Below are 57,671 nucleotides of genomic sequence, written 5' to 3'. Positions count from 1 at the left end.
AATATTAATAGAACAGGATGTGATAAGTTGAAAAATAAAATCCAAGAACTTCGAAAAGAAAAACGTGTTACGCAAAGTGAACTTGCTGATGCCGTAAATGTTACTAGACAAACAATTATCTCTTTAGAAAACGGGAAGTATAAAGCTTCATTGGTGCTGGCCCATAAAATTGCTCAATATTTTGAAATGAATATTGAAGATATCTTTATTTTTGATTTAGAGGAGGAAAATTTATGTTATTAAAAGCCATTCTATCTAATGCAACAACGGATAAGGACTACAAAAAAGTACTAAAGAAAAGAATTTCTTTACTTTACATTGTGATTATTCTAGGAGTAGCCACTCTAGCTATTAGCTTTATATTCTCTATTGGAAAATATAATTATCTACCTGATTTTTTAAGTGGATTTTATACAGGAATCGGCGCTTCACTAATTACAATAGGTTTAATATTTATCATTAAGATAAAAAAACTTTTAAAAGATGAAAAGAAATTAAAAGAAAAAAGATTAGAAGAACAAGATGAAAGAAATCAATTAATCACACAAAAATCTTTGTACTCTGCTGCTATTATATTAAATATTCTTGCATATATCGGTTTGATGATATCTGGAATTTTTAACCTTGCTGTATTCTGGACTCTATGGACTGTCCTTATTATATTTATGGTTATATTTGTTATCCTACAAGTATACTATAGTAAAAAACTCTAATTGAATTTTATAAGTAAAAAACAGGCTTTTACAAAATATATCATTAATCTGATATAGAGTGTTGAGCTTGCACTTTATATTATTGTTAGCGAATGCCATTTGGAGGGATATTAGATTTACTTAGTATTTATGAATGGTAAAATCGTTAAGTAACACAACTTGCTTGAGTGTATACGAGTTGTTGTGTTATAGATTTTTCCTTGAATAAATGCTTTAGTAAATCAATATTCCGAAACGGCTGAGCGTTAATAATATATGGGCATGCTCAACATTTCTTTTAGATTAATTTATTTTGTAAAAGCCTACTATTTTTATCTATTTGCTTTTTCCTCTATTTTTTTAGCTAGGTCATGAGCCATTTTGTCTATCTCTTCTTGATTTTCACCTTCTAGCATTACTCTTACTAGCGGTTCTGTACCTGAAGGTCTTATTAATACTCTACCGCAACCTGCCATTTTGTCTTCCATTGCTTTTATATCTGCCATGATTTCTTCATCTTTTTCATGGATGTCCTTCATGTTGTTTGGTACCTTAGCATTTACTAATACTTGTGGTAATTCCTTCATTGTTGCTGCAAGTTCACTTAAAGGCTTTCCAGTACTCTTTACTGTCTCTGCAAGTTGAAGACCTGAAACTAAACCATCTCCTGTTGTATTGAAATCTAAGAATATAACGTGACCTGATTGCTCTCCTCCAATAGAATAGCCCTCTTTAGCCATCTCTTCTAATACATATCTATCCCCAACTTTAGTACTAACAGTTTTAATTCCAGCTTCTTTTAAAGCTATGTGAAGTCCAAGGTTACTCATAACAGTTACAACAACTGTATCATGGTTTAATTTACCTATAGATTTAAGGTGTTTAGCTGCTATTACCATCATGAAATCTCCATTTACAAGATTTCCTTTTTCATCTATTGCAAGGCATCTATCTGCATCTCCATCAAAAGCTAATCCTAAGTTACATCTATTTTCAACAACAAATTTCATTAGGTCCTCAGGATGAGTTGATCCACAATCCTTATTTATATTGATTCCATCTGGATCACTATTAATTATAAAAACTTCTGCTCCTAGTTCTTTTAACGCTTTTACTGACGTTTTATAAGCTGCACCATTGGCACAGTCAACGGCAATTTTCATACCACTTAAATCACCATCAATAGTAGATTTAGCAAATTCTACATAGTCATTTATAGCATCTTCTCCTATGTATTTTCTACCTAACATTCCTCCTGTAGGAATATTGATTCCTTCAAAATCACTTTCTATTAACTTTTGAATTTTATCTTCTAATTCATCACTTAATTTAAATCCATCTTTATTAAAAAACTTAATACCATTATATTCAACAGGATTATGTGATGCAGATATTACAACCCCTGCTTCTGCCTTATACTTCTTTGTTAAATATGCAACGGCTGGAGTTGGAACTACTCCTAAACAAAGAGCTTCTGCTCCTACTGATAAAATCCCTGCAACTAAAGCTGATTCAAGCATATCTCCAGATATTCTTGTATCCATTCCAACGATTATTCTAGGTTTGCTAGTACACTGAGTTAAAACTAATGCTCCCGCTTTTCCAAGTTTATATGCAAGGTCTACAGTTAATTCCTTATTAGCAATTCCTCTTACTCCATCAGTTCCAAACATTCTACTCATATATAAATCTTCTCCTCTTAGTATGATTTTTTATCTTCAATAATCTTATTTTTTCTATTAAGTTTACATTACTATGTGAAATTTTCATTACAACATACAGGTTAATTATAATACAAATTATGTATCATAACAATAACAGTTTACCATTATACATTCTATATGAACAAAAGCAACACAAAAACTGTGTTGCTTTTATTATATATTATTCTTATCTCATATTAACTTTCTAATACAATACCATTTGTTTTCTCTATAAGCTCTTCTACAGTACCATCACTGCTTTCATACTCCATTAATTCTTTACTTCCTTTAACAAAAACCAAGGCTATAGTGAATATAAATGACACTCCTAGAAGAGATAATACTGCTACTCTTATAGGTAAAAATTCACCTAAGACTCCACCAACTAAAGCTCCTATTGGCTGTAACCCTCCACTTATTGTACTCATTAATGCTCCAATCTTGCCTCTCTTGTCTGATGGTACTACAAGCATTATTGCAGAATTAAATATAGTATTAAAGACTACATTACATAAAAAGGATATAAATGCTATAGGTATCATTACATAAAAATTTTCCACTATAAATACAAAAGGTAATGTTCCAAGACATATCAATGCACCAAATTTATAAATTTTAAACTTCTGATTCTTTTTTATATTAATTATTGATAAAAGTCCACTACCTATTAACATTCCCATAGGAATCACTGCCATAAAAAATCCGTACCTTTCTTCACCTAGGAAGGACATAGTTTTAAAATATGGGAGTATTAATATAAATGCAGCATTAGCAAACAAATTTAGTAATGATGCAAGTAAGAATAAGTTTCTTAATACCTTAAAGTTCCAAAGGAATCTAAATCCTTCTTTAAAATCATCTACAAAAGTAATTTTATCATCTTTTTTCTCTCTTTTAGGTTCAGTTATAAACATTTCTGTAAAAGCTGAAATTAAATAAGATATACCATTAGCTAAAAACATGTATGGAGCACCTATAGCAATATATATAAGTCCAGCAATAGCACTCCCTATCATATCCATACCAGATGTTGCAAGACTTGTAACTGAATTAGCTTTTACAAATTTAGACTCATGAACTAATTCTGGTTTTATAGAACTTACTGCTGGACCAAAGAAAGCAGAACATAATCCACTAATTATCCCAACTCCAAACACCATCCATATCTGTATAAATCCAAATATACCTGCAATACCTACGAAAGTAACAACTACACCTCTTATGAAATCTGTTATAACTATAATATTTCTTCTATTCCACTTATCTACAAAAACTCCTGCAAAAGGTCCTAAAACTATTCTTGGTAGCATTGTAAGCGCACTTAGTAGCCCCATGAGTCCAGTAGATCCAGTAATATCTAGTATCCAAAAGTTTAATGCCATAATATATAATATGTCCCCCAGCATAGATACTAGTTGTCCTTGCCAAAGCAAGAAAAAATTCTTATTCCATAACCTTATATTTTCTCCATGATTTTTTAATTTATCCTCCATGATTTCCCCCTCATTGTAAAGTATATTTACTGTTAATACTTATATCCTTATAGATTCTTTAACTATTCCATTATCTTCTATGATAAGTTCCCCTGAATATTCAACTTTGTTAATTATTGAACCTTTTCCTATGGTAACATTTTTCCCTCTTACTATATCTACTTTAGAATTTTTAAGTAGTATGTCATCTCCTTCTATACATTCACATTGAAGGCTTCCTTTATTTTTAAATGAATTTGAAAATAGTGAACCTATTATTCCATTCCTTGATATATTTTCTGTTACTGCTACAAATCTTCCACCTATTTCTTTAATATGATGGTTTCCTGACATGGTAATGTATATCTCATCACCATTTATTAGTCCATTACTGTTTATATCCCCACTTATAGTTATCTTTTCTCCTTCTATGCCATCCTTTACAGTTATATCTCCAGATATGACTATATCTCCCCCAGTAATTTTACCTCCACATTCTATATCTCCTGAAGCTTCTATTTTATCAGCTTTCAAGTTTCCTCCCATATTCGCATCTCCACTTAAATGAAATAGACCACTGCAATATAGATTACTTTTTACCTCTATATCCCCACTTATTTTAAGAGTTCCACAATCCACTCTTCCATCAACATTTACATCTCCACTTACCTTTAATTCGTCTTTTACAGATAAGTTTTCATGGATATCTGCATCGCCACTAACCCTTAAAGTTCCACATTGCAGGCTACTTTTTATGTCCACATCTCCACTTACCTTAAACAAGTCTTCACAGTATACATTTCCTTTTAATTCTGCATCTCCACTAACATTGATAGTTCTACAATTAACATCCCCTTTTATAGTTCCATCTCCGCTTATTTTTATATCTCTATAGTTTCCACCTTCTGATATCCAGTCATCATTTATTTTTAAATCATTACAATTGTCGTAATTCATTTTTACACCCCATTTTTATACTATTAATTATTAACTATAGCATTAATCTCATTTTAAGATTTTCTATAATATTTTTAATGTTTATTTCTCCTATGATTTTGCTACCATCATCCACAATTATTCTTTCTCTGTATGCTACTACACAAATCCCGATTCCTAATCTTCTTATGATATATAGTGTTCCATCCTTTTCTTCTATACTTTTATATTCCTTATTAATAAGCTTTAGTATAACTTCTATTTCACTAATGGTTAACTTTCCTAAGTCAAATTCTCTTTGAAGAATATCCATGAGTAAGACATCTTTAAAATTGTATTCTTCCTTTTCTCTAAATATATCCTTATATATAGGAAGTGTTTCTTCTCTTATAATTTCCTTTTCTATAAGATACTCTTCTCTTACATCATCTACCTTAGGTTTGTTAGTAAACATAACTGCTAAATCATCTAAAGGCATATCATCCTTAAGATCTATAATTTTATTTATTCTATTTATTATCTTTTCCCTAGGGAAAAATGTTTCTTGACCTGTATAACTTGATTTTTTTATAAACCACTCCTCTGGAATAAGTTCTTTTCTCTTCCATCTATACAGTTGTCCGTAAGATATTCCCGTCATATCTAATATTTCTTTTTTAGAAATTAACTCTTCTTCCACTTTATTTCCTCCTCTTTTTTAGTTTAGTTTTTAGCTTTAATTAAACTTTTTATCTTTAGTAATTAAAATATTTTAAAATCTATAGTTTCATTTCCTCTTCAATAACAGATTCTGAATTTAGTTTTTCAAGACTCTCACTGTATTCTATTCTTTTAATCTTACACCCCTCTCCTATGGTAATCTTTCCTCCACGAACCACATCTGCTATGGTGTTTTCCAAATAAATTTCATCAGCTTCAATAGTTCTAATAGTTAAATATCCAAAGTTCTTACTAAATAATTTACAAATAAATCTTCCTATAGCATTCATAGTAGAGTATTCCTTTAAAACTCTTACCTTAGTTGCTCCAATTTCTTCAACCTCACAACCACCATTTAACTCTATATTTACTTCATCCCCATTTACCATTCCTAGGGTTTTTAGTACACCTTTAATATTTATAATCTCTCCCTCAATACCATGACCTACTCTAATTGAACCTAAAAGCTTAACATTAGTTGCATTTATTCTTCCTTCAATTCTTCCTGCTCCTGCCACAGTGAGCTCTTCACCTTTAAAATTACCACCTATTTTACCACTTCCACTGATGTTAAATTTCTTTGCATGAATAGAACCAAGAACAGAACCACTTCCGCTGATACTACCAGTAACGCAGTTTAAGTCTCCAGTTACCTTTCCACATCCACTAATACTAAAACCATTGCTTATAACAGCACCTTCAACTTTTCCACTACCACTAATACTAAATTTTTCACAATTTAAATCTCCAACAATTTTTCCACTTCCACTGATAGATGCAATCCTATATCTTCCTCCTGCAGCACTCCCTGAACCTGATATTTTTAAATCTCCAAACTGTTCATTACTCACCATAATTTATACCTCCATTTTATTTTCACGTAATAATGTTACATCAACTAATTACACGCAGCTCTTTAATATTGTAAATAGCCATATATTCAACAATCTTTTATCATATTACTATAGTAACATAACATTGTTACACTTGTAAATAGTTTTTTTCAATTTTTATACAATTTTTATCATAAATAAAAAGTATAAAACTTATACACTAAGTTTTATACCTTTATCTCTATTCTATTACTTAGTCCTATACATAAAAAGTGGCTTTCGCAAAATATATTTTGCGAAAGCCACTTTTAGCTAATAAGCTTATTTTACTACGTATGATGCTCCAATTTCTAGAGCTTTTCTATTGATTTCAAAGAATTTTTCTTTTCCGTGATCTCTTAGAGATTGAAGTAAAGTTTCCATAGAAACTATTTGTGTTTTTGCAACTAATGCTCCTAGAAGCACCATATTTGCAATTTGTTTACTTCCAAGGCTATCAGCTTCTGTTTGAGCTGGTATTTTTATAACTTCAATATCTTCTCTTTCAACTGGTCTCTCGATTAAGTCACTATCTAATATTAATAGTCCACCTGGTAAAATTTCTTTTTCAAACTTATCAAGGGAAGGTCTATTCATAACAACTAGTGATGTAGGGTTAGTTACTATTGGAGAACCAACAGCTTCATCTGAAACAATAACAGAACAGTTTGCAGTACCTCCACGCATTTCTGGTCCATAAGAAGGTAACCATGAAACATTCATATTAACATCCATTCCAGCATAAGCTAAGAATTTACCCATTGATAATATTCCTTGTCCACCAAATCCAGCAAATATTATTTCTTGTGATGCCATATTATTTCCCCTCCTCAGTTGTTGTATCTTTTTTAACACCTAGAGTGTAGAATGGCATCATGTTATCTCTTAACCATCCAAGTGACTCTTGTGTTGATAATCCCCAGTTAGTTGGGCATATTGATAAAACCTCAACCATTGAGAAACCTTTTCCAGCAATGGCATTTTGGAAAGCTTTCTTAATAGCAGCTTTAGCTTTATTTACATGTGGTACATTATCTACTGATACTCTTTCTACATAGCAAGCTCCATCTAATGTAGATATCATTTCAGAAACTCTTATTGGATGACCTTGAAGCTTAACATCTCTTCCATATGGAGAAGTTTCTGTAACTTGTCCTGGTAATGTTGTTGGAGCCATTTGTCCTCCTGTCATACCATAAATACAGTTATTTACGAAGATTGTAACTATGTTCTCTCCTCTTGTAGCTGCATGTACAATTTCTGCTGTTCCTATAGCTGCTAAGTCTCCATCTCCTTGATATGTGAATACAACTTTATCAGGATTAGATCTTTTTATTCCTGTAGCTACTGCTGGTGCTCTTCCGTGTGCAGCTTCAAACATATCACATGCAAAGTAGTCATATGCCAAAACTGAACATCCAACTGGAGCTACACCTATTGTTTTATCTATAACATTTAATTCTTCAAGTACTTCCCCTACTAATCTGTGGATTATTCCATGAGTACATCCTGGGCAGTAATGGGTAGGCACGTCTAATAATGCTTTTGTTGGTTGAAATACTATTGCCATTATTTAGCACCTCCTATGAATTTTTTAACATTTTCAAGGACTTCATTAGGGCTTGGAACCATTCCACCTGATCTTCCAAAGAAGAATACTGGTTTTCTTCCTTCAACAGAAAGTCTAACATCTTCTACCATTTGACCACAGCTAAGCTCTATTGATGCATAACCATGTTTAGTTTTGTCCACAGTTTTTTCAAAAGCTTCTACTGGGAAAGGCCATAATGTTATTGGTCTTATTAAACCTAATTTTATTCCTTCTTTTTCAGCCAATTTTATAACAGTCTTGCATATTCTTGAAGTTGTTCCGTATGCAACCATTATTAAATCTACTTCATTTTCACAATTATATAATTCATACTTAGTTTCATTTTCTTTTATAGCTTTATATTTTGCTTGTAATTTCAAGTTATGAGCTTCAAGACCTTCAGGTTTTAAGTATAAGGAGTTTATCACATTATGGTTAGCTCTTCCGTTTAATCCATTAGCAGCCCAAGTTTTTTCTGGAAGGTTTTTTTCACTTCTTTCTTTAAACTCTACTGGCTCCATCATTTGTCCAAGCATTCCATCTCCCATAACCATAACTGGAGTTCTGTACATATCAGCTACATCGAAAGCATCTTGTACTAAATCTACCATTTCTTGAATTGAACATGGTGCATATACTGGCATATTGAAATCTCCATGGGAACCACCCTTAGTTGCTTGGAAGTAGTCTGATTGAGCTGGTTGAATTCCACCAAGGCCTGGACCACCTCTAACTATATTAATGATAACACAAGGAAGTTCTGCACCTGCTATATAAGATATTCCTTCTGCTTTTAAGCTTATTCCAGGTGAACTTGAAGATGTCATACATCTTACTCCAGTTCCTGCTGCTCCATATACCATATTTATTGCAGCAATTTCACTTTCAGCTTGTAGAAAAACTCTACCTATTTTAGGCATTTTTCTTGAAAGATATGCTGATATTTCTGTTTGTGGTGTTATAGGGTATCCGAAGAAACATTGACAACCAGCTTGGATAGCTGCTTCACCTATGGCTTCATTACCCTTCATTAAAACTTTTTCTGACATGAATCTTTCCCCCCTATTATTTCTCCACTGTAATTACAAGATCTGGACACATTTTTCCACATGATGCACAACCAATGCACTTAGGCATATTTTCTTCTGTAACTGTAGCTGGATGATATCCTTTTACATTTAGTTCCTCAGAATAAGTTATGATTTGTTTTGGACATGCAATTATACATTGTCCACATCCCTTACATCTTTCTTCCCTAAAAGTTACCTTTGCCATAATACTTACCTCCTTATATAGAAAGTTTAGAATGTTTTATTTACTATATATTGTTTATCCGATGACTACCAGCTCTAATACTCCCATCTTCTTCAAAGCGGCAGTAAAGAGCTGCTACATCCCTGGATAACGATTTCTAACCTTCAGAGGGAGTAAAAAACTTCTTCTGAAGCAAAGAACTCTGTTTATGACCCACATTCAAGTTGTAATACGTTTACATTTTATTGTCCGATATACCTAAGGATAATAGAATAAATACGTTTACATATATATAATTTATCACTTTTTAGTACAAGATGTCAACTTAGCACTAATAATTAGTGCTAAATTAAATCTTTTCTCCATGGTGGCAACATATATATGTGAATCGGGAATATCTTTCCTGAAACCTTACCTTCCACTTCCTCTGCAAGTTCTTCTGAACATACAGTGTAGGCATGAGGAATATCTAGCTCTTTAGAGATCTCTGTTATTTCCATATCCCCTTTAATTATATGTTCCTTTGTAGTTTCATATGATAAGTTTGTATTAGATATTAGATGAGTCACTTTTAATCTTGAAGCTCTCTCTATATCTCTAAGAAACTCTATAGTATCTTTGTCATTAGATGTAAATGGTCTATTACCATTTATAACAAAGTACATATCATAAGGTTCTTCTTTAAAATGTTTGTTATATTGACCAAGAGCTGTTGCTCCTGAATCATCTCCTCCAATATCAAAAATTACCTCATAACTTTTATCATTAAATACACTTCTAACTTCTGCTGGTACTACCATAAGTTCAGCATTAACATACTCAGGATTTGAAGATATAACCTTTATATTATATTTTTCCTTAAGTTCCTGTGTAAGATCTCTAATACAAAAATATGGATTTACTATATCTAAATCTACAAGGGCTACTTTTTTCCCTTCTTTAGCTAACTTAATTGCATAATTTATTGCTATTTCTGTCTTTCCACTTCCAAAGTGACCTGTAAAAACCCTTATTCTACTCATAGCTTCACCCTATTTATATTCCTTAGCAGCTTCTTGACCTGTTAATACTCTAAGTCCACCTTCTGCTAAGGCAAGTAATTCATCTTCACCTGGATAAACAACTACTTGTGATATAAATTCTACTCTTTCTTTAATGTATTCTACTATATATTTTCCGTATGCAATTCCACCAGTTAGTAATATTGCATCAACTTTTCCTTGTAATACTGTAGCACATCTTCCTATCTCTTTAGCTACTTGATATGCCATAGCATCAAATATTAATTTAGCTTCTTTATCTCCTTCTGCTACTCTGTCTCCAACAAGTTTAGCATCATTAGTTTGTAGATAACCTACTATTCCGCCTTTACCGTTTATCTTTTTCTTTATTTCATCCATGGTGTATTTTCCACTAAAACAAAGTTTAACTAAATCTCCTACTGGAAGTCCTCCACTTCTTTCAGGTGAAAATGGACCTTCTCCATCTAGTGCATTGTTTACATCTACAACTCTTCCTTGTTTATGAGCTCCTACTGATATTCCTCCACCCATGTGAGCTACTATAAGATTTAACTCCTCGTAAGAAGTATTTGTTTCTTTAGCATATCTCTTTGCTACAGCCTTTTGATTTAAGGCATGGAATATACTCTTTCTATCAATTTCTGGCATACCAGATACTCTAGCCACATCTTCTAACTCATCAACTACAACTGGATCTACTATAAAGGATGGTACATTTATTTCTGTAGCTATTTCATGAGCTATTATTCCACCTAGATTAGAGGCATGTTGTCCTAAAACTCCTTGTTTTAAATCCTTAATCATAGCATCATTTACACTATAAGTTCCACCTTCGATAGGTTTTAAAAGTCCACCTCTACCTACTACTCCTGATAATTCTTTTATATCGAAGCCTTTTTCTTTTAGTACTTGTAATATTACTTCTTTTCTAAATTCTAATTGGTCATATATTTCTTTGTATTTACCTATTTCTTCTGCTGAATGTCTTAAAGTTTCAACTAATATAGGATTTTCATCATCATATACACCTATCTTTGTTGATGTTGAACCTGGATTTATTATCAATTGTTTATGTCCCATTTTCTTCCTCCTTATTATCTTCCTGCTACTAATGATGCAAGGGCAATAGAATTCATTTTTGTCTCTGGTGAATCTGCTCTTGATGTTACTATAACTGGTGCTGCTGCTCCCATTAATAATCCACCATTCTTAGATTCTGTAGTATATGTTAAGCATTTATAAACAGCATTTCCTGCTTCTATATTTGCCATTAATAATATATCAGCCTCTCCCGCTACTGGACCTGATATTTTTTTATGCGCTGCAGCTTCTTTTGAAAGTGCATTGTCAAGAGCTAATGGTCCATCAATTATACAACCTTTAATTTGACCTCTCTCATTCATTTTGGAAAGGTTTGCAGCATCCAGTGTAGCTGGCATACTAGGGTTTACAACCTCAACTGCACAAATTGGTGCTACCTTTGGCATGTTATTCTCAAGAGCATGAGCTACTTGAACTGCATTTTTTATAATATCTATCTTTTCTTTAAGTTCTGGATACATATTAAAAGCTGCATCTGTTACAAATAATAATCTATCATAGCCAGGAACTTCGAATATTGCAATGTGTGACATCTGTTTTCCTGTTCTAAGTCCTACTTCTTTATTAAGTACTGCTCTTAAGAAAGTAGCTGTATCAACTAAGCCCTTCATCATCATATCTGCTCTACCTGAAGATACAAGTTTAACAGTTTCTATAGATGCCTTGTTTACATCTTTCTCATCTATAATTTCATACTCATCTATGTTCATTCCAATTGTTTCTGCAATTTTTATTATTTCTTCCTTATCTCCAACTAAGATAGCATCAGCAATACCATTTTTTTTAGCATCTCTTATAGCTTCAAGTACTGGTTCATCTTGTGCTACTGCTACTGCTACTTTCTTCATTGATTGAGATTTAACCTTAGAAATTACCTCATCAAATGTTTTAATCATTATGATTCCCCCCAAATGTTAATCAAATTTAACTTCATCGTCATATATCTTTGGTGTTTCTTCACCATTTAATACCCTTAATGCTCCTTCTGCAAGGGCTAACATTTCATTTTCACCTGGTACAATTTCTACAGGTGCAATAAATTTTACATCTTCAGTAATCCAGTTAGTAACTCTTTTATTATAAGCTATTCCACCAGTTAAAATTATAGCATCAATGTTACCACATAGTGCAGTAGCCATTCCACCTATTTCTTTACTAAGTTGATATGCCATAGCTCTTAATATCAATTCTGCTTTTTTATCGCCTTCATCGATACGTCTATCAACTTCTCTTCCGTCATTAGTTCCAAGATAAGCTACTAATCCACCTTCTCTTGTAATTTTGTTTTTTAATTCTTGCATTGTATACTTATTACTAAAGGCAAGCTTCACTAAATCTCCTACCGGAAGACCTCCTGTTCTTTCTGGTGAGAAAGGTCCATCTTCATTTGCATTGTTGCAATCAATTATTCTGCCACCTCTTACTGGTGATACAGTTATTCCTCCACCTATATGTGCTACTACAAAATTACTTTTCTCAAAATCTAAGTTTTTATCAGCACATACTTTTCTTACTACAGCTTTAATGTTTAAAGCATGCACAAGAGAACGCCTAGATATATCTTCCATGCCTGATATTCTTGTTACTTCATCAACTTCATCAACAGCAACAGGATCTACTATATAAGATGGTATTCCTGCTTTCTCTGCAATTTCATAGGCAATAACTCCACCTAAATTTGAGGCATGCTGTCCTTGAAACCCAACAATAAGGTCGTCTAACATCTTGTAAGTTATTTTATAAGTTCCTCCTGGCATAGGTCTTAAAAGTCCACCTCTACCTACTACAGCATGAAACTTTTTAAGTGAATAATCGTTTTCATTAAGCCAATTATATATGACTTCCGTTCTCATATCCTTTTGTTGACATATATGAGAATACTTTTTCACTTCCTCTGCACTGTGAGATAAACTAGCTGAGGCTATACATTCCTCCCCCAAAAATACAGCTATTTTCGTAGATGTCGATCCTGGATTAATCACTAATACTTGCTTATCTTCCCTCATCACTATACCTCCACATAAATATTTATATTAGCTTTAATTTTTTTGCATTAGATTTAGAAGTATATAAAATTTATATATTTCTAAATCTTAGCAAAATTTATCCTAAAGGATAACAATCTCTAATGAGCAAAAGCTCTAAGAAATCTGTTTATCCTAAATCCTATCTTTACTTCTTGCTGCAAACTCATATCCCCATTAACAGAGTTTTTTGCTTCAGAGTTTTTTGCTTCAGAGTTTTTTTCTCTGAAGGTTAAAAATCGTTATCCAGGGACGTATCAGCTCTTTACTCCTGCTTTGAAAAAGATGGGAGTATTAGAGCTGGTAGTCATCGGATAAAAGAAAAGAAGAATGGATAAAATAATCTTCTTAAATATTATATTATCAATGGATAATATAAATATCAAGTTTCTATTTGTTTTATTTTGGTGAATATTCTCTAATAATTTGTTCTGCCACTCTAAGTCCATCTACTGCTGCTGATACAATTCCACCTGCATATCCTGCACCTTCACCCGTTGGATACAATCCTCTAACATTAACACTTTCATAATTTTCATTTCTATTTATTTTTACAGGGGCAGAAGTCCTTGTTTCCATACCTGTTAATATTGCATCTTCTCCTGCATATCCTGGTATTTTCCTATCAAATACAGGTAATGCTTCTTTTATAGCATCTACAACAAAATTTGGTGCACAGCTTTTTAAATCTACAAATTCAGTTCCTGGAGTATATGTTGGTTTCACCCTTCCAAAATTCTTTGATACTTTGTCATTTAAAAAATCTTTTACAAGCTGAACAGGGGCATTATAATTTCTTCCTCCAACTTCATAAGCTAAAGCTTCATAACGTCTTTGAAAAGCAATTCCACCTAATGGGGTATTTCCATCAAAATCACTAGGGTCTACTGATACTACTAAAGCAGAATTAGCATTTATCCCATCTCGCTTATAATTGCTCATACCATTTACTACTACAGTATTTTCTTCTGATGCTGAAGCCACTACCTGACCACCTGGACACATACAAAAACTGTATACAGATCTAGATAGTTTATTACTAGTATAGGTTAGTTTATAATCTGCAGCCCTTAGTTTTGGATGAGTTGCATATTTACCATATTGATTTTCATCTATCATATGCTGTAAATGTTCAACTCTAAAACCAACGGCAAAGGGTTTTGGTGATATAGAAACCCCTTTTGAAAATAGCATTTCATAAGTATCTCTAGCACTATGACCTGTAGCAAGTATAAGATTATCACAAGGTATATGTTCACCTTCTACTATTATCTCAGAAATTTTACCATTTCTTATTGATATATCTTCAAGCTTAGATGAAAATCTTACTTCTCCACCATATTCCTTAATTTTTTCTCTTATATTTTTCACTACATTTTTTAATATATCCGTTCCGATATGAGGCTTTCCCATATATGTAATTTCTTCTGGTGCACCTGCTAAAACAAGTTTTTCTAGAACATATCCACATCTATGATCTTTAATTCTAGTTGTTAGCTTTCCATCTGAAAAAGTACCAGCTCCACCTTCTCCAAATTGAACATTACTTTCTGTGTTAAGTATCCTATTATTCCAAAAACCATCTATAGTTCTAGTTCTACTGTCTACATCTTCACCTCTCTCAATTATAAGAGGGTGATATCCCTTTTCAGCTAAAAGAAGTCCTGCAAATAGCCCTGCTGGTCCCATTCCTACTACTATAGGTCTATTCTCTAGCTTCTTTGTTCCAATTTCAAAATCAGCTTTATAATTATCTCCACCTAATTTAACATCATTACTATTTACTCTAGCTATTACTTTAGCTTCATTATCACATTCAATTTCTACAGCATAATTTATTTTTATTTCTGATTTTTTTCTAGCATCTATAGATTCCTTAGTAATTTTAAATGATTTAAAATCACTTTCTTTTATTCTAAGTTTATTAGCCACCTTTGATTTTAAGGTGGCTAAACTATCTTCATTTATTCCTAAAACTAAATTATTTATCTTAACCGTCATTATTACCTGTCTCCTCTGTTTTGGCTTTTATGGTTATAGTTATATTTTCAGGTGTTTGGCTCTTAACTTGTACTGTATTTGGTACTCCTGCTAATTGTATCTTAACTTCATGGGAGCCTTCTGTTAAACTTTTCAAATCTACTGTAGCTTTAAGTTTATCTTCACTGATTTTACTTAGTTCACTCTCTTCTCCTGTAATAACTAACTTTAATGTTGGAGTTGAATTTTCTAGTATAAGTTTTTCTCCCAAATTAGTATAGTTTATCGGTATATTTAAAGCCTTTTCACTAATTTTTTTAACTGTAATTTTAACTTTTACAGTTTTCTCACTATTTACACTGTGTACACCTTCCGGCATTATTAGATTTGCATCTACCGTAGTGCTTTCAGTTATATTACTAATATTTATAGGTGCTGTATTAATGCTTTTTATGTTATCTATTATTTCACTTACACCAGCTACCTCTATACTCTTTGGTGCTGCTTCCATACTTACTATAGTTACTCCTGGTACTGCTGTTCCAGTAGTCTGTACATTTATCCCTAAATATTTTCCTTTTTTTACCTGAATTTTCACCTGTACATATTCTGGATATACAGATAGTCCAGTAACTTCCCTTTCATCTGAATCTACTAAAGTAACCTTGCAGCTTTTATCTATATCAGAACTTACATTAGTTATATCTACTTGGGCTACTGCTCCTACTACTTGATCTAAATATCTTTGTGGTCCTGAAATTTTTACAGAATTAGGTGATATTACAGAATCATCATTATAATATCCTTCAGCTACTTCACCTACAATTCCAGATGCTACATTTACATATTTATCTGCTAAAGTATCCACATCTACTTTCATTAGAAGACCATCAGAGTTTACAACAGAAACTCCAGGAATTGCTTCTTTTACTTTAACTTGAACTTTATTTTCTCCCGGGGTTAGTGCATACCCTTGAAGGTCTGCTACTAGAGTGAACTCTTTTTTATCTAAATCTTTAATTGTAGATGCCGGGGCCTTTACTGTTAAATTTATATAAAAATCTTGATTTGGTATTAGTACTAAATCTTTATCTGCAAGAGTATCTTCATTTAGTATCTTTACCGGTACATATTTTATTACACTAGTAGTGACAGGGTCTTCGCTACTACGAATATACATCCACAATACTAGTGCTGCTATTACACAACAAATTCTTATTATGATGTCTTGTCTTTTTTGCTTATCCATAGCTTTACCCTCTCTTTAAATGATTCTTTTCTATTTTGTCTACTCTTCATTATTTTAAGTAGTACATTTCTCAGCTTATCTTTATCGTAATTTCTAAGTAATCTTCCATTTATAGCTAAAGAAATTACCCCCGTTTCTTCTGAAACTATAATAGTTATACAGTCTGCTACCTCTGTAACTCCTATTCCAGCCCTGTGCCTTGTGCCTAACTGTTTATTTAACTTATCATCATTTGTAAGGGGTAAAAAGCAACCTGATGCTACAACCTTATCATTCCTTATGATAGTGGCACCATCGTGAAGTGGAGTATTTACAACAAAAATATTTTGAAGAAGTGCTGAAGATACATCACCATTTATTTTAGTTCCCGTGTTTATAATATCTCCAAGACCAGTCTTTTGTTCTATTATTATAAGTGCTCCAACTCTATCCTCAGCCAATACTTCCACAGCATCTACTATTTCATTAACCACATTCTTCATAACTTCTTCATCTTCATAAATTATTTTATCTACAAAAGAAGTTCTTCCAATATGTTCTAAAGCCTTTCTAATTTCAGGCTGAAATATAATTATAATAGAAATAACACTAATTGTTAAAGTATTCTCTAATATCCAATTTAGGGTTGTTAAGTTTAAAACATCACTTACTGGTATTAATAAAAATATAAGTACAATTCCTTTTAATAATTGTTCTGCTCTTGTCTCTTTTATTAATGTATAACCTTTATAAAATATAAAAGAAACTACAATAATGTCAATTAGAGAAAATATAGTCATTCCCTTAAAAATATTTATGAGTGCATTAAAGCTTTCCATATAGTCACCACCTAACGATAATACTATTTTAATTATACACCAATACTTCTATTTGTAATATAAATTTTAATTTTTAGGTCAAAAATATTTTAATTAAATAAATGTTAATAACTACGAATATTTTAGTTTTAACTTTAATATAAAGAATTATAATATATTTTTTACAAATACAAAGGGGGATGCTGTAAGTGAGTGGAAAAAAAATTAAAATAGACAACATAGTAATGAAATATTTATGCTTTTTTATTATAGGTATAATTTTGTTTTTTATGAGTTATGGTTTTTTCAGTAAGTTTTCTTTTAATAAAGAAGAAAGATATATTTCTAACACTATGAAATCTATATGGAAGGTTAATAATAGCTGTAAAATCCTAATATATAATAATATAGATGTTGAAAAAGCTCTTAATGTTTTACCCGAAATGAAAGCTGACTTGATAGATATATCTATAGATTTAAATTCAAACCCTTCTGCTAAAGAAGTAATCTCACCAGAAAATTATGAAAATTTATCTAAGGGCTTAAATGAAAATATTCTCATTATAGATCAACTTGAAGCAATGCTGAAAAATCCTAATGGAAGTGATATTCAGCTAGCAGCTAATAATTTAAAAGCCTTCAGAGATGCTACAGAAAACTATTATGACTTAATCAAGCTAAAAAAAGATTATAATTATGATTTAGGTGTTCCTATGTATTCAGTAATTGATTCAACTATAGACTATTGTATATCTTCTAATAATTTAAAGAAAATATCTGATTTAAAATCAGCAGATATTACTAAATTTATTCATACTTTAAGAGAGTTAGTTATATCCCTAGATAGCTTAAAATATAACTTCTATGAAGATGTCTTAAAATGTCGTAGTGGCAATATGACCTATGAACTTTTAATTTCTAATATAGATGATACTTCTAACAAATTAGCTTCAGTACAAAATGTTTTATCTCAAATGTCTATACCCGATGATTTTTCATCACTATATAAAGATTTTACGGAAGTTGTATCCTCATATAATGACTACTTATATGAAATCAAATATGCTATCTTAACTGAAAAAGTTCGTAGAGATAGTAAGGATGTAAAGGAAGATTTTATGGACTCACTTTATGTTTCAAGTAATGAAACCTATGATAAAATAGAAAAAATGTATAAAAATTTTACTAAGGAGTATAATAACCTAAATAGCAATTACTGAAAAAGGAGATGAATTATATGAAAAAATTCATTTTGATTCTTTTACTTTTCTGTAACATCATTATTATACCTCCATATCACATAGATACCCTTAATAGAGTTAATCCTACTAGAATTGAAGTCTAATAACTTTAAAATAAAATTAGAGAGAATGGAGCTATAAAGTAGCCCATTCTCTCTATTTATGGTAGAACTATAAATAGGTTCTATTTTAATATAGCCTTTATCCTACTATTGTTATATTCTGATTTGCTAAATCTATTAGTAAGAATTTCAGCGTATTTTTTTGACTTTTCTTTATCTATTCCATCATTATTTATTGCTAGAGAGTAAAGACATTGTTCTATATATGAACCATTTTTTTCATACTTGTCTACATATATCTCATAATACTTATTTGCATTTTCTATATCTTCTAAACCTTCATAGGAACTGGCCATCATAAATAGTATATGTTCATTTAGATACATACCCTCACTATATTTATAAACTAAGGTGAAATTCTTTATTGCATTATCATATTTCTTATCTGCAATATAACTAACTCCTTTTTCATATAAGGCCAATACTCCTTTTTCCTTTATTAAAGTTACTGCATTTTGAGCTATGTTCCTATCATTTATACTTAAACCTTCTATATCATATTTTTCTATGTATTTAATAATGTTTTCATAGTCTTTCGCCTTTACGTAGGATTTTAATGTACTTACATTAAAACTTTCATTTTCAATATTAGAACTCTCATTTTTTTCTATTTCTTTTTTAATTTCATCACTTTGTGATTCTTTATGATAATTCCCCTCTATTTTTTCACTATTTCCTTGGAAATTGTCTAAATTTGTTTTATCCTTATTAATTGCTTCATTCTTTTTTTCTTGTTTGATTTGTAACCATTGATGAGTTTTGTTGTATCCTTTAAATATTCCAATGCCTATTAATAATACAATATACACTGCAACTATACTTGTTCCTAATACCACCATAAACTTCTTAAATTTTACCCTAGTCTCTTTGGGTATAAAATTTAATTCTATTAACTGCTTTTTTAAGCTTAAAGCTTCTGGATTATGTTTATCAATAGTTAAAATATCTTCTATATATTTAACAGCTTTATTATGCTGTCCTAATTGCATATGGCACTTAGCTATGTATTTCCAAAGATTTATACTGTTAAAATGGGAACTTTCACACTTTAGAAAACACCTTAAAGCATCTTTTACCTTAAATTCATTAAATAGATGTACGCCTTGACTAAATATATATATATCCCCTTCATCATGTCTAGAATCATCTAAATACTTTTTAGATACCATATCTCCATTTAATTTATAGCTTAACTTCCAAAGAGTCTTTGCTTCTTCTAATTGTCCACGAATATAATATATTAGTCCCTTTAAATTCAATGTAGGAGAATGACTTCTATCTTTGTTTAATACCCTATCACAATAATTTAATGCCTTATCTAATCTTCCATCACAATAAAAATCCATTGCCTTTTTATAAGTCTTATTTATATTAACCATCACTTCACCACTTATATTTTATTTTATAACTTATTATATATTTTATAGTATCTATTCCTATATATCTTTTTACAACTAATTTTATCATGTTACTAGTTTTATTATCAATAACTATGAATAAGAAAAAAGGTATTGCAACCTTTAGTTGCAATACACTATTTTATTCTATTTCTATTACATCTCCAAGAATATAATTGTCAAAAGTTTTAGATTTGTCTTCTTTATCATTCATCATGTCATCTAAATAAAGAACATATTTTAATATTAAGCTATCATCTTTTCTTGTTATAGATACAAATCGCTCTTTATCCTTAGCCGTAGCTATAAGCATTTGTTCACCTGTGGTTACATCTACGATTATAATACGTTCACCATTAACTAATGTTCCATATCCTAAACCATGAACTATCATAAGATGAGTGTCATCATACCAACTTATTGATAGTGGTGATTGCTGACTTTCTTTCTCTGTTGCAGTATACTCATACATCTTATTTGTAGACGTATCTTTTACATAAAGTATACCTATTCCCTCTTCTATAGCCTTTTCTCCTTTACCTTCTATACTAGCTTCATATTTACCATCTTCTGTAGCTATAAATGGTGTATTAAAAGTTAACTCCTTAGCCATAGTCACTTCCGCTTTACTATATAAGTCAACAATATTCACATTTGCTGATTTCTTTATATCATCACTAGTCTTTTCTCCATTTGATGATGTCTCTGGAACGCTTTCTATAGGTTCGTTACTGTTGTTTTCTTCTGCAATTTCAGATTTAACTATATTTTCTTGCTTAGTAGAATTCTCTTCCTTTCCTGATGAGGCTGCTGAAAATATTTCTTTACCATCCATTAATTTCATAGCTACAGGAGTAACTATAACCCCTAATAAAAATGCAGCTGCAATAGTTAATGCTCCTTTGTATTTTCTTTTCATTCCTCTTCTCCCCCTTGTATATTTATTTTTATCTATACTCTCCATTATTTTTTCTGTAGAGTTTTTAAAGTTAATATTTTCATAAGAAAAGGCTTCTTTAAAAGTTTTATATTCTAAAACTTCTTTGTCATAATCATCTTTACAACTTTGGCAGGTTAAAAGGTGACTCCTCATTTCTTCATCTGCTTCGGCTGACAAATTTTCCTCAATATATTCTGTTAACTTATCTTTGAACTGACTACATTTCATTGTGACTCCTCCTAACCTTACTTGCAAAAGACTCTGAATCCATCTCTTACTTTATAGTATCTCCTTTTCACAGTAGTTTCTGTAATATCTAGAATTTCACCTATATCTCTAAAAGTTAAATTCTGAGAATACCTTAAATTTAATATTTGCTTATCAACTTCATCTAGAGTTTTTATATATTTATTTACATTTTCTTTTACTTCTAAATATTCTAAAGATTCTTCCGGTCCCATTTCAGAAGATGATATATTATATGCTTCATCAATATCACTTTCATAAACCTTTCTATATTTCCTCATATAATCTATGGTTTTATTTTTTGCAATCTGCAAAACCCAATTTATAAAACTATATTTATTATTATACATATCTAATTTATTATATACAGTTATAAATACCTCTTGAGTAATATCCTCACTTGCTTCCTTCTGTTTTATCATTCCATAAATAAATCTAAGTATATTAAGCTGATATTTCTCAACTATAACTTGAAAACTATTTACGTCTCCCTTTAATACATTGCTTACAAGAATAGCATCTTCTATAGGAGCTCTTCCTTGTGATTCCTTCATCTTCTTCCCTCTCTTTATATAAATAATACGATATTAATTTAATAAAGTTTACTTTATTAATAAGTTGACTAAAAATTTTATTATAATATTAGGACAGACAAATTAATATAATAAATAACATACTTATTATTATAATTCCTGCTATTAATGTGGTATTATAGGCATACTTGCCTCCATTATATTCTCTTTTTCATACATTTTTAAAAGGATCTTTTAACTTAGACATTGAAAAACCTCCTAAGTAAATGATTTGCTTTCTCTTTATATGTTATCATAGTAGCACTGTAAATAAAATCTTTATTTCCCATTTTGTATTGTAATATAAATTCTAATTGCAATATAAAAAAAGTCTTCATTAATAATTTATAATGAAAACTTTATTATATAACTTATATTGTAAATTTAGATATAATCACTTTTAGTCCCCTAGCACTTTCTTCATTTCGCAACATTTGATTTTCTATCTCTCCAATATTGATGTATAAACAACTGGTCTTTTCTACAACTTCAACTATACCTGTTGATCCTTTATTTACTGTTTCACTTATATTTACCATGGAACTTGTTATAGTAGATACAACAGCCTTTAATTCTTTTGCTATGTGACTAAATCTTTCTGTCAACTCATTTATAATTATAGAATCTCTATTATATTGTTCCCCCATGATGTGCATTTTTTTATAGTCTTTAATTATTATATCATCTATAAATTTTAAAATCTTATTGGAGCTTATAGATAGAGTATCTACAGATTCCTTAACATTTTTAATTACCTGTTGCATATTTTCTACGGTAACTCTTGAATGTTCTGCTAAATTTCTAACTTCATTTGCAACCACAGTAAAGCCTTTACCGTACTCACCCGCTCTAGCTGCTTCTATAGATGCATTTAAAGCTAGTAAATTTGTTTGATTTGCAATATCTAATATTGATCCTGATAAATTTTCTATCTCACTGACGGATTTAGATTTTTCTAAAGCTTCTATGAGATTTTTCTTTGTTTCTTCTAATATTTGAAGTGCCTTCTTGTTAGATACCTCCACATTGTCTTTTAATTCATTAGCCCTCCCTCTAATATCTATTGCAGTTTTCTCTCCTTCTTTAGCCTTATGGGTTATATCATTTATAAAACTCTCTACTCCCAAAGATAAACCACTAACCTCATTAGAGTTTACTGCCGCTTCCTCAATGGCCATGGAAATTTCATCTACAGTATTCGTTGTTCTTTCTGCATTCATATGAAGCTCTTTTATATACCTAGCTGTATCCCTAGAAGAGCTTAAAACATTATCTGATGAATTATTAACTTCCACTATTATCTTTCTTATATTATTCATAAACACATTGATAGCTTGTGATAATTCTCCTATTTCATCTCCTGACTCAACAATTATATCTTGAGTTAAATCACCACCTTTATTTACTAATTCATTTATTTTCCCCTTTAATCTATTTAATGGATATACAATTGAAATTGTTAAATATATACACACTACACTAGTAAATAAAATTATTCCAAAAGTTACGCCTATAAATGTAATTAATACTCTTTTATAACGTTCATTAGCTTCTTTATTTATACTGTCTAAATAAATTAAATTCTTTTGTTTAAGTTCATCAATAGAGCTTATCAATTCATCAAATTGATTTTTAGATTTTCCCTTAATTAAAGTTAAAACATTTCTCATTTCTTTATTTTTTTTATTTGTTTCTATAACTTCATTGTTAACCTCTAAGTAAACTTTAAGTTTTTCTTGTATATTTTCAATATCCTTTTTTTCACTATTGCTATCACAATAATTAAAATAATCCTCTAAAATTAATTGTATATTTCCTTTTGATTCTTTCATTTCTTGTTCTATTCTATTTTTTTCTTCTGAAAATGTCTCCATTATATATCCATATTCTTTAGTTCTAAAATTTAAAACATGATAACTAAGTTCATCTGACTTTTGAATTTTACCACCATATATACTTGATATACCTTCTATGCTATTATGTAATTTCATCATTTGAAATATAGAATATACTCCAAATATTATTGTACTAATGCTTAATACTGATAAAGCTAAAATTAATCTGGTCTTGATGTTAAACTTTTTCTTAAATATTCTATTGAATTTTAATTTTTCTTTAGGCCACATTATTTCATCACTCTTTCTTATTTTATTTAACAATATAAATTTAACTTATTGCCAAATAATTTTATACATATATTAAGAAAATTTAAACTTCATAACCAAGATTTAACACAAAAAAATAACGCCTATCTAAGAATAAAATATCTTAGACAGGTGTTATTTTATTTATAATGTTTTTCTAACTACATCTATAACAGTTCCATCCCTATATTCTACAACTGCAACTATATCCTTAGATAATTCTATTGCTTTAGGAGTACCTGTTATTTTTTCAGCTATTTCCTTTAATTCCTCTATAGTTACCACATTAAGGTTTGCTTCTTTTAATTTTTCAATTAAATCAACTCTCTTAGGGTTAACAGCTATTCCTCTTTCAGTTACTATTACATCAATAGTTTCACCTGGAGTAGTTATAGTAGTCAACTTATCCTTTATTATTGGTAACCTTGCCTTAGTTAGTTTGGTTACTATTATAGTAAGTTTAGAGCCTGCTGCTGTGTCTGCATGACCACCAGACCCCCCCATTATAGTTCCATCTGAAGCAGTAGTAACATTTACATTAAAGTTTGTATCTATTTCTGTTGCTCCAAGTATTACTATATCTAAGTTATTTACTACAGCTCCTTTGTTATGAGCATTTCCATACATAGAAGCTGACATAGTTATATGTTTTTCATTTTTAGCACAAGACTCTACTGCCTTTAAATCAAAACATTGTACATCTAGTAAACTTTGGAATAATCCTTCTTCAAACATATCTACAATATAACCAGTTATTCCACCAGATGCAAAGCTACCTTTGATTTCATTCTTATTCATATATTCTCTAAGCTCTGCAGCTACAGCTAGAGATATTCCTCCAGCTCCTGTTTGAAATGACATACCTTCTTTAACTAGTCCTGAAGCTATCATAGTATCTAAAGCATTCTTTGCAATTTTAAGGCCTATAGGATCCTTGGTAATTTGTGTAGTTCCTGATACTATTCCTGCCGGATTTCCTATGGAATCTACCTTAACTACATAATCTACATAAACTTGGTTTATTTCCATTGGGAAGTTTGGATATGGCACTAAGTTGTCTGTAATAGCTATTACAGTGTCTGCATATTCTGCATCAGAAACTGCATATCCTAAAGCGCCACAAGCAGATTTGCCAGTAAGTCCATTTATATTACCATACATATCACTAGAAGGTGCTGCTAAAAAGGCTATATCGATATGTAAATCTCCACTTTCAATAGCTCTTGATCTTCCACCATGGGTATGCATTATAGCTGGATATTTTAATTTTCCCTGTGATATAGCATCTGCTACAGGTCCTGATATATAATTTGCATATATTTTAGATACAGTACCATCTTCAATATAAGCAACTAGCGGCTTATGAGTTGGAAATATAGAACTTGCTGCCACAGTTAAATTCTTTATTCCTCTTTTAGCCATAGATTCTACAACCATGTTAAGAATATAATCCCCATTTCTTAAGTGATGGTGAAAAGATATACACATTCCATCCCTAATTTCCACTTTATCTAAAACTTCTTCTAAAGAATTTACTAACTTTGCATCTCCAGGAACTACAGGTTTAATCTTTGCTGACACCTTTTTTAAAGGATTCATATTTTTAAAAGCACCTTCAAAAATCTTTACATTTCCATATCCATCTATATACTCCGGAATTTCTCTTCCTAATACATTCTTCATATTATTATCACCTCAATCCCCTCATTAAATAAGGCCTAGTTTTTTACTTAATTCCACAGTGGTTTTTGCTCTATTTATAACTGGTGCATCTACCATTTTACCATCTAGAGAAAATACTCCCTTACCTTCTCTTTCAGCTTCTTCCATAGCATCTAATACCCTTTGAGCATGGATTATCTCCGCTTTAGTTGGAGCATATACTTGGTGTATTGTATCAATTTGTCTTGGATTAATTGATGCTTTGCCAGTCATTCCAAGGGATTTTGCAAGTAGAATATCCTTTTCTAATCCTCCAAAGTCATTAGTATCTGTAAATGGAGTATCAATAGCCCCTACTCTCATAGCCTTGCAAGCCACAGCTACCCTGTTTCTAGCATAAAATATTTCACTGCCTTCTTTAGTTCTCTTAATTCCCATATCAGAAGTTAAATCTTCTCCACCTAAAAGAACTGCTACTATTCTGTCTGATGATTTTATAATGGTATATACATTTTCAACACCATAAGCACTTTCCACTATTGGTATTAACTTTATAGATTTGTCTTCAAAGCCTTCTTCTTTTTCTATTTTTTCAAGTCTTCTACTAATCTCTATAAGTTCATCTTCCGTTGCCTTTGGAACCATTAGTGCATCTGGCTTAACTCTTCCAATAACTTCTATATCTTCACTTGAAAATTCTGTAGTAAGTGGATTTATTCTAACTACCACCTCTACTCCACTATAATCAACATTTTTAATCGCTTCTCTAACAAGAATTCTAGCACTATCTTTTTCTGTAAGACTTACTGCATCCTCTAAATCAAGAATTATAGAATCTGAACCTAAGATTGCAGCATCTTGTAACATTCCTGGATTATTTCCAGGCATAAAAAGCATAGTTCTTCTTAATTTCATATTTATACCCCCTACTGCGCTCTTTTTACTGCAGTTTCAATTCTAGCTCTTATTGTATAATCAAGAGCCCCTTTATCTTGAGCTTTAACAATGGCATTTTTTACTTGTAAAGTATCTAAAGTCTCTCTAATAGCTCTTTCTATTTCTGCTCCAAATTGTTTCATAACCATACTCTCAAGTTCTATAGCTATTCCGCCCTCTTCGTTAGGCATGATTATAACGTATATATCATTGGACTCTAGGGTTCCAGCCTTTGAAATTTTATTAATTTCCATCTAAATCACCTCTACCTATAAAACTTATTTTTTACTATTTAAGTAAGCTTCTCTACCTACTTCATATAAATTATTCCCTTCTGAATCTATTACTACAACTATAGGTAAATCCTCTACTTCAAGTCTTCTTATAGCTTCAGCTCCTAAATCTTCATAAGTCACTATTTCTGCTTTCTTTACGCATTTACCAATAAGAGCTGCAGCTCCACCTATAGCTCCAAAGTATACAGCTTTATTCTTTTTCATAGATTCTATTACTTCAGCATTTCTTAATCCTTTACCAATCATCCCTCTTAAACCATGGTCTAAAAGTGCTGGTGTATATGCATCCATTCTATAACTAGTAGTTGGTCCTGCTGAACCTATTGCCATTCCTTCCTTTGCTGGAGTTGGCCCTACATAATATATAACAGCATCCTTTACATCTATAGGAAGTTCTTCTCCTTTTTCTAAAAGTTCTGCAAGCCTCTTATGAGCAGCATCCCTGCCTGTATATATAACTCCACTTAATAAAACACTGTCTCCAGCTTTTAAATCTTTTACCTTTTCTTCTGTTAGTGGTGTAGTTATTCTCTTTTCCATAAACCTTACCCCCTAATTATAGCTCTATTTCTGCATGTCTTGTAGCATGACAATTAATATTTACAGCTACTGGAAGGCCTGCAATATGAGTTGGATATGTTTCTATATTTACAGCTAATGCTGTTGTTTTCCCCCCAAATCCTTGAGGCCCTATACCTAGTTCATTTATCATAGTTACTAGTTCCTCTTCTAACTCTGCGTAGAATGGATTTTCATTTCTTACATCTATGGATCTAATAAGTGCTTTTTTAGCAATTGTTGCTGCCTTATCAAAGGTTCCTCCAATTCCTACTCCAACAATTATTGGTGGACATGGATTTGGACCTGCTTCCTTAACTACTTTTATTATAAAATCTTTAACACCTTGAAGTCCATCAGAAGGTTTTAACATTTTTATTTGACTCATATTTTCAGAACCAAATCCTTTAGGTGCTACAGTGATTTTTAGCTTATCTCCTGGAACTATATTATAGTAGATCATAGCTGGAGTATTATCCTTTGTATTTACTCTATCTAAAGGATCCTTAACTACAGATTTCCTTAAGTAGCCATCCTTATATCCTTGTCTAACACCTTCATTTATTGCATCTTCTAGTGCTCCTCCAACTACCTGAACCTCTTGACCTATTTCTATAAATACACATGCCACACCAGTATCTTGACACATAGGCATATCTTCATTTTTAGCTATATCAGCATTGATTAATATTTTGTTTAATATTCCCTTTGCAATACCCCAATCTTCTTCCTCATGAGATTTTATAAGTCTGTTTTTAATATCACTACCTAGATAGTAATTTGCATCTATACATAATTTTCTTATAGCTTCTGTTATCTGTGAAACTTTAATTTCTCTCATATATAATCCTCCTAAACTCATTGATTAAATATATTATTTCAATATTAATTCACTAATACAGTTTAATTTAAATTCCATGAATAATATATCTCATTTTTATAATTATTATAAGTAAAAAGGCAGTTTTAATTAAACCGCCTTTTTACTATATACCTAATGTATTATTTATTTCTTCTATTTACTAAGGCAACAACCCTATTCATTTCATTGTTCACTATCATGTAACCTTCATCAACACCCATACCTGGCTTAGCTAAGCATTGGTCTGCTCCACAAGCCATAGCAATGTTAGTGCAAACTTCTGCTGATCTATTTGTTTCGTTACATGTTCCTCCACAGTAAGCTCCAACCTTTTTCTTCTTACAATACAATATAGCTTCTATTGTATTATTTACTCCTCCAAGATCTGGAGTTTTTATTTGAAGCATATGTCCTGAGTTGTTATCTGCAAAGAATGCTACGTCTTCATAAGTATTACACCATTCATCTGCAACTAATTCTACATTGATATTTCTATTATCAAGTTCATCTGTTAACTCTTTTAATGCTTCCATTTGTCTTTCTCTATGCTCTACATCCATTGGTCCTTCTATTCTTAATTTAAATGGTTTAGCAGCCTCTTCCAATGTTGCTATGTAGTCTGCCATTGCTTTTGTATCACAATCAAATGCAACTCCTATAGTTCCATAAACATCTATATGGAATATTGGGTTATAGTCTTCACTAGTTCTTAATTTTAAAACTCTATCACTTAACCATTTAACATATTCAAGAAGCTTTTCGCCCTTTAAGCCTAATTTCTCTTCTACATTGTTTATTAAAGCATGAGGTAAAACATCTGCTCCCTTGATAATCATCTTATCAGCGTTGTTGTATCTGTCATCTCCTGATTGAGTAAATATAGGAATTCTATTAATTTCTACTCCAGTATTATATTCATCTCTTACAACTTCAGCCATAGTAACTTTTTTAGCTTTTGCTACACCATCAAGGATAGCTTGAGTTACTCCATATCTTATAGCTGTATGAAGTCTTTTTCCATTTACCAACATTTTATCAAATTCTTCAGCTAAACATTTAAAGTTAGTTAATTCTCTACCTATAAGTTTTGGTGCTATTTCCTTTTCTATAACTGGTATGAAATCTTTAGCTAAGAATAATGGATCACGTCCACCTGCTCCTGAATATTGAACAGCTGCACAATCACCGTGTGCTACTTGACCATCTTCAAGTATTAACATTACAGATATAGATTCTCCTGCTTGTCTTATAGATGTAAATCCTTCAGTTACTGGCTCTCCAATATAAGTAAATCCATCATGACCAGCTCCAGCTTTTATTGCTCTTTGGTCATCAAAATAAAATCCAGTTCTTCCTGCAGAACATACTACATCAACAATTTTCATTTAAATACACCTTGCTTTCTATAATTTAAGAATTTTATATTAGTTTATTGTTAGCTTATAAATTATAAATGTTATTTTTCTGGTCTTCCAACAAGCTTTCCTTTTCCTACAGCAAATATATCATCTATTGTCATTTGGAATCCAACTGGACGATTTTCGTATTTTCCTCTTTCGTCTAGCTTCTTCATATTGAAAGCTTTAAGCTCTGCTGTAAATGGAACATTTCCAAATTTAAGATATCTTACTGCTCCATTATTATCTCTTGCAGGCATCATTTTACCAGCGTTATATTTACTTGGTGCAAATGGAATATCTATAACTCCCATATCAAAGCCTTTAACAGCACCTTTCGCTAAGTCACCATTTCCTACTTCGTATAACTTATCTACCATGCATCTTGTTTCAGCTTTAATTATAGCAATTTCAGTTCTAAGTTCATCAGATAAGTGCATTTGTTGACCTTTTAATAAGTTTAAAGTCATTTTAGTTGCTCTTATACCTTGAGCATTTGCTTCTTTAGTTGGTATGCCTATAGCTTCATGTGGGGTTTTAACTATAACTTTTGTAGCTCCTGCTAATGCTGCAGCTGCTGCTCCAGTAGATATAACACCAAAAGCCTTAGCTTCATCAGCTGGGAAGCCTCCCATCCATTGATGGAATACTGTTGTTAGGTAAACATCACCATAACCATAAGCTCTTAAGTAATCGCTACATTGCTCTTCAAGAGCTCTAATTGCTGCTACGTCTTGTATTAAGTTACCACACTGACCATATCCAACAGTAATATTCTTAACACCTTGTTCTGCTGCAAGTAGTGCTTCTACTATTGCAACTGCATTAGATGTACTTGGTGGTACTAAAGTTCCTGTTAATGGACCAAATGGCTCTCTATTAATAGATATACCTTGCTCTTCATAGAAACCTACTAATCTATCACAATATTGCCAATCAAGAATAGTTTTTTCTAGAGTAACACTTTTAGCATATGGTATATTATATGATATACCGCCACCTTCATTTGATGTCCAACCTGATGCATGAGTAATTTCTGCAAGTAATCTACCATCTGGAGTACCGTGTCTTGATTCTAATGGTAAGTTAACAGATTCAAATACTTGTCTACATCCTTTAACCCCGTGGTTAACCCCTGGAAATCCATTTAAAAGTGATCTTCTAGCTTTTATACTTTCTTGTATCCCAACTTCACATTCTTCATATCTATTTTGTCTTGTGTAACTATCTATTGTTGATGGTAAAAGATCCGCTCCACCTTCTTTGTCTAAGTAGTTTAGTAATTCTATGTGGCTATCTAATAAAGCTACACCGGCCCTAGGTTGAGCTAATGTTATGCCCGCTTCCTTTGCTTCCATTAATTTTTTAGCAAAGTTCTTGTGTGCTGGAATTTTTTTGTTGTAGTCTATAGCCTCCTGTAAATCTACTTCTTTACCTGTTGGCCATTGTGCTAAAACCTCTTCTCTTATCTTAAAAAACTCTTCCTCGGTCCACTTTTTGTTTTTTAGTTCCACTTTAATTTACCTCCTAGTAATTTACACTTCCACTAAATATTTTTTCATTATTCTTATTGCTTTGTCAGGATAATCCTGAGCTAACAGACCCATTGATGATAATATATAAGTTTTATCTACTAAAGTTTTTGGATTTCTAGGTCTTAAAGAAGTAGCATTTTCTTTATTAAAGGTTCCTGCTTTCAATATTTCACCTGGATGTTCGCTATGAACTAAAACGCCACCTGTACCAATCATATATTTTACATCCATAAGATCTTTTCCTAATTGATTATATACAGCTCCCATTGGAGTATATATGCATTCAACAGTGCCGCAGTGTCTTTCCATAGAAAGTTCCGTAGCTGCCTTTGCCATAGCTTCATCAAATTTTATATCTTCATCTGTTTCAGGTACCATTTTAATATTGCTATTCCTATATTTACATCTTTCTTCAATTTGTACTTTTCTATCTTTATCATTTAAATATGCTCTAAGCTTTCTACTACCTGCAGCTTCCCAAAGAGACACAGCTGAATATCTCATACCTAAGTCACCTTCTACAGTTCTTTTTGCAAAAGGTTCCTCTAACCCCTTCATATTTACTCCACCCTTTGTAGGCTCTCCATATCCTATAGAGTGTACATCAGTAGTAGCTCCACCTATATCAACAATGATTAAGTCTCCAATACCTTCTTCTTCATCAGTGCCTTCTCCCAACACTCTAGCTGCTTTAAGTACAGCTGCTGGTGTAGGCATTAGTATACCATTTATATAATTTTCTGCGTTGGATAGTCCTTTTGCATCAGTTATCCTATCCATAAATACTTTTCTTATTTCTTCTCTTGCTGGTTCCACATTTAAAGCATTTAATTGAGGCATAACATTTTCTGTTATGCTGAAATAGAATCCAGCTTTTTGAAATATTTCTTTTATCTCATCATTAGCACTTTTGTTTCCAGCAACAACTATAGGAAGATTAACATCTAAATCTACTAGCATCTTTGCGTTATGTAGAATACATTGTTTATTTCCTCCATTAGTACCACCTGCTAAAAGAACTATATCTACATCAGAATTTTTTATCTCTAATACTTCGTCCTTAGTTAATTCATAACTATATACCTTTATAACTCGAGCTCCTGCTCCTAAAGCAGCTCTCTTAGCAGCTTCTGCTGTAAGATCTGGCACAAGCCCAATTGCAACCATCTTTAAGCCTCCAGCTGCAGATGAACAAGCAAGTTTTTCAACAAAATTTACTTCTTTACCTTCTAGCTTATTCATTAGCTTATCATGAGCTTTATTAAATCCTATCATTATATCATCTTCGATAGTTGTTATGTCCTTGGCTGTAGCTAATATTTCTTCATTATCTATATCTACTGCAGTCAATTTGGTATAAGTACTACCAAAGTCTAAAAGTAAATATGCATTCATTTAAATCACTCCAGCTCTCTATTAAAACTCCAAGTAAAATCTACTTTAGTTAGTTAGTTAGTTTATGTGCTTCTGTCTATTCTATTCCTAAATCTTCTTTTAAGTCATGTATAGTAGTGTCTATACTTGTTCCTGGTGGATAAACTCTATTAAAGCCCATTGCTTTAAATCTTGAATAAACATCATCCCAATCTTGTTTACCTACAACTATGTTACCACCAACATAGATAAGGATATCTTTTAATCCTGATTCATCACACTTTTCTCTTAAGCCCCTACAGTCAATCTCTCCATGTCCATAAAGAGAAGAAACAATTATTGCATCAGCATTTGTTTCCACTGCAGCATTTATAAAGTCTTCTTGTGGTGATAGCACACCAATATTGATAACCTCAAACCCTGCTTCTGTTAATGCATAATCCATGATTTTGTTACCTACAGCATGACAATCTGCTCCAATAACACCAAGAACTAATGTCTTCTTTTCCATTTTTAATTCCTCCTGAATTAATTTTTTTGATACTTTAATTCTACAATTTTTGACTTAAGTGCCTTCACTGATGTAGAGTCTAATTTGTAAGAAAATTCTATAAGCTCTTTATTTTCATGATTAAGCTTACAAACATCCTTATATCTACCTGGAGTTACTATTAGTACCTCCGATTCATCAATTATGTGTTTTAACTTAGCTTCTTCAGCCATACTAAAATACTCAACTGATAAATCTGAAAGACCCGCATTATCAAGTGCTGACTTAATTTTAAATATAAACTCTTCAGATAAACAAATGAAAGTAAATTTTGTTCCTGAAGGATGTCTAGCGATTCTTACAATGGATTCTAGATTAGGGCTTACTGCTACTCCTAGTATTTCCTTGTTAAAGCCTTTTAAAAATCCATCTACATCATTCACATGATTGAAAGGTGATATAATTACTTCACAAGTCGAAAGCTTGTCCTTTGTGTCGTCACTCATTTTTTCTAAGTCCGTTAAAGTAAATGGTATCGTATTCATACTTGTTATTGATGTTATTTCTTTACTAAACATTCTCGCTTGCTCAATATTACATTCTACAAATGCTGAAGTAACTTTATTCATAACATCCTTTTTCTCACTAACCCTATTTGTTACTATATCTAAAAAATCATCTGGATCTATACCACATTCTAAAGCTTCTTCTAGAGCTAAATCCACAAACTTATTTATCTTCCTCCTGCTATCATAACTTTGCCATGATACTACTTCTTCTGCTACAAAAGTTCCTTTTCCTCGAATAGATTTTAATACTCCCTTAGCTTCTAGTTCATTATAGGCAGCGCTAATGGTATTTCTACTAACAACTAACTCTTGAGACAATTCTCTTTCTGTCGGCATTTTACTTCCAACTCTCAAAGTTCCATCTTTTATAAGATGCATTATTTGTTTTTTTACTTGGATATAGAGAGGTATCCCATTTTTTTTATCAATTGTAATGTTCAAAATCTCATCTCCTGACCCTTTGGACCAATGGCTTAATCCAATCCTTAATCATAATATCATATGGACTAATCATTTGCAATTTCACATTATTGTATATTCTATAAAGAGCCCACCTTTTATAGAAAAAGTAGGCTCTTATCTTTAATTTGCTCCTTCTTTCAAGTAAATGCTTATAGATTCGGCTAATGCATCTGCAATTTTCTTTTGATATTCTTCATCCTTTAACTTTTGATATTCTTCAGGATTACTTAGAAATCCGCACTCTACAATAACTCCTGCCATATTATCATTTCCTCTCAGTACTTTATATTGAGTGCCTGCAGCCTTTGCTTTCCTCTTATTGGACTGGTCCAATTTATCTTTTAATGTACCTTGTATGATATTTGCTAATCTTTCGCTTCCTTCATAATTTGAGTACCATACTTGAGCACCCTTACAATATGATTCTGGAAATGTATTTAAATGTATACTAACAAATATGTCGCACTTTGTTTCTTCCTTCAAACTTACTCTTTTATTCAAGTCCTCATATTTTTTCTCCTTTACTGATTTTCCTTCAGTATAAAGTCCTACATCCTCTGTTCTTGTAAATTCAACCTTATATCCTTGACTTTTTAAATTTGCACCTAAGAGCAGTCCAATATTTAGGTTTATATCCTTTTCTGTAGTTCCATCTTTAGATGAAGCACCTCCATCTATTCCTCCGTGTCCTGGATCAATTAGTATTACTTTATTTTTTTCTTGTTCTGATTCAGCATTTTTATAAGTTGTAACCACCTTGTTTACATTAATTACAGACATGCATATGAATCCTAAAATAATTACTATAAGTATTGATATTAATTTAGTGTTCTTAATGGTTTCCCCCACCTTTTTTTATTACTCTGTAATTATACTTATTCATAAATTCATACTATTATTCTTTTACCTATATAATAAAAACCTTTTGGATACATATTATCCAAAAGGTTTTACATAAGCTATAAAATACTATTAATTCTAATTTTCATATATTATTTCAGCTATATTTATTGAGTGATCACCTATTCTTTCTAAATTACTTATCAAGTCCAAGAAAATTGTTCCCACTACAGCATTACATACACCAGTGTTTAATCTCTTTATGTGTGATGCTCTTAGTTCTTTTTCTAGAGAGTCTATTCTTTCTTCTATTCCCCTTATCCCTGCTGCTTTTTCTCTATTATAACTTTTAAAACACTCTATACTCATTTCTACTGCACTTATAGTATAGTCAAACATACCTTTTATTTCATTCATAGCATCTGGAGAAAAATTTAATCTTTTTGTGATTCTCTCACTAGCAAGATCTGCAATATTCTCTGCATGATCTCCTATACGCTCAATATCATTTACCACATGGAAATATGCAGCTAGTTCTGCTCTCTGTTCATCACCTAAATCTGAGTTAGATAACTTAACTAAATATCTTGTTATATCATGTTCTAATAGATTAATTATCTTTTCATTATTATATGCTACCTTTATTAGCTCTTCATCGCCTTGTAAAAAAGAATTCATAGCTACTTTTAAATTTTCCTTTGCCTTCTCACCCATTCTCACTATTTCATTAGTTGTTTGCCCAAAAGCTATTGCTGGAGTCTCTAGCAATCTTTCGTCTATATATTTTACACCTGGTACATCTTTTTCATCTTCACCAGGAATTATCTTATTAACAAATGCAACAAGATATTTAATTAAAGGAAGTAATAGTAATGTATTTACCACATTAAATATAGTGTGAGCATTTGCTATTTGTCTTGGTATAGCTTCTACTCCTGAATTGGGACTTATTGCTAAAACTATATTTGCTAAGAATGAAACTGGTATAATTAAGAATATAACAGCTCCTATAAGGTTAAATAACAAATGAATTACCGCTGCTTTTTTTGCCGTTATTGAAGTTCCTATGCTAGATATTAATGCTGTTACACATGTACCAATGTTATTACCTAATAATATTGGTATTGCTACTGTTAATGGTAAGCTTCCTGTAGATGCTAATGCTACCAGTATACCAGTAGAAGCTGATGAACTTTGAAGAACAGCTGTCATCATCATTCCTATTAAAAGCCCTAATATAGTATGTCCTTCTAATTTTAGTATTAAATTTGTAAAGAATACTGAGTCCTTAAGCGGTGACATTGCACTTGACATAAGTTTTAATCCTAAAAATAATATACCAAATCCAAGAATAATTTGACCCACTTCTTTTACTTTTCTTTTGTTGCAAAAAAGTATCATAACTGCACCAATGGCTAAAAATACAGGTGCAAAAGCATCAAATTTAAATGTTATTAATTGGGCTGTTATTGTAGTACCAATATTAGCTCCCATTATAACAGATGTTGCTTGATATAAATTCATAAGTCCTGCATTAACAAATCCAACAACCATTACTGTAGTAGCACTACTACTTTGAATAATAGCAGTGACAATGGTACCTGTTAGCACACCTTTCACTGGATTAGATGTTATCCTGTCAAAAATACCCTTCAGTTTATCTCCTGCTGCATTTTCAAGACCATCCCCCATAAGCTTCATCCCATATAGAAAAAGTCCTAATCCTCCTAAAAGGTTAATAATCAAAAATATGATATTATACATCAATTTACCTCCTACAATAAATCTCATTCAACAATATGTACTTTTTCTTTGTCCATTAAAATTCCATACTAATAATACACTATAATCAAAAATATGTTAATACTTATTTACATATTTAACATGAATTTAACATAGCTTTTTATAAGTATATTAAGTAATGTTATAATTTAAACTTCACTAATGATTATATATAAAATGGGTTTACCTAAAAAAAATTACACAATATAAAAATAAGGAGTATATANNTATATACTCCTTATTTTTATATAACATACAGTTGTATGTACAAATACTATCTTTTTGAGAATTGAGAAGCTCTTCTTGCTTTTTTAAGACCGTATTTCTTTCTTTCTTTCATTCTTGGGTCTCTTGTTAAGAATCCAGCTTTCTTAAGTTCTGGTCTTAAGCTCTCATCAGCTTTTAATAAAGCTCTTGATATTCCGTGTCTGATAGCTCCAGCTTGACCTGTGTATCCACCACCGTGTACATTAACTAAAACGTCAAATTTGTCTTTAGTTCCTGTTAATACTAATGGTTGGTTAACTATGAATTTTAATGTATCTAATCCAAAGTAGTTATCCATATCTCTTTTATTTATTACAACTTTACCTTCACCAGGTACAAGTCTTACTCTAGCAACTGATTTCTTTCTTCTACCTGTTCCAAAATGTTGAACTTTTGCCATTATTTATTCCTCCTTACAATACTATATTAGTATTTTAATTCTAATACTTCTGGTTTTTGAGCATGATTTTTGTGCTCTGGTCCTCTGTAAACTGTTAGCTTCTTAGCCATTTGTCTTCCAAGAACTCCTTTTGGAAGCATTCTTCTTACAGCTTCTTCAAATACGAATTCTGGTTTCTTAGCTAATGCTTCTCTGTAAGGGATCTCTTTTAATCCGCCTGGGTATAATGAGTGATGTCTTAACATTTTTTGATCTAATTTCTTTCCTGTTAAAACAATTTTCTCTGCATTTACAACTATTACGTGATCTCCAGTATCTACATTTGGAGTAAATTCTGGTTTATTTTTACCTCTTAATATAGAAGCTATTTGACTTGCAGCTCTACCTAAAGTCATTCCTTCAACGTCTACTACATACCATTTTCTTTGTATTTCACTTGGTTTAGCTAAGTATGATTTCATCTTACTACCTCCCTGATTTTTAACAATTATAATTCTATGGATAAAGATCCGGGGCTAATGGATCTTACACACAAATATTTATTATACGAACAAAATTCATTATAATACAATTTCCCGGGTGTGTCAATGATTTTTACTATTATTAATAATAAACTTCAATTAAACACAAACCTTGGGGTGAACATGTTTTGCCTGCTTTTTTTCGATCTCTACTTAATATTATTTTAGGTATATCTTCTGCTTTTATTTTTCCATTTCCTGCATCTATAAGCGTTCCTATCATAATTCTTGCCATATTATATAAAAATCCATCAGCAGCTATATATACTTTGATATAGTGTTCGTTCTTAACTATATCAACTTTACTAATAGTTCTTGTAGTCGTTTTAACCGTACTTCCAATATTCCTAAAAGCCTCAAAATCATGAGTTCCTATAAAAAATTTTGCAGCATCCTTCATTTTCTCTATATCTAAACTCTTTTTATAGTGATATGAAAAATTTCTACATATGGGCATTCTTACTTCTGTATTTAGTATTGTATAGCAATACATCTTCCCTTTCGAATCATATCTAGCATGAAAATCATCATGAACTTGTGAGGACTTAATTACAGATATATCTTCTGGTAATACATGATTTAATGCTTCTCTAAACTTTTCTACAGGAATATTACTACTAGTCTTAAAATTACACACATATCCTTTAGCATGGACTTTACTATCGGTTCTGCTACAACCAATCACTTCAACTTTTTCCCCAGTGATCTTAGAGATTGCATTCTCAACTGTTCCTTGAACGGTTTCTCCCTTAGGCTGTTTTTGCCAACCCATATAATTAGTCCCATCATATTCTAGTATTAACTTAATGTTTTTCATATATATATCCCTTTATTCTACTACATCTAAAATCTCATATATATAACTATTATAGTTAATGCAGACATAACAATCATTCCTACATAATCTCTCGAAGTTACTTTCAATATCTTCATTCTAGTTCGGCCTTCTCCACCTCTATAGCATCTAGCTTCCATTGCCATTGCTAACTCATCAGCTCTTCTAAAGGAGCTAATAAATAGCGGTACAAGTAGTGGTATAAGACTTTTAGCTCTATTAACTATACTTCCACTTTCAAAATCTGCACCTCTTGCCTTTTGAGCCTTCATTATTTTATCAGTCTCATCCATTAAAGTAGGTATAAATCGTAGTGCTATAGTCATCATCATAGCAAGTTCATGAGCTGGTACACCAATTTTCTTAAATGGTCCTAGTAATTTTTCTATTCCATCAGTAAGTTCTATTGGTGATGTAGTTAATGTTAATAGAGATGTTCCTATAATAAGAAAAGTAAGTCTTAGTATCATAAATATAGCTGTTACTATACCTTCTTTGTATATTTTAATAAATCCCCATTGCCATAATAATACGTTACCTCTAGTTAAAAACACATTAAATAGTGCCGTTATTATCATTAATATAAATATAGGCTTTAATCCCTTATATATATATCTAAATTGAATCTTAGATACAATTATAGCCATCATTGTAAATATAAAAATAACAATATATCCTGAGAACTCTTTTATTAAAAATAAGTCTATTATAAAGAGTAAGGAAAATAGTATTTTTACCCTAGCATCTAATTTATGGACAAATGACTCTCCAGGTATATATTGGCCTATGGTAATATCTTTAATCATATTTACTCCTCCATAACTTTATAAAAGAGCCTAGTTTTTTGCTAGTATCTTAAGTAACTCTTTTTTAGCTTGTTCTAATGTGAAAATATCATCAGGTAATTCAAATCCAACCCTTCTCAATTCTCGCATAAGATATGTTACCTGCGGAACTGCAAGACCTACATTTTCTAATGTATCTACTTCTTTAAATATTTCTTGTGGTGTACCATCTAATACACATTTTCCTTCATCCATTACCAATATACGGTCTGCAACCTTTGCCACATCCTCCATGCTATGAGATACAAGAATAATAGTCATGTTATAAGATTTATGAAGCTTATATAGCTCTCCTAGAATTTCATCTCTCCCCTTAGGATCTAATCCAGCTGTTGGTTCATCTAGTATTAAAACCCTTGGTTCCATAGCTACAACTCCAGCTATTGCTACTCTTCTTTTTTGTCCTCCACTTAGGTCAAATGGAGATTTATTTCTGTAAGTTTCATAGTCTAAACCTACCATGTCCATGGCTCTTTTAGTTCTTTCTAAAGCTTCCTCATCATTAAGCCCTAAATTCTTAGGTCCAAACATTATGTCCTTTTCTATTGTTTCCTCAAAAAGTTGATACTCTGCATATTGGAATACTAATCCAACTTTTTTTCTTATGTCCGTAAGCTTAACTCCACTAGCAGTAATATCTACACCATCAACAAATATTTTTCCTTGGTTAGGTTTTAATAACCCGTTCATGTGTTGTATCAAAGTAGATTTACCTGAGCCTGTATGTCCAATGAGGGCTACAAATTCACCATCATTTATATTCACATTAACATTACTAAGGGCAACCTTTTCAAAGGGAGTTTTAGCCATATATATATGAGTTAAATTTTCTATTTTAATTGACATAATTCTCTCACCATCTCATCTATAGTTAATATATCCGATTTTATATTAACACCTGATTTATTTAATTCATAAGCCAATTCTGTCATTTGTGGTACATCCAAACCTAAGTTTTTCATAATTTCTACATTTTGAAATACTTCTCTTGGCTTTCCTTCTACTATAACTTTTCCTGAATCCATAACATATATCTTATCTGCTTCAACAGCTTCTTCCATAAAGTGTGTTATGTATACTATTGTGATCCCATTGTTTTTATTTAAATCCATTATCGTATTTATAACTTCTTTTCTTCCAGATGGATCAAGCATGGCTGTTGGCTCATCTAATACTATGCATTCAGGCATCATAGCTAATATACCAGCAATAGCTACACGTTGCTTTTGACCCCCAGATAGAAGATGTGGTCCATGTTTTTTATAATCATACATGTTTACTCTCTTAAGTGACTCGTCTACTCTTCTTCTTATCTCCTTAGGTTCTACGCCTAAATTTTCTGGTCCAAAAGCTACATCCTCTTCTACTATAGTTGCAACAATTTGGTTATCAGGGTTTTGAAAAACCATACCCGCTTTACTTCTTACATTCCATATGTTTTCTTCTTTGCTAGTATCATATCCAGACACACTAATTTTGCCCTCTGTTGGAATTAAGAGTGCATTTATATGTTTTGCAAAAGTAGATTTTCCTGATCCATTATGACCTAATACAACTACAAACTCACCCTTATTAATGGTAATATTAACACCATCTATAGCCAATTTTATATTACCTTCACTATCCGGAGGATAAGTATATCTCAAGTTTTCACTAATAACTTCCGGTACTTTTTCACTGGATGAATTTAAATTATCTATTTTATTAATTTCATTAAGCTTTTCAATTTGATTATCTCTAGAATTTATATTAGTTTCCATCAATTATCCCTCCATTAGAGAGTTACTATCTAATACTCAATTTTATAACAAAACGGGGACTAAGTTAGCCTTACTTAATCCCCTTGAATTATTATACTAATTCTAATACAACAACCTCTGCTCCGTCGCCTCTTCTAGGTCCCATTTTCATTATTCTAGTGTATCCACCATTTCTTTCAGCGTATTTTGGAGCTACGTTATCAAATAAATTCTTAACAACATCCTCTTCTGTAACAAATGCAAGCACTTGTCTTCTAGCATGAAGATCTCCTCTTTTAGCTAAAGTTATCATTTTCTCAGCTAATCTTTTAGTTTCTTTTGCTCTAGCTTCAGTTGTTTCAATTCTACCGTGCTTTAAGAAACTAGTCGTAAGATTTCTAAGCATTGCCATTCTTTGATCAGTTGGACGTCCTAACTTACGTTGCTGTGCCATCTCTATACCTCCTTACTCCTCGCTAGGTTTGAATCCCAATCCTAAGCCTTCAAGTTTTTGCTCAACCTCTTCAAGAGATTTCTTTCCTAGGTTTCTTACCTTCATCATATCATCCATTGATTTTTCTGTTAACTCTTGAACAGTATTAATACCAGCTCTCTTTAAGCAATTAAAGCTTCTAACAGATAAATCTAGTTCTTCTATAGTCATTTCTAGAACTTTTTCTTTCTTATCTTCTTCTTTTTCTATCATTATTTCAACATTATCTGCATGATCAGTTAATGTCATAAATAATTTAAAGTGTTCAATAAGAATTTTAGCTGATAAACCAATAGCTTCATCAGGTCTAATAGTTCCATTTGTCCAAATTTCTATAGTTAATTTATCATAATCTGTGATCTGTCCTACTCTTGTATTCTCAACTGTAAAGTTAACTCTTTTAACTGGAGTATATATTGAATCAACAGGTATAGTTGATATTGGCTTATCATCAGTTTTGTTCTTATTTTGAGAAACATAACCTCTACCACTATTAATATTTATCTCCATAAATAACTTTCCACCATCATCTAGCGTAGCAATATGAAGATCCTTATTAACTACTTCAACATCTCCGTCCACTTTAATATCTGCTCCTGTAACTTCACCAGGACCTTCAGCATCAATATATATTGTTCTTGGGCCCTCACCAGACATCTTAAGCGCTAATTCCTTTATATTTAGAATTAACTCAGAAACATCTTCTTTAACTCCATGTATAGTTGAGAATTCGTGTAAAACACCATCAATTTTAATCGAATTAGCAGCAACTCCAGGTAGTGAAGAAAGAAGAATTCTTCTTAATGCATTACCTAAAGTTATTCCATAACCTCTTTCTAATGGTTCAACAACAAATTTGCCATATGTACCATTTTCAGCGGTTTCAACACATTCTATTTTTGGCTTTTCAATTTCTAACATTTATAACCCTCCTTTTAAATTTAGTGGTTTTTTTATATCGAGGGCAACTGATTACATTATTGACTATTTACTGTATAACTCAACGATTAATGTTTCATTAACAGGAACGTCTATGTCTTCTCTTGCTGGTATTGAAGCAACCTTACCTTCAAATGATTCAATATTTCCTTCTAACCAAGTTGGTAGAGTTTTTGGATTTTCAGCAAAAACTTTGAATTTTTCAGAAGATCTGCTTTTTTCTCTAACTGATATAACATCTCCAGCTTTAACAGAGTAAGATGCGATATCTACCTTTTTACCATTTACTAAGAAATGTCCGTGGTTTACTAATTGTCTAGCTTCAACTCTTGAGCTTCCGTATCCTAATCTGTAAACAACGTTATCTAATCTTAATTCTAGGAATTTTAGTAGGTTTTCACCTGTAATTCCTCTTTGCTTTTCAGCTTTCTCATAGTACTTTCTAAATTGTCCTTCTAGAACTCCATATATTCTCTTAGCTTTTTGCTTTTCTCTTAATTGAGTTCCATAGTTTGACATTTTCTTTCTGCTTTGACCGTGTTGACCTGGTGCATAACCTCTTCTAGTAAAAGCGCACTTCTCAGTGAAGCATCTGTCACCTTTAAGGTTAAGCTTAAGACCCTCTCTTCTACAAAGTCTGCATGTAGCGCCTGTGTATCTTGCCATTCATTACACCTCCTGTTAATTAAACTCTTCTTCTTTTTGGTGGTCTACATCCATTGTGTGGAATTGGAGTTACATCTTTGATTAAAGTAACTTCTAATCCTGCAGCTTGAAGTGATCTTATAGCCGCTTCTCTACCTGCTCCTGGACCTTTAACATAAACTTCTATGCTTTTTAAACCATGTTCCATCGCTGCTTTAGCTGCTGTTTCAGCTGCCATCTGAGCTGCAAATGGAGTACTTTTTCTTGAACCTCTAAATCCTAATCCACCAGCACTTGCCCATGACAATGCGTTTCCAGCTGCATCAGTAAGTGTAACGATGGAATTATTGAAAGTAGATTTTATGTGTGCAGCACCGTGCTCAACATTTTTTCTTTCTTTTTTTCTTCTACTTCTAACTTTCTTTTGAGCCATTATATTCCCTCCTTACTATTTCTTCTTGCCTGCTATAGTCTTCTTAGGACCTTTTCTTGTTCTTGCATTAGTCTTAGTCTTTTGACCTCTAACTGTAAGACCTTTTCTATGTCTTATTCCTCTATAACATCCGATTTCTTTAAGTCTCTTTATATCTAAGGCAACTTTTCTTCTAAGATCACCTTCAACCATTAAGCTCTTATTTACATAATCTCTTAATGTATTTACTTCATCTTCAGTTAAATCCTTGATTCTAGTATCAGGATTCACTCCTGTAGCTTCAAGTATTTCATGAGATTTTGGTAGTCCTATACCAAATATATAAGTTAGACCTATCTCAACTCTTTTTTCTTTTGGTAGGTCAATACCTGCAATTCTTGCCATCTACAATCTACACCTCCTAAGTATCACTACTTATTTATTTTTATTAACCTTGTTTTTGTTTATGTTTAGGATTTTCACAGATAACCATTACTCTTCCTTTTCTTTTTATAACTTTACATTTTTCACATATAGGTTTAACTGATGGTCTTACCTTCATAGCTAACCCTCCTTATTACTTATCTCTCCAAGTTATTCTCCCACGAGTCAAATCATATGGAGAAAGTTCTACTGTAACCTTATCTCCTGGTAAAATTCTTATAAAGTTCATTCTTAACTTTCCAGAAATATGAGCAAGTATCTTGTGCCCACTCTCTAATTCAACTTGGAAAGTTGCATTAGGTAGAGTTTCTAAAACGACACCTTGCATTTCAATTATATCATCTTTTGACATAAGGGTAATCAAACCTCCTCTATTATATCCTCAACCTGCAAAAATTTTCTTATTTTAGAATTACTGATCTTTCCATTGGATAAGATAGCACTTCTAATATCTTCAGCCAAAACATTTGTAAAAGATATATGTTTAATTTTCTTTTTCTTCGGCCTATCAATTTTTCTAAGGTCTCCATCTGAAATATAGACATACTCATCGTCTATTATACCAATAATGATAAAGTATTTTCCTTTATCTCTTCCTGATTTTGAATGTACTACCTTACCTAAAAGGCTGTCATCATCCACATTAGTCACCTCATTAGCTCAAAGTTAGTATTTCTACACCTTCATTAGTTATTGCTATAGTATTTTCATAATGGGCAGATAACTTTCCATCACTAGTCACTACAGTCCAACCATCTGGCTTAATTTTAACTTTGTAATTTCCCATGTTTATCATAGGTTCAATTGCAAGTACTACACCGTGTACTAACTTAGGACCTTTACCAGCAGTGCCGTAATTAGGAACTTGTGGGTCTTCATGCATAGAAGTTCCTATGCCGTGTCCAACAAAATCCCTAACCACAGAATATCCAAAACTCTCAGCATGCTTTTGAATAGCTGCTGAAATATCGGTAAGTCTGTTCCCCACTACTGCTTTTTCAATGCCCTTAAAGAAAGATTCTTTAGTGACATCTATTAGATGTTTTGCTTCCTTAGAAATATTCCCTACTGGAAAAGTTCGTGCAGCATCACCATGATAGCCATTAAGTATCGCTCCACAATCAACACTAATTATATCTCCTTCAACTAATACGGTGTCATTCGGGATACCATGTATTACTACATCATTTACTGATGCACATATTGATCCTGGGAATCCTCCATATCCTTTAAAAGAAGGTATAGCTCCTTGTGCTAATATAAACTCTTCAGCAAGTTTATCAATTTCTGCAGTGGTTATTCCTGGTTTTATTACCTTTTGAATCATTGCTAGGGTATCGGCAACAACCTTACCAGCACTCCTCATATATTCTAGTTCTGTATCACTCTTAATATTCATCACTATTTATCGCTCCTAAGATACCACAGATATTCTTAAAAACATCATTAATAGCTTGCGTTCCATCAACCTCTGCTAATAGATTTTTCTCTCTATAGTATTCTATTAACGGTTGTGTTTGTGCATCATATATTTCAAGTCTTTCACTTACTGTCGCTTCATTATCATCTGCTCTTTGTATTACAACGCTACCGCAAACGTCGCATTTTCCATCGTTTTTAGTAGGATTATATTTTACGTGATAACTAGCTCCACAAGTAGTACATACACGTCTTCCTGTCATTCTATCTATAATAAAACCCTTAGGAACTTCAATCAATAAGGCAGTGTCTAGTTTTAAACTCATTTCTTTAAGTAAAACTTCTAAAGCCTCTGCTTGATTTACAGTCCTTGGATAACCATCTAGTAAAAATCCATTTTTGCAGTCATCCTGCTTTAATCTATCTTTAATTAAATCGATAGTTAATTCATCTGGTACTAGATGACCTTTATCTATATATTTTTTAGCTTCAATCCCTAAAGGCGTTGCTTGAGAGATATTATATCTAAAAATATCTCCAGTAGATATGTGTGGTATAGAGTATTTATTACAGATTGACTTTGCCTGAGTTCCTTTTCCGGCTCCAGGAGGACCTAATAAAATAACTCTCACTAGTATCAACTCCAAATTAAAATTTTTATTTAAGGAACCCTTCATAATGTCTCATTACTAGCTGAGATTCTAATTGTTTCATAGTATCTAGAGATACACCAACTAAAATTAGTAAACTAGTTCCACCAAATGAAACTCCCTTAAAATTACTGAATATAGCTGCTAATATAGGCACTATAGCTATAATTCCAGCAAATGTTCCACCTAAAAGGGATATTCTTGTCAAAATCTTCTCTAAGTAAATTTCAGTTTTTTCACCTGGTCTTATACCTGGAATAAATCCTGATGATTTATTCATATTCTCTGCCATCTCATCTGGTTTGAAAGTAATTATGGTATAGAACCAAGCAAAGAATAGTACTAATAAAAAATATGCTACTACATATTTCATAGTATCTTGACGAAATATACTCCAAGAACTCTTATTAACAAATACCGCAAAGGAAGATTCAGGCCATATTTGTGCTATAACCGCTGGAAATTGCATTACTGACATACCAAAGATTATTGCCATAACTCCAGAAGAATTTAATCCTATTGGAATATGTGATGATTGACCTTTTATAACTTTTCTTCCTATTGCTTTACCGGCATATTGCACTGGAATTCTTCGTTCTGCTAAATTTATAACAATTACTGTAATTAATAAAGCTAAAGCTACTGCTACGAATATTACAACCTCTACCGGACTAACTTCTCCTGTTTTAAGAAGCCCTGCTATTTGATAAGCTGTTTGTGGTAGTGAAGATATTATATTTACAAATATAATAACAGAAACACCACTTCCAATTCCATATACTGAAATTTGTTCACCTATCCATACTAACAAGGCTGTACCTGTTGTCATTGTTAGTATTATTAGTAAAAGGCCCATTGAACCTTCTATCAATATAGCTCCTGAGCTTTTAATTAGGGCATATGCTGCATATGCTTGAATAACAGCAAATACTAGAGCTGCATATTTAGTATAGTTCTGTATTTTTTTTCTTCCTTCTTGACCTTCTTTAGAAAGTTGTTCTAAATAAGGAATTGCAATTGTAAGTAATTGAATTATAATCGATGCATTGATATATGGAGTAACACCTAAAGCAAATATACTAAACTTACTAAAAGCCCCTCCTGCAATCATGTCATAGAAACTTAGAAGGGAACCAGAATTACTACTAACTAAAGTTGCAATCTTACTAGCATCCACTCCTGGTACTGGGATAAACACACCCATTCTAAAAATTACCACTATCATTAATGTAAATAGTATTCTTTTTCTTAGCTCAGGAACTCTCCAAGCGTTTCGTAGGGTTGATAACATCTATATCACCTCAACTTTTCCTCCTGCCGCTTCAATCTTCTCTGCTGCAGCTTTGGAAATCTTATTAGCTTTAACAGTTAATTTCTTTTCAATGTTACCATTTCCAAGAATCTTTATCCCATCGTTTACTCTCTTAGCCATTCCAGATTCACGAAGTAACTCTGGAGTAACTACAGTTCCATCCTCAAATATGTTTAGTCTATCTACGTTTATACAAGTATATTCTTTAGCAAATATATTTGTAAATCCTCTCTTAGGTAGTCTTCTATATAAAGGCATTTGACCTCCCTCAAATCCTGGTCTTACACCGCCACCAGATCTTGAGTTTTGTCCTTTTTGACCTTTTCCAGCAGTTTTACCCCAACCTGAACCAGTACCTCTACCGATTCTCTTAGGAGATTTTTTTGCACCTTCTGCAGGTCTTAACTCATGAAGTCTCATATTTACACCTCCTTAGTTTAAGCTTCTTCTACTTTTAGTAGGTAACTTACTTTATTAATCATACCTCTGATCTGAGGAGTCTCCTCGTGCTCAACAGTTTTACCTATTTTTCTTAATCCAAGAGCCTCTACAGTAGCAATATGATCTTTCTTTCTACCAATTAAACTCTTTACTAATGTTAATTTAACTTTAGCCAAGGTTTTCCCCTCCTATCCTAGAATTTCTTCAACAGTTTTGCCTCTAAGTTTTGCAACTTGCTCTGCTGTTCTTAATTTTGATAATCCATCTATAGTTGCGCTAACCATATTTCTTGGGTTATTTGAACCTAATGATTTAGCTCTAACGTCTTTTAATCCTGCAAGCTCAAGTACTGCTCTTGCTGGACCTCCAGCGATAACACCTGTTCCTTCTGAAGCTGGCATTATGTGAACTGTACCAGTTCCAAATTTACCATCTATAGTATGAGGAACTGTAGTTCCATCTAATTCAACTTTAACGATGTTCTTTTTAGCATCTTCGATACCTTTTCTAATTGCTTCTGGTATTTCGATAGATTTTCCCATTCCAACACCAACGTGTCCGTTCTCATCACCAACAACTACTAGTGCGCTGAATCTGAAGTTTCTACCACCTTTAACAACCTTAGCAACTCTGTTTATGTGTACAACTTTCTCTTTAAGATCAAGTGTGCTAGGATCTATTTTCATGTGTGTACCTCCTTTTTTTAGAATTTAAGTCCTGCTTCTCTTGCACCTTCTGCAAGCATTTGTACTCTTCCGTGGTATACATATCCACCTCTATCGAATACAACTTCAGTAATTCCTGCTTCTATTGCTTTTTTAGCTACTACTTCACCAACTAGTTTAGCAGCTTCCTTATTGCTACCAACTTTTAGAGAAAAGTCTTTATCTAAACTAGATGCAGCAACTAATGTTCTTCCAGCAACATCATCTATAATTTGAGCGTATATGTTCTTTTCACTTCTGAACACTGCAAGTCTTGGTCTTTCAGCTGTTCCATGAATTTTCTTACGTACTCTTAAATGACGTCTTTCTCTTGATAGCTTTCTATCAGCTTTATTGAACATGAAATTCTCTCCTTTCTAATAGCTATTATTTACCAGTCTTACCTTCCTTACGTCTGATAACTTCATCAGAGTACTTAATACCCTTTCCTTTGTAAGGCTCAGGTTTTCTCCAAGTTCTTATATCAGCTGCAACTTTACCAACTAATTCCTTGTCGATTCCTTTTACTACTATAGTATTAGCATCTGTTAATTCAAATGTAATTCCATCTACAGCAGCTATTTCAACTGGGTGTGAGAATCCTAGGTTTAAAGTTAATCCCTTACCTTTTGCTGTTGCTCTATATCCAACACCAACTAATTGTAATGTCTTAGCGAAACCATTAGTTACTCCAATTACCATATTATTTAATAATGCTCTAGTTAATCCGTGTAGAGCTCTATGTTCTTTTATATCGCTTGGTCTTGTAACGACCACTTGATTATCCTCTATAGCTATGTTTATATTCTTCACCATTGTTCTAGTTAATTCCCCTTTAGGTCCCTTAACTGTAACAACGTTGTCTGGCGTTACTGTAACAGATACACCAGCTGGTATAGCTATTGGAAGTCTTCCTACTCTTGACATAATCGCACCTCCTTGTTCATAAACTACCAGATGTAGCAGATAACTTCTCCACCTAATCCTAATTTTCTAGCTTCTCTATCAGAAACTAATCCTTTAGAAGTTGATATTATTGCAACTCCTAATCCATTTAAAACTTTAGGGATATCATCCTTACCACTATAAACTCTTAATCCTGGTTTAGATATTCTCTTAAGTCCTGTTATAACTCTCTCTTTATTTTGGCCATATTTCATGCTAAGTCTTAACATTGAAACAGTTCCATCTTGATATTCTTCTATATTTTTAATATATCCTTCTTGAAGCATAATATTTGCTATGCCTTTCTTTATTGTTGAAGAAGGAACTTCTACTATTTCATGTCTAACAATATTTGCATTTCTTACACGTGTTAGCAAATCTGCTATCGGATCAGTCATATTCATTAATTGTGCCTCCTTTCGCTATGATCTGTATATTACCAGCTTGCCTTTTTGCATCCAGGAATTTGTCCTTTATAAGCAAGTTCTCTGAAACATATACGGCAAATACCAAATTTTTTTAAGACAGAATGTGGTCTTCCACATAATCTGCATCTAGAGTATTCTCTAGTTGAATATTTTGGTTCTTTTTTCCATTTTTCTATTAAAGCTTTACGTGCCAAGTCATTCCCTCCTTTTATTGAGCAAATGGCATTCCAAGGAATCTTAATAATTCTCTTGCTTCCTCGTCTGTCTTTGCAGTAGTTACAAATATTATATCCATTCCTCTTACTTTATCAATTTTATCATATTCTATTTCAGGGAATATTAATTGTTCTTTTATTCCTAAAGCATAATTTCCTCTTCCATCAAATGACTTAGTAGGAACGCCTCTGAAGTCTCTAACTCTTGGTAATGCTATATTCATTAATTTGTCCGCAAATTGGAACATCTTATCTTTTCTTAATGTAACTTTACATCCAATTGCCATGTTATCTCTTATTTTAAAGTTGGCAACTGATTTCTTTGCTCTAGTTAATACAGCTTTTTGTCCAGTGATTAATTGCATATCACTTACAGCAGCATCTAAAACTTTAGAGTTATCTTTAGCTTCGCCAACTCCCATATTTATAACTATTTTTTCAAGTCTAGGTACTTGCATTATATTTTTGTATCCGAACTTATCCATCATAGCTGGTATTACTTCACTATTGTATTTCTCTTGTAGTCTTGTAACCATTTGTTAAACCTCCTTTCGCGAATTAAAATGTTTCTCCGCACTTTTTGCAAACTCTAACTTTTGTACCATCATCAAGTACTTTATTGCTTATTCTAGTTACGCTCTTACATTTATCGCAATATAGCATAACTTTTGAGCTGTTAATAGCTGCTTCAAAGTTAACTATTCCACCTTGCATATTTTGTCTGTTTGGTTTTTGATGTTTAGTTACTACGTTAACGCCAGCAACTACAACTTTTCCAGTCTTAGGATAAACAGCTAAAACTTCTCCAGTTTTACCTTTATCTTTTCCAGAGATAACCATAACAGTGTCTTTCTTTCTAACATGAACTTTCATCTTTGCTACCCCCTATCCTATAGTACTTCAGGTGCTAGTGACAATATTTTATTATATTCTTTATCTCTTAGCTCCCTAGCAACAGGTCCGAAGATACGAGTTCCTTTTGGATTCTTATCGTCTTTTATAATAACAGCTGCGTTCTCATCAAATCTGATATAAGTCCCGTCTGCTCTTCTCAAACCTTTAACTGATCTAACAATAACTGCTTTTACTACGTCACCTTTTTTAACAACTCCACCTGGTGTTGCACTTTTAACGCTAGCAACAATTACGTCTCCGATGTTTCCCCATTTTCTTTTGGAACCACCGAGTACTCTAATACACATTATTTCTTTAGCACCAGAGTTATCCGCTACTTTTAATAATGTTTGTTGTTGTATCATGTAAATACCCTCCCTTCAGTTAACTATTTAGCTCTTTCCATGATTTCAACAAGTCTCCATCTCTTATCCTTAGATAATGGTCTTGTTTCCATTATTAATACTCTATCGTTAACTTTTGCTTCATTATTTTCATCATGAGCCTTAAATTTAGTTGTTCTATTAACTGTTTTTCCATATAATGGATGTCTAACTTTAGTTTCAACAGCAACAACAATTGTCTTATCCATTTTGTCAGAAACTACTCTTCCGATTCTACTTTTTCTATTTCCTCTTTCCACAAGATGAACCTCCTTTCAGTATTACTGCTCACAAGCCCTTAATTCTTCTTCTCTAAGGATGGTTTTAATTTGGGCTATAGACTTCTTAACCTGTTTAATTCTCATTGGGTTTTCTAACTGTCCTGTAGCTAACTGAAATCTAAGGTTAAATAATTCTGATTTAAGATCAGATAGTTTTACATTTAAATCTTGAGGAGTACTTTGTCTCAACTCTTTCAATTCATTAGCCTTCATTGATTTCACCACCCATTTCCTCAAAATCTCTTCTAGTAACAAATTTGGTTGTTACTGGTAATTTGTGAGACGCAAGTCTCATAGCTTCTCTAGCAGCTTCTTCAGATACTCCAGATATTTCAAATAATACTCTACCTGGTTTAATTACTGCTACCCAGTACTCTGGTGAACCTTTACCAGATCCCATACGTGTTTCAGCTGGTTTTTCAGTTACTGGCTTATCAGGGAAGATTTTTATCCAAACCTTTCCTCCTCTTTTAACGTATCTATTTATAGCTATTCTGGCAGATTCGATTTGGTTGCTTGTAATCCAACCGCATTCTGTTGCTTGTAAAGCATAATCTCCATAAGCAATGAAGTTACCTCTTGTAGCTTTACCTCTCATTCTACCACGTTGTACCTTACGATGTTTAACTCTTTTAGGCATTAACATGTCAAATTCCTCCTTCCTTACACGTTATTATGAGTTACTTTCTTCCTTCTGAACTTTCTTAGTTGGAAGAACCTCACCTTTATACACCCAAACTTTTACACCAATTTTACCATAGATTGTATTAGCTTCTGTAAATCCATAGTCGATATCAGCTCTTAAAGTTTGTAGTGGGATTGTTCCCTCATGATACTGCTCTGTTCTTGCGATTTCAGCTCCGCCTAATCTTCCTGAACATGCAGTCTTAACTCCTTTAACACCTGTTCTCATAGCTCTTTGAATTGTTTGTTTCATAGCTCTTCTGAAAGATATTCTCTTTTCTAATTGAGCTGCTATGTTTTCAGCCATTAATTGTGCATTGTTTTCTGGTGTTTTAACTTCTACTATGTTAATTAAAACAAATTTATCTTTAACAACTTCTTTTAATGCAACTTTAAGTTCTTCTATACTTTGACCGCCTTTTCCTATAACCATTCCAGGTTTTGCGGTATGTATATTTATTTTAACTCTTTTAGCTGCTCTTTCTATCTCAATTTTAGATATTCCAGCAGTGAATAATCTTTTCTTTATATATTCTCTGATAGCATTATCTTCAACTAAGTTATCTGCAAAATTTTTCTTGTCTGCATACCATTTAGCGTCCCAATCCTTGATAACACCAACTCTTAGGCCGTGTGGATGTACTTTTTGACCCACTCTATATCCCTCCTTCTTATGCTCTTTCTTTAACTACTATAGTTATATGGCTAGTTCTTTTTAAAATTCTGAATGCTCTACCTTGAGCGTGTGGTCTAAACCTCTTTAATGTTGGACCTGCACCTGTATGAGCCTCTGCAACATATAATCTATTTCTGTCTAAATTAAAATTGTTTTCTGCATTCGCAACAGCTGATTTTAATAACTTATTAATAACAACAGCTGCATCTTTTGGAGTATATTGTAATATAGCGAAAGCTTCATTTACATTCTTATCTCTTATAAGGTCAAGAACAATCCCAACTTTCATAGGAGACATTCTTACATATTTAGCTATAGCTTTAGCTTCCATTGGTAATTTCCTCCTTCCCGTACTATCTCATTCTACTTGATTTTTCCTTCGCGATATGACCTTTAAAAGTTCTAGTCAAAGCGAACTCTCCAAGTTTATGTCCTACCATATCTTCTTGGACATATACTGGAACATGTTTTCTTCCATCATGTACAGCAATTGTGTGTCCTATCATTTGAGGAAAAATTGTAGAGCTTCTTGACCAAGTCTTTATAACTTTCTTCTCGCCAGCTTTGTTCATTTCTTCTATTTTATTTAGAAGAGACTCTTTTACAAAAGGTCCTTTTTTAATTGATCTACTCACTATTAGTGGCCTCCCTTCATGTAAAGTAGTTATAATCAGAAGAGAATTTATTTCTCTTCTAACTATTTACTATTTCTTTTCTTAACAATAAATTTGTCAGAGTATTTCTTAGTTTTTCTAGTTTTGTATCCAAGAGCTGGTTTACCCCATGGAGTACGTGGACTAGCATGACCTACTGGAGATTTACCTTCTCCACCTCCGTGTGGGTGGTCATTAGGGTTCATTACAGATCCTCTTACTGTTGGTCTGATACCCATATGTCTCTTTCTTCCTGCTTTACCTATATTAACAATTTCGTGAGTTAAGTTTGAAACTGTTCCTATTGTAGCTCTACAGTTTACTCTTACATATCTAACTTCTCCGCTTGGTAGTCTTACTTGAGCGTAAGCTCCTTCTTTAGCCATTAACTGAGCTGAAGAACCTGCTGATCTAACAAGTTGAGCACCTTTTCCTACTTGCAATTCAATGTTATGAATTATTGTACCTACTGGTATGTTAGTTATTGGAAGTGTATTTCCAACTTTAATGTCTGCATCTGATCCAGATACTACAACATCTCCAACCTTTAATCCAACTGGAGCTATTATGTATCTCTTTTCACCATCTGCATATACAACTAATGCGATGTAAGCTGATCTATTAGGATCGTACTCGATAGTTGCAACTTTAGCTGGTATACCATCTTTAGTTCTTTTAAAATCTATTAATCTATATTTTTGTTTCGCTCCACCACCGTGGTGACGAACAGTAATTTTACCTTGAGCATTTCTACCACCAGTTTTTTTCTTACTTACAAGAAGTGACTTTTCAGGTACATCTGTTGTTATTTCCTCAAATGAAGCCATAGTCATATTTCTTCTTGAAGGAGTGGTAGGGTTAAATTTTTTAACTGCCATTAGGTTTCCCTCCCTTTTCGCTTATCTGGCTCTAGCCAATAAATGCGTTATATTATTGCATTCCTTCAAAGAATTCAATTGTTTTGCTGTCAGCTGCTAATTTAATAACTGCTTTTTTGAAGTCAGCCCTTTTTCCAATGTGAACTCCAACTCTTTTAGTTTTACCTAAATTTCTTAAAGTTTTAACATCTTCAACTTTTACTCCGAAAACTTCTTCAACAGCTTTTTTTATTTGAACTTTGTTTGCGTGTATGTCAACGATGAAAGTGTATTTTCTTTCTGCCATAGCAGCCATACTTTTTTCAGTTATAACAGGTTTTCTTATTATATCATAACTAGTCATTTTCATTATGCATACACCTCCTCAATTTTTGATACAGCGTCTCTAGTAATCATTAAGTTTTCATACTTTAATATGTCGTAAACATTTATGTTGTTTACAGGCACTACAGCTACTCCAGGAATGTTTCTTGCTGATTTATAAACATTCTCATTAGACTCAGCTACAACTATTAATGTTTTTTTAGTTTCAAAAGCATTAAGAACTTTTACCATATCTTTAGTTTTTGGTGCATCGAAAGCCAAGCTTTCTAATACTATCATTTCATTATCTTGTACTTTTGAAGTTAAAGCTGATTTCATAGCTACTCTTCTCATACTCTTCGGAACGGAAACTCTGTAATCACGTGGTTTTGGTGCAAATACGATACCCCCGTGAATCCATTGTGGAGCTCTTATAGAACCTTGTCTTGCTCTTCCTGTTCCTTTTTGTCTCCAAGGCTTAATTCCTCCGCCTCTTACTTCAGCTCTTGTCTTAGCACTTTGAGTTCCTTGTCTTTTATTAGCTAATTGAGCTAATACAACTTGGTGCATTGCTTCAACACTAACTTCTACTCCGAAAATGCTATCATTTAATTGAATTTCTCCAACTTCTTTTTTCTCAGTGTTATACACTTTTACTGTAGGCATTCTGCATCCTCCTTTCCTTATGCTTTAACAGCGTTTCTTATTACTACTAAACCTTTATTTGGTCCTGGTATTCCGCCTTTAATAAGAATAATATTCTTTTCAGGTATTACTCTTACTACTTCTAGATTTAACACTGTAGTATTAACATTTCCCATATGACCAGGCATTTTTTTATTCTTAAATGTTCTTGATGGGTCTGATGATGCTCCCATTGAACCTACTGCTCTATGGAATTTAGAACCGTGGCTCATTGGTCCTCTGTGGAAGTTCCATCTTTTTATAACGCCAGCAAATCCTTTTCCTTTAGATATTCCAGATACGTCAATTTTATCTCCTGCTGCGAAGATTTCTGCTTTTATTTCAGAACCTACTTCATAAGCACTTGTATCATCTAATCTAAATTCTTTTATGTGTCTTCTTACAACAACACCAGCTTTTGCGAATTCACCTTTCTTAGGTTTATTCACTAACTTTTCTCTTATATCTCCAAATCCAACTTTTATGGCTTCATATCCATCATTTTCTACTGTTTTCTTTTGGATTACTACACATGGACCAGCTTCTACAACTGTTACAGGTACTACTCTTCTATTTTCATCAAATATTTGAGTCATTCCTAATTTTTTACCCATTATAGCTTTTTTCATTTAAATACACCTCCTACTTATTAGCGGACCACATTGTGATCATAATAGTTAGTAATAGTTTTTCTATTACCCGTACATCATAGTTCAATTTCATGTACTATGTACGATTATAATTTTATTTCGATATCTACACCTGCTGGTAAGTCTAATCTCATTAATGCATCAACAGTTTTTGGTGATGGACTTAATATATCGATTAGTCTTTTATGAGTTCTGATTTCGAACTGCTCTCTTGAATCTTTGTATTTGTGTGGAGCTCTTAGAACAGTTATTACATCTTTCTCAGTTGGTAGTGGTACTGGACCAGCTACTTTAGCTCCTGTGTTTTTAGCAGTCTCAACAATCTTCTCTGCTGATTGATCTAGTATTGTGTGATCAAACGCTTTTAATCTGATTCTGATTTTTTGTTTTGACATTACATTCCCTCCTTTTCATCGCACGCTATTACTTCTTACGCGCAACAGCGGAAGTTCTGTAAACTGCTCCTGGCGTTTCTTATTTTAAGAAACACAACAGCACTACAGACCCCGTCGCCCAATTCGTGATTGAGCATGCTCGGTTAAGAATTCCCCCGGAAGCCCGGCAACCTCTTACCTCATCGCTGTTACCATATTGCAACTTCTATAGTATACATTATTTTGTTAGCTTTGACAAGAGTTTTTATTCATTTTTTACTCTTGTAAATTTTTAATATCTTTAATTTTCTTTAATAAAAATATTATATATTTAATATGTAACTTTACTAACTATTTGTTTATATAATTGCCTAAAATTCAGAATATATAAAGTTATTAGTAAATTTTTTTATATTTAATTAAATATACTATAGAAGTTATATTTATGTATAGTACATCATATAACATTTAAATTCAATAGGTAAAATTATGCTGAATCTATAAAAATAGATTTTTCTCCATATTTATATATGCAATCTATATTTTATTGTTGTATATATTGTAGCAAAAGTTATTTAGACATAAAAAAAGAGAGATAGGCGTCCCCATCTCTCTTTTTACCTAGGTTTTATTGTGCACATTTCCTTTTCAGGATAATAAATAATTTATTATTTTAAATCTTAATTATTCAATTATAGAAGTTACAACTCCTGATCCCACTGTTCTTCCACCTTCTCTGA

The 57,671-nt window shown here is 32.2% G+C and carries 73 protein-coding genes; 3 read left to right on the top strand and 70 right to left on the bottom strand.

The genetic code is table 11. From position 1 onward, the window contains the following. Window positions 1-27: 27 nt before the first annotated feature. Both B2694_RS04695 and B2694_RS04690 read left to right on the top strand, forming a co-directional pair. Window positions 28-243 carry a helix-turn-helix transcriptional regulator gene (locus B2694_RS04695; RefSeq protein WP_346884749.1) on the top strand — a complete coding sequence of 72 codons (216 nt, stop codon included), beginning with the start codon at window positions 28-30 and terminating at the stop codon, window positions 241-243. Then, complete coding sequence (locus tag B2694_RS04690) at window positions 234-713, top strand: hypothetical protein (protein WP_346884748.1); 480 nt, start codon at window positions 234-236, stop codon at window positions 711-713. Before B2694_RS04695 ends, B2694_RS04690 begins: the two co-directional genes overlap by 10 nt. Window positions 714-1,024: 311 nt before the next feature. Here the strand turns inward: B2694_RS04690 and glmM are convergent, their stop codons facing one another. From glmM to cdaA, 16 genes are all read right to left on the bottom strand, one after another. Next, the gene (glmM, locus tag B2694_RS04685; RefSeq protein ID WP_346847771.1) at window positions 1,025-2,374 is read right to left on the bottom strand and encodes a phosphoglucosamine mutase; all 1,350 of its coding nucleotides are present in this window, start codon (window positions 2,372-2,374) and stop codon (window positions 1,025-1,027) included. Window positions 2,375-2,592: 218 nt separating this feature from the next. Then, entirely contained in the window at window positions 2,593-3,888 is a 1,296-nt protein-coding gene (locus B2694_RS04680; protein ID WP_346884747.1) for an MFS transporter, read from the bottom strand. 39 nt (window positions 3,889-3,927) lie between these two features. Beyond that, window positions 3,928-4,824, bottom strand: a complete 897-nt coding sequence (locus B2694_RS04675; protein ID WP_346884746.1) for a polymer-forming cytoskeletal protein — start codon at window positions 4,822-4,824, stop codon at window positions 3,928-3,930. A gap of 34 nt (window positions 4,825-4,858) precedes the next feature. Next, window positions 4,859-5,482 carry a DUF4004 family protein gene (locus tag B2694_RS04670; RefSeq protein ID WP_346884745.1) on the bottom strand — a complete coding sequence of 208 codons (624 nt, stop codon included), beginning with the start codon at window positions 5,480-5,482 and terminating at the stop codon, window positions 4,859-4,861. A 79-nt stretch (window positions 5,483-5,561) separates the two neighbouring features. Next, complete coding sequence (locus tag B2694_RS04665; RefSeq protein WP_346884744.1) at window positions 5,562-6,356, bottom strand: polymer-forming cytoskeletal protein; 795 nt, start codon at window positions 6,354-6,356, stop codon at window positions 5,562-5,564. 300 nt (window positions 6,357-6,656) lie between these two features. Next, window positions 6,657-7,190 carry a 2-oxoacid:acceptor oxidoreductase family protein gene (locus B2694_RS04660; RefSeq protein ID WP_035133406.1) on the bottom strand — a complete coding sequence of 178 codons (534 nt, stop codon included), beginning with the start codon at window positions 7,188-7,190 and terminating at the stop codon, window positions 6,657-6,659. 1 nt (window position 7,191) lies between these two features. Continuing rightward, on the bottom strand, window positions 7,192-7,944 hold the full coding sequence (locus B2694_RS04655; protein WP_035133404.1) for a thiamine pyrophosphate-dependent enzyme: 753 nt from the start codon (window positions 7,942-7,944) through the stop codon (window positions 7,192-7,194). Continuing rightward, on the bottom strand, window positions 7,944-9,014 hold the full coding sequence (locus B2694_RS04650; RefSeq protein WP_035133402.1) for a 3-methyl-2-oxobutanoate dehydrogenase subunit VorB: 1,071 nt from the start codon (window positions 9,012-9,014) through the stop codon (window positions 7,944-7,946). The genes B2694_RS04655 and B2694_RS04650 overlap by 1 nt, the downstream gene beginning before the upstream one ends. A gap of 16 nt (window positions 9,015-9,030) precedes the next feature. Then, complete coding sequence (locus B2694_RS04645; protein ID WP_035133400.1) at window positions 9,031-9,240, bottom strand: 4Fe-4S binding protein; 210 nt, start codon at window positions 9,238-9,240, stop codon at window positions 9,031-9,033. Between the two features lie 323 nt (window positions 9,241-9,563). Further along, window positions 9,564-10,241: an ATP-binding protein gene (locus tag B2694_RS04640; protein ID WP_346884743.1), complete on the bottom strand. Its 678-nt coding sequence runs from the start codon at window positions 10,239-10,241 to the stop codon at window positions 9,564-9,566. A gap of 9 nt (window positions 10,242-10,250) precedes the next feature. Next, window positions 10,251-11,321 (bottom strand): butyrate kinase, encoded by a 1,071-nt coding sequence (gene buk / locus B2694_RS04635; RefSeq protein WP_346884742.1) that lies wholly within the window; start codon window positions 11,319-11,321, stop codon window positions 10,251-10,253. A 14-nt stretch (window positions 11,322-11,335) separates the two neighbouring features. Beyond that, window positions 11,336-12,238, bottom strand: a complete 903-nt coding sequence (ptb, locus tag B2694_RS04630) for a phosphate butyryltransferase (RefSeq protein WP_035133394.1) — start codon at window positions 12,236-12,238, stop codon at window positions 11,336-11,338. 18 nt (window positions 12,239-12,256) lie between these two features. After that, window positions 12,257-13,348, bottom strand: coding sequence for a butyrate kinase (gene buk / locus B2694_RS04625; RefSeq protein ID WP_346884741.1), 1,092 nt, complete (start codon window positions 13,346-13,348; stop codon window positions 12,257-12,259). A gap of 417 nt (window positions 13,349-13,765) precedes the next feature. Beyond that, on the bottom strand, window positions 13,766-15,367 hold the full coding sequence (locus tag B2694_RS04620; RefSeq protein ID WP_346884740.1) for an NAD(P)/FAD-dependent oxidoreductase: 1,602 nt from the start codon (window positions 15,365-15,367) through the stop codon (window positions 13,766-13,768). After that, window positions 15,357-16,595 (bottom strand): CdaR family protein, encoded by a 1,239-nt coding sequence (locus B2694_RS04615; RefSeq protein ID WP_346884739.1) that lies wholly within the window; start codon window positions 16,593-16,595, stop codon window positions 15,357-15,359. Before B2694_RS04615 ends, B2694_RS04620 begins: the two co-directional genes overlap by 11 nt. Continuing rightward, a complete protein-coding gene (gene cdaA / locus B2694_RS04610) occupies window positions 16,565-17,413 on the bottom strand; it encodes a diadenylate cyclase CdaA (protein WP_346884738.1) in 849 nt (282 codons plus the stop codon). The genes B2694_RS04615 and cdaA overlap by 31 nt, the downstream gene beginning before the upstream one ends. 188 nt (window positions 17,414-17,601) lie before the next feature. On the opposite strand from cdaA, the gene B2694_RS04605 reads away from it, so the two are divergent. Next, a complete protein-coding gene (locus B2694_RS04605) occupies window positions 17,602-18,612 on the top strand; it encodes a hypothetical protein (RefSeq protein ID WP_346884737.1) in 1,011 nt (336 codons plus the stop codon). A 205-nt stretch (window positions 18,613-18,817) separates the two neighbouring features. On the opposite strand, the gene B2694_RS04600 is transcribed toward B2694_RS04605, so the two are convergent. From B2694_RS04600 to rpsJ, 54 genes are all read right to left on the bottom strand, one after another. Continuing rightward, window positions 18,818-20,134 (bottom strand): tetratricopeptide repeat protein, encoded by a 1,317-nt coding sequence (locus B2694_RS04600; RefSeq protein ID WP_346884736.1) that lies wholly within the window; start codon window positions 20,132-20,134, stop codon window positions 18,818-18,820. 160 nt (window positions 20,135-20,294) lie between these two features. Next, window positions 20,295-21,320 (bottom strand): DUF4652 domain-containing protein, encoded by a 1,026-nt coding sequence (locus tag B2694_RS04595; RefSeq protein ID WP_346884735.1) that lies wholly within the window; start codon window positions 21,318-21,320, stop codon window positions 20,295-20,297. A gap of 17 nt (window positions 21,321-21,337) precedes the next feature. Next, on the bottom strand, window positions 21,338-21,892 hold the full coding sequence (locus tag B2694_RS04590; protein WP_346884734.1) for a sigma-70 family RNA polymerase sigma factor: 555 nt from the start codon (window positions 21,890-21,892) through the stop codon (window positions 21,338-21,340). Window positions 21,893-22,281: 389 nt separating this feature from the next. Further along, entirely contained in the window at window positions 22,282-24,069 is a 1,788-nt protein-coding gene (locus B2694_RS04585; protein ID WP_346884733.1) for a methyl-accepting chemotaxis protein, read from the bottom strand. A gap of 129 nt (window positions 24,070-24,198) precedes the next feature. Beyond that, window positions 24,199-25,737 carry a citrate lyase subunit alpha gene (gene citF, locus B2694_RS04580; protein WP_346884732.1) on the bottom strand — a complete coding sequence of 513 codons (1,539 nt, stop codon included), beginning with the start codon at window positions 25,735-25,737 and terminating at the stop codon, window positions 24,199-24,201. Between the two features lie 24 nt (window positions 25,738-25,761). Continuing rightward, the gene (locus tag B2694_RS04575) at window positions 25,762-26,631 is read right to left on the bottom strand and encodes an HpcH/HpaI aldolase/citrate lyase family protein (RefSeq protein WP_346884731.1); all 870 of its coding nucleotides are present in this window, start codon (window positions 26,629-26,631) and stop codon (window positions 25,762-25,764) included. 11 nt (window positions 26,632-26,642) lie between these two features. After that, window positions 26,643-26,906, bottom strand: a complete 264-nt coding sequence (citD, locus tag B2694_RS04570; RefSeq protein WP_150845895.1) for a citrate lyase acyl carrier protein — start codon at window positions 26,904-26,906, stop codon at window positions 26,643-26,645. A gap of 24 nt (window positions 26,907-26,930) precedes the next feature. Continuing rightward, window positions 26,931-27,488: a Fe-S-containing hydro-lyase gene (locus B2694_RS04565; RefSeq protein ID WP_346884730.1), complete on the bottom strand. Its 558-nt coding sequence runs from the start codon at window positions 27,486-27,488 to the stop codon at window positions 26,931-26,933. A 16-nt stretch (window positions 27,489-27,504) separates the two neighbouring features. After that, complete coding sequence (locus B2694_RS04560) at window positions 27,505-28,347, bottom strand: fumarate hydratase (protein WP_346884729.1); 843 nt, start codon at window positions 28,345-28,347, stop codon at window positions 27,505-27,507. 161 nt (window positions 28,348-28,508) lie between these two features. Then, on the bottom strand, window positions 28,509-29,753 hold the full coding sequence (locus tag B2694_RS04555; RefSeq protein WP_035133370.1) for a methylaspartate ammonia-lyase: 1,245 nt from the start codon (window positions 29,751-29,753) through the stop codon (window positions 28,509-28,511). 71 nt (window positions 29,754-29,824) lie between these two features. Further along, entirely contained in the window at window positions 29,825-31,279 is a 1,455-nt protein-coding gene (locus B2694_RS04550; protein WP_346884728.1) for a methylaspartate mutase subunit E, read from the bottom strand. A gap of 21 nt (window positions 31,280-31,300) precedes the next feature. Next, window positions 31,301-32,695, bottom strand: a complete 1,395-nt coding sequence (gene glmL, locus B2694_RS04545; protein ID WP_346884727.1) for a methylaspartate mutase accessory protein GlmL — start codon at window positions 32,693-32,695, stop codon at window positions 31,301-31,303. A 76-nt stretch (window positions 32,696-32,771) separates the two neighbouring features. Continuing rightward, window positions 32,772-33,185: a methylaspartate mutase subunit S gene (glmS, locus tag B2694_RS04540; RefSeq protein WP_150845891.1), complete on the bottom strand. Its 414-nt coding sequence runs from the start codon at window positions 33,183-33,185 to the stop codon at window positions 32,772-32,774. A 17-nt stretch (window positions 33,186-33,202) separates the two neighbouring features. Then, window positions 33,203-34,174: a winged helix-turn-helix domain-containing protein gene (locus B2694_RS04535; RefSeq protein WP_346870683.1), complete on the bottom strand. Its 972-nt coding sequence runs from the start codon at window positions 34,172-34,174 to the stop codon at window positions 33,203-33,205. 141 nt (window positions 34,175-34,315) lie between these two features. Beyond that, window positions 34,316-34,975, bottom strand: coding sequence for an N-acetylmuramoyl-L-alanine amidase CwlD (gene cwlD / locus B2694_RS04530; protein ID WP_346884726.1), 660 nt, complete (start codon window positions 34,973-34,975; stop codon window positions 34,316-34,318). Between the two features lie 198 nt (window positions 34,976-35,173). Continuing rightward, window positions 35,174-36,799, bottom strand: a complete 1,626-nt coding sequence (locus B2694_RS04525; protein ID WP_346870685.1) for a Na/Pi cotransporter family protein — start codon at window positions 36,797-36,799, stop codon at window positions 35,174-35,176. Window positions 36,800-37,091: 292 nt separating this feature from the next. Beyond that, window positions 37,092-37,484: a 30S ribosomal protein S9 gene (rpsI, locus tag B2694_RS04520; protein ID WP_035133359.1), complete on the bottom strand. Its 393-nt coding sequence runs from the start codon at window positions 37,482-37,484 to the stop codon at window positions 37,092-37,094. Between the two features lie 26 nt (window positions 37,485-37,510). Beyond that, window positions 37,511-37,945 (bottom strand): 50S ribosomal protein L13, encoded by a 435-nt coding sequence (gene rplM, locus B2694_RS04515; protein WP_035133357.1) that lies wholly within the window; start codon window positions 37,943-37,945, stop codon window positions 37,511-37,513. Window positions 37,946-38,087: 142 nt separating this feature from the next. Next, entirely contained in the window at window positions 38,088-38,822 is a 735-nt protein-coding gene (truA, locus tag B2694_RS04510) for a tRNA pseudouridine(38-40) synthase TruA (RefSeq protein WP_346884725.1), read from the bottom strand. Between the two features lie 26 nt (window positions 38,823-38,848). Then, window positions 38,849-39,646, bottom strand: coding sequence for a CbiQ family ECF transporter T component (locus B2694_RS04505; protein WP_150845886.1), 798 nt, complete (start codon window positions 39,644-39,646; stop codon window positions 38,849-38,851). A gap of 30 nt (window positions 39,647-39,676) precedes the next feature. After that, on the bottom strand, window positions 39,677-40,531 hold the full coding sequence (locus B2694_RS04500; RefSeq protein WP_035133350.1) for an energy-coupling factor transporter ATPase: 855 nt from the start codon (window positions 40,529-40,531) through the stop codon (window positions 39,677-39,679). After that, window positions 40,516-41,445 (bottom strand): energy-coupling factor transporter ATPase, encoded by a 930-nt coding sequence (locus B2694_RS04495; RefSeq protein ID WP_346884724.1) that lies wholly within the window; start codon window positions 41,443-41,445, stop codon window positions 40,516-40,518. Before B2694_RS04495 ends, B2694_RS04500 begins: the two co-directional genes overlap by 16 nt. Window positions 41,446-41,536: 91 nt before the next feature. Then, complete coding sequence (gene rplQ / locus B2694_RS04490; protein ID WP_035133348.1) at window positions 41,537-41,878, bottom strand: 50S ribosomal protein L17; 342 nt, start codon at window positions 41,876-41,878, stop codon at window positions 41,537-41,539. A 12-nt stretch (window positions 41,879-41,890) separates the two neighbouring features. Next, window positions 41,891-42,838 carry a DNA-directed RNA polymerase subunit alpha gene (locus B2694_RS04485; protein WP_035133346.1) on the bottom strand — a complete coding sequence of 316 codons (948 nt, stop codon included), beginning with the start codon at window positions 42,836-42,838 and terminating at the stop codon, window positions 41,891-41,893. A 63-nt stretch (window positions 42,839-42,901) separates the two neighbouring features. Further along, complete coding sequence (gene rpsD, locus B2694_RS04480; protein ID WP_150845882.1) at window positions 42,902-43,522, bottom strand: 30S ribosomal protein S4; 621 nt, start codon at window positions 43,520-43,522, stop codon at window positions 42,902-42,904. 19 nt (window positions 43,523-43,541) lie between these two features. Beyond that, window positions 43,542-43,934, bottom strand: a complete 393-nt coding sequence (gene rpsK / locus B2694_RS04475; protein ID WP_035133342.1) for a 30S ribosomal protein S11 — start codon at window positions 43,932-43,934, stop codon at window positions 43,542-43,544. 15 nt (window positions 43,935-43,949) lie between these two features. Then, on the bottom strand, window positions 43,950-44,318 hold the full coding sequence (gene rpsM / locus B2694_RS04470; protein ID WP_150845881.1) for a 30S ribosomal protein S13: 369 nt from the start codon (window positions 44,316-44,318) through the stop codon (window positions 43,950-43,952). Between the two features lie 43 nt (window positions 44,319-44,361). Further along, a complete protein-coding gene (rpmJ, locus tag B2694_RS04465) occupies window positions 44,362-44,475 on the bottom strand; it encodes a 50S ribosomal protein L36 (RefSeq protein ID WP_003373491.1) in 114 nt (37 codons plus the stop codon). Between the two features lie 15 nt (window positions 44,476-44,490). Then, a complete protein-coding gene (infA, locus tag B2694_RS04460) occupies window positions 44,491-44,709 on the bottom strand; it encodes a translation initiation factor IF-1 (RefSeq protein ID WP_035133338.1) in 219 nt (72 codons plus the stop codon). Window positions 44,710-44,717: 8 nt separating this feature from the next. Beyond that, on the bottom strand, window positions 44,718-44,999 hold the full coding sequence (locus tag B2694_RS04455) for a KOW domain-containing RNA-binding protein (protein WP_346884723.1): 282 nt from the start codon (window positions 44,997-44,999) through the stop codon (window positions 44,718-44,720). Between the two features lie 13 nt (window positions 45,000-45,012). Continuing rightward, window positions 45,013-45,759 (bottom strand): type I methionyl aminopeptidase, encoded by a 747-nt coding sequence (gene map / locus B2694_RS04450; RefSeq protein ID WP_346884722.1) that lies wholly within the window; start codon window positions 45,757-45,759, stop codon window positions 45,013-45,015. Next, window positions 45,746-46,408: an adenylate kinase gene (locus B2694_RS04445; protein WP_035133451.1), complete on the bottom strand. Its 663-nt coding sequence runs from the start codon at window positions 46,406-46,408 to the stop codon at window positions 45,746-45,748. Before B2694_RS04445 ends, map begins: the two co-directional genes overlap by 14 nt. A gap of 25 nt (window positions 46,409-46,433) precedes the next feature. Continuing rightward, window positions 46,434-47,717 carry a preprotein translocase subunit SecY gene (secY, locus tag B2694_RS04440; RefSeq protein ID WP_346884721.1) on the bottom strand — a complete coding sequence of 428 codons (1,284 nt, stop codon included), beginning with the start codon at window positions 47,715-47,717 and terminating at the stop codon, window positions 46,434-46,436. Beyond that, entirely contained in the window at window positions 47,718-48,158 is a 441-nt protein-coding gene (gene rplO, locus B2694_RS04435; RefSeq protein WP_035133331.1) for a 50S ribosomal protein L15, read from the bottom strand. Window positions 48,159-48,175: 17 nt separating this feature from the next. Continuing rightward, window positions 48,176-48,355, bottom strand: coding sequence for a 50S ribosomal protein L30 (gene rpmD, locus B2694_RS04430; RefSeq protein ID WP_035133328.1), 180 nt, complete (start codon window positions 48,353-48,355; stop codon window positions 48,176-48,178). A 12-nt stretch (window positions 48,356-48,367) separates the two neighbouring features. Next, entirely contained in the window at window positions 48,368-48,865 is a 498-nt protein-coding gene (rpsE, locus tag B2694_RS04425; protein WP_035133326.1) for a 30S ribosomal protein S5, read from the bottom strand. Window positions 48,866-48,882: 17 nt separating this feature from the next. Continuing rightward, entirely contained in the window at window positions 48,883-49,245 is a 363-nt protein-coding gene (gene rplR / locus B2694_RS04420; RefSeq protein ID WP_150845878.1) for a 50S ribosomal protein L18, read from the bottom strand. 25 nt (window positions 49,246-49,270) lie between these two features. Next, a complete protein-coding gene (gene rplF / locus B2694_RS04415) occupies window positions 49,271-49,810 on the bottom strand; it encodes a 50S ribosomal protein L6 (RefSeq protein ID WP_035133322.1) in 540 nt (179 codons plus the stop codon). Window positions 49,811-49,833: 23 nt separating this feature from the next. Next, window positions 49,834-50,232 (bottom strand): 30S ribosomal protein S8, encoded by a 399-nt coding sequence (rpsH, locus tag B2694_RS04410; protein WP_035133320.1) that lies wholly within the window; start codon window positions 50,230-50,232, stop codon window positions 49,834-49,836. Between the two features lie 32 nt (window positions 50,233-50,264). After that, window positions 50,265-50,450 carry a type Z 30S ribosomal protein S14 gene (locus B2694_RS04405; protein ID WP_035133318.1) on the bottom strand — a complete coding sequence of 62 codons (186 nt, stop codon included), beginning with the start codon at window positions 50,448-50,450 and terminating at the stop codon, window positions 50,265-50,267. A 14-nt stretch (window positions 50,451-50,464) separates the two neighbouring features. Next, window positions 50,465-51,007: a 50S ribosomal protein L5 gene (gene rplE / locus B2694_RS04400; RefSeq protein ID WP_035133316.1), complete on the bottom strand. Its 543-nt coding sequence runs from the start codon at window positions 51,005-51,007 to the stop codon at window positions 50,465-50,467. A gap of 22 nt (window positions 51,008-51,029) precedes the next feature. Further along, entirely contained in the window at window positions 51,030-51,344 is a 315-nt protein-coding gene (rplX, locus tag B2694_RS04395; protein WP_035133314.1) for a 50S ribosomal protein L24, read from the bottom strand. Between the two features lie 17 nt (window positions 51,345-51,361). Then, complete coding sequence (rplN, locus tag B2694_RS04390) at window positions 51,362-51,730, bottom strand: 50S ribosomal protein L14 (protein WP_035133311.1); 369 nt, start codon at window positions 51,728-51,730, stop codon at window positions 51,362-51,364. 23 nt (window positions 51,731-51,753) lie between these two features. After that, window positions 51,754-52,008: a 30S ribosomal protein S17 gene (rpsQ, locus tag B2694_RS04385; protein ID WP_035133308.1), complete on the bottom strand. Its 255-nt coding sequence runs from the start codon at window positions 52,006-52,008 to the stop codon at window positions 51,754-51,756. Window positions 52,009-52,029: 21 nt separating this feature from the next. After that, entirely contained in the window at window positions 52,030-52,242 is a 213-nt protein-coding gene (rpmC, locus tag B2694_RS04380; protein ID WP_035133305.1) for a 50S ribosomal protein L29, read from the bottom strand. Continuing rightward, on the bottom strand, window positions 52,232-52,675 hold the full coding sequence (gene rplP, locus B2694_RS04375) for a 50S ribosomal protein L16 (RefSeq protein ID WP_035133300.1): 444 nt from the start codon (window positions 52,673-52,675) through the stop codon (window positions 52,232-52,234). Before rplP ends, rpmC begins: the two co-directional genes overlap by 11 nt. Window positions 52,676-52,702: 27 nt before the next feature. Continuing rightward, window positions 52,703-53,368: a 30S ribosomal protein S3 gene (gene rpsC, locus B2694_RS04370; RefSeq protein ID WP_150845876.1), complete on the bottom strand. Its 666-nt coding sequence runs from the start codon at window positions 53,366-53,368 to the stop codon at window positions 52,703-52,705. A 16-nt stretch (window positions 53,369-53,384) separates the two neighbouring features. Then, window positions 53,385-53,720 carry a 50S ribosomal protein L22 gene (rplV, locus tag B2694_RS04365; RefSeq protein WP_150845875.1) on the bottom strand — a complete coding sequence of 112 codons (336 nt, stop codon included), beginning with the start codon at window positions 53,718-53,720 and terminating at the stop codon, window positions 53,385-53,387. A 22-nt stretch (window positions 53,721-53,742) separates the two neighbouring features. Continuing rightward, entirely contained in the window at window positions 53,743-54,024 is a 282-nt protein-coding gene (rpsS, locus tag B2694_RS04360; protein WP_035133294.1) for a 30S ribosomal protein S19, read from the bottom strand. Between the two features lie 62 nt (window positions 54,025-54,086). Further along, window positions 54,087-54,920 (bottom strand): 50S ribosomal protein L2, encoded by an 834-nt coding sequence (gene rplB, locus B2694_RS04355; RefSeq protein ID WP_035133291.1) that lies wholly within the window; start codon window positions 54,918-54,920, stop codon window positions 54,087-54,089. 52 nt (window positions 54,921-54,972) lie between these two features. Then, window positions 54,973-55,269: a 50S ribosomal protein L23 gene (gene rplW / locus B2694_RS04350; RefSeq protein WP_150845873.1), complete on the bottom strand. Its 297-nt coding sequence runs from the start codon at window positions 55,267-55,269 to the stop codon at window positions 54,973-54,975. Beyond that, window positions 55,269-55,889: a 50S ribosomal protein L4 gene (gene rplD, locus B2694_RS04345; RefSeq protein ID WP_035133287.1), complete on the bottom strand. Its 621-nt coding sequence runs from the start codon at window positions 55,887-55,889 to the stop codon at window positions 55,269-55,271. The genes rplW and rplD overlap by 1 nt, the downstream gene beginning before the upstream one ends. Window positions 55,890-55,906: 17 nt before the next feature. Further along, entirely contained in the window at window positions 55,907-56,536 is a 630-nt protein-coding gene (rplC, locus tag B2694_RS04340) for a 50S ribosomal protein L3 (RefSeq protein WP_346884720.1), read from the bottom strand. Between the two features lie 107 nt (window positions 56,537-56,643). Then, window positions 56,644-56,952 (bottom strand): 30S ribosomal protein S10, encoded by a 309-nt coding sequence (gene rpsJ, locus B2694_RS04335; RefSeq protein WP_035133283.1) that lies wholly within the window; start codon window positions 56,950-56,952, stop codon window positions 56,644-56,646. Window positions 56,953-57,671: the final 719 nt, after the last annotated feature.

The sequence above is a fragment of the Clostridium sp. UBA4395 genome (genome assembly GCF_002390995.1).
Taxonomy (GTDB): domain Bacteria; phylum Bacillota; class Clostridia; order Clostridiales; family Clostridiaceae; genus Clostridium_J; species Clostridium_J sulfidigenes.
This window is presented reverse-complemented; position numbering and strand designations above follow the sequence as displayed.

Excerpts from the sequence above, each read along its gene's own strand:
- B2694_RS04690 (WP_346884748.1), top strand. The coding sequence starts at position 234 with ATGTTATTAAAAGCCATTCTATCTAATGCAACAACGGATAAGGACTAC.
- glmM (WP_346847771.1), bottom strand. The coding sequence starts at position 2,374 with ATGAGTAGAATGTTTGGAACTGATGGAGTAAGAGGAATTGCTAATAAG.
- B2694_RS04680 (WP_346884747.1), bottom strand. The coding sequence starts at position 3,888 with ATGGAGGATAAATTAAAAAATCATGGAGAAAATATAAGGTTATGGAAT.
- B2694_RS04675 (WP_346884746.1), bottom strand. The coding sequence starts at position 4,824 with ATGAATTACGACAATTGTAATGATTTAAAAATAAATGATGACTGGATA.
- B2694_RS04665 (WP_346884744.1), bottom strand. The coding sequence starts at position 6,356 with ATGGTGAGTAATGAACAGTTTGGAGATTTAAAAATATCAGGTTCAGGG.
- B2694_RS04660 (WP_035133406.1), bottom strand. The coding sequence starts at position 7,190 with ATGGCATCACAAGAAATAATATTTGCTGGATTTGGTGGACAAGGAATA.
- B2694_RS04655 (WP_035133404.1), bottom strand. The coding sequence starts at position 7,944 with ATGGCAATAGTATTTCAACCAACAAAAGCATTATTAGACGTGCCTACC.
- B2694_RS04650 (WP_035133402.1), bottom strand. The coding sequence starts at position 9,014 with ATGTCAGAAAAAGTTTTAATGAAGGGTAATGAAGCCATAGGTGAAGCA.
- B2694_RS04645 (WP_035133400.1), bottom strand. The coding sequence starts at position 9,240 with ATGGCAAAGGTAACTTTTAGGGAAGAAAGATGTAAGGGATGTGGACAA.
- B2694_RS04640 (WP_346884743.1), bottom strand. The coding sequence starts at position 10,241 with ATGAGTAGAATAAGGGTTTTTACAGGTCACTTTGGAAGTGGAAAGACA.
- buk (WP_346884742.1), bottom strand. The coding sequence starts at position 11,321 with ATGGGACATAAACAATTGATAATAAATCCAGGTTCAACATCAACAAAG.
- ptb (WP_035133394.1), bottom strand. The coding sequence starts at position 12,238 with ATGATTAAAACATTTGATGAGGTAATTTCTAAGGTTAAATCTCAATCA.
- buk (WP_346884741.1), bottom strand. The coding sequence starts at position 13,348 with ATGAGGGAAGATAAGCAAGTATTAGTGATTAATCCAGGATCGACATCT.
- B2694_RS04620 (WP_346884740.1), bottom strand. The coding sequence starts at position 15,367 with ATGACGGTTAAGATAAATAATTTAGTTTTAGGAATAAATGAAGATAGT.
- B2694_RS04615 (WP_346884739.1), bottom strand. The coding sequence starts at position 16,595 with ATGGATAAGCAAAAAAGACAAGACATCATAATAAGAATTTGTTGTGTA.
- cdaA (WP_346884738.1), bottom strand. The coding sequence starts at position 17,413 with ATGGAAAGCTTTAATGCACTCATAAATATTTTTAAGGGAATGACTATA.
- B2694_RS04600 (WP_346884736.1), bottom strand. The coding sequence starts at position 20,134 with ATGGTTAATATAAATAAGACTTATAAAAAGGCAATGGATTTTTATTGT.
- B2694_RS04595 (WP_346884735.1), bottom strand. The coding sequence starts at position 21,320 with ATGAAATGTAGTCAGTTCAAAGATAAGTTAACAGAATATATTGAGGAA.
- B2694_RS04590 (WP_346884734.1), bottom strand. The coding sequence starts at position 21,892 with ATGAAGGAATCACAAGGAAGAGCTCCTATAGAAGATGCTATTCTTGTA.
- citF (WP_346884732.1), bottom strand. The coding sequence starts at position 25,737 with ATGAAGAATGTATTAGGAAGAGAAATTCCGGAGTATATAGATGGATAT.
- B2694_RS04575 (WP_346884731.1), bottom strand. The coding sequence starts at position 26,631 with ATGAAATTAAGAAGAACTATGCTTTTTATGCCTGGAAATAATCCAGGA.
- citD (WP_150845895.1), bottom strand. The coding sequence starts at position 26,906 with ATGGAAATTAATAAAATTTCAAAGGCTGGAACCCTAGAGTCCAATGAT.
- B2694_RS04565 (WP_346884730.1), bottom strand. The coding sequence starts at position 27,488 with ATGGAAAAGAGAATAACTACACCACTAACAGAAGAAAAGGTAAAAGAT.
- B2694_RS04560 (WP_346884729.1), bottom strand. The coding sequence starts at position 28,347 with ATGAGAGAAATTAAAGTTTCACAGATAACAGAAGCTATAAGAAAATTA.
- B2694_RS04555 (WP_035133370.1), bottom strand. The coding sequence starts at position 29,753 with ATGAAAATTGTTGATGTAGTATGTTCTGCAGGAAGAACTGGATTTTAT.
- glmL (WP_346884727.1), bottom strand. The coding sequence starts at position 32,695 with ATGAATGCATATTTACTTTTAGACTTTGGTAGTACTTATACCAAATTG.
- glmS (WP_150845891.1), bottom strand. The coding sequence starts at position 33,185 with ATGGAAAAGAAGACATTAGTTCTTGGTGTTATTGGAGCAGATTGTCAT.
- cwlD (WP_346884726.1), bottom strand. The coding sequence starts at position 34,975 with ATGTCTGTAATTAATGTAAACAAGGTGGTTACAACTTATAAAAATGCT.
- B2694_RS04525 (WP_346870685.1), bottom strand. The coding sequence starts at position 36,799 with ATGTATAATATCATATTTTTGATTATTAACCTTTTAGGAGGATTAGGA.
- rpsI (WP_035133359.1), bottom strand. The coding sequence starts at position 37,484 with ATGGCAAAAGTTCAACATTTTGGAACAGGTAGAAGAAAGAAATCAGTT.
- rplM (WP_035133357.1), bottom strand. The coding sequence starts at position 37,945 with ATGAAATCATACTTAGCTAAACCAAGTGAAATACAAAGAAAATGGTAT.
- truA (WP_346884725.1), bottom strand. The coding sequence starts at position 38,822 with ATGAAAAACATTAAGTTAATACTAGAATATGATGGGACTAATTATATG.
- B2694_RS04505 (WP_150845886.1), bottom strand. The coding sequence starts at position 39,646 with ATGATTAAAGATATTACCATAGGCCAATATATACCTGGAGAGTCATTT.
- B2694_RS04500 (WP_035133350.1), bottom strand. The coding sequence starts at position 40,531 with ATGTCAATTAAAATAGAAAATTTAACTCATATATATATGGCTAAAACT.
- B2694_RS04495 (WP_346884724.1), bottom strand. The coding sequence starts at position 41,445 with ATGGAAACTAATATAAATTCTAGAGATAATCAAATTGAAAAGCTTAAT.
- rplQ (WP_035133348.1), bottom strand. The coding sequence starts at position 41,878 with ATGGCACAGCAACGTAAGTTAGGACGTCCAACTGATCAAAGAATGGCA.
- B2694_RS04485 (WP_035133346.1), bottom strand. The coding sequence starts at position 42,838 with ATGTTAGAAATTGAAAAGCCAAAAATAGAATGTGTTGAAACCGCTGAA.
- rpsD (WP_150845882.1), bottom strand. The coding sequence starts at position 43,522 with ATGGCAAGATACACAGGCGCTACATGCAGACTTTGTAGAAGAGAGGGT.
- rpsK (WP_035133342.1), bottom strand. The coding sequence starts at position 43,934 with ATGGCTCAAAAGAAAGTTAGAAGTAGAAGAAAAAAAGAAAGAAAAAAT.
- rpsM (WP_150845881.1), bottom strand. The coding sequence starts at position 44,318 with ATGGCAAGAATTGCAGGTATTGACCTACCAAAAGAAAAAAGAGTTGAG.
- rpmJ (WP_003373491.1), bottom strand. The coding sequence starts at position 44,475 with ATGAAGGTAAGACCATCAGTTAAACCTATATGTGAAAAATGTAAAGTT.
- infA (WP_035133338.1), bottom strand. The coding sequence starts at position 44,709 with ATGTCAAAAGATGATATAATTGAAATGCAAGGTGTCGTTTTAGAAACT.
- secY (WP_346884721.1), bottom strand. The coding sequence starts at position 47,717 with ATGTTATCAACCCTACGAAACGCTTGGAGAGTTCCTGAGCTAAGAAAA.
- rplO (WP_035133331.1), bottom strand. The coding sequence starts at position 48,158 with ATGAGACTTCATGAGTTAAGACCTGCAGAAGGTGCAAAAAAATCTCCT.
- rpsE (WP_035133326.1), bottom strand. The coding sequence starts at position 48,865 with ATGAAAATAGATCCTAGCACACTTGATCTTAAAGAGAAAGTTGTACAC.
- rplR (WP_150845878.1), bottom strand. The coding sequence starts at position 49,245 with ATGTTCAATAAAGCTGATAGAAAGCTATCAAGAGAAAGACGTCATTTA.
- rplF (WP_035133322.1), bottom strand. The coding sequence starts at position 49,810 with ATGTCAAGAGTAGGAAGACTTCCAATAGCTATACCAGCTGGTGTATCT.
- rpsH (WP_035133320.1), bottom strand. The coding sequence starts at position 50,232 with ATGAATATGACTGATCCGATAGCAGATTTGCTAACACGTGTAAGAAAT.
- rplE (WP_035133316.1), bottom strand. The coding sequence starts at position 51,007 with ATGGTTACAAGACTACAAGAGAAATACAATAGTGAAGTAATACCAGCT.
- rplX (WP_035133314.1), bottom strand. The coding sequence starts at position 51,344 with ATGAAAGTTCATGTTAGAAAGAAAGACACTGTTATGGTTATCTCTGGA.
- rplN (WP_035133311.1), bottom strand. The coding sequence starts at position 51,730 with ATGATACAACAACAAACATTATTAAAAGTAGCGGATAACTCTGGTGCT.
- rpmC (WP_035133305.1), bottom strand. The coding sequence starts at position 52,242 with ATGAAGGCTAATGAATTGAAAGAGTTGAGACAAAGTACTCCTCAAGAT.
- rplP (WP_035133300.1), bottom strand. The coding sequence starts at position 52,675 with ATGTTAATGCCTAAAAGAGTTAAACATCGTAAGGTACAACGTGGTAGA.
- rplV (WP_150845875.1), bottom strand. The coding sequence starts at position 53,720 with ATGGAAGCTAAAGCTATAGCTAAATATGTAAGAATGTCTCCTATGAAA.
- rplB (WP_035133291.1), bottom strand. The coding sequence starts at position 54,920 with ATGGCAGTTAAAAAATTTAACCCTACCACTCCTTCAAGAAGAAATATG.
- rplW (WP_150845873.1), bottom strand. The coding sequence starts at position 55,269 with ATGAAAATGACTAGTTATGATATAATAAGAAAACCTGTTATAACTGAA.
- rplD (WP_035133287.1), bottom strand. The coding sequence starts at position 55,889 with ATGCCTACAGTAAAAGTGTATAACACTGAGAAAAAAGAAGTTGGAGAA.
- rplC (WP_346884720.1), bottom strand. The coding sequence starts at position 56,536 with ATGAAAAAAGCTATAATGGGTAAAAAATTAGGAATGACTCAAATATTT.
- rpsJ (WP_035133283.1), bottom strand. The coding sequence starts at position 56,952 with ATGTCAAAACAAAAAATCAGAATCAGATTAAAAGCGTTTGATCACACA.